Annotated in this window: 61 protein-coding genes (2 of these 61 cut by a window edge); 50 read left to right on the top strand and 11 right to left on the bottom strand. The window is 42.1% G+C overall.

Annotation, left to right across the window (positions count from 1 at the left end; translation table 11 throughout):
- From MKZ10_RS12360 to MKZ10_RS12345, 4 genes are all read left to right on the top strand, one after another.
- Positions 1-710: the 3' portion of a class I SAM-dependent methyltransferase gene (locus tag MKZ10_RS12360; RefSeq protein WP_342505250.1), read on the top strand. The gene continues 31 nt to the left of window position 1, outside the view; the window shows 710 of its 741 coding nt (coding positions 32-741); the start codon falls outside the window, past its left edge; its stop codon occupies positions 708-710.
- 57 nt (positions 711-767) lie between these two features.
- Positions 768-1,439, top strand: a complete 672-nt coding sequence (locus MKZ10_RS12355) for a helix-hairpin-helix domain-containing protein (protein ID WP_342505249.1) — start codon at positions 768-770, stop codon at positions 1,437-1,439.
- A 46-nt stretch (positions 1,440-1,485) separates the two neighbouring features.
- On the top strand, positions 1,486-2,046 hold the full coding sequence (locus MKZ10_RS12350) for a ComE operon protein 2 (RefSeq protein ID WP_342505248.1): 561 nt from the start codon (positions 1,486-1,488) through the stop codon (positions 2,044-2,046).
- 80 nt (positions 2,047-2,126) lie between these two features.
- A complete protein-coding gene (locus tag MKZ10_RS12345; protein ID WP_342505247.1) occupies positions 2,127-4,337 on the top strand; it encodes a DNA internalization-related competence protein ComEC/Rec2 in 2,211 nt (736 codons plus the stop codon).
- A 53-nt stretch (positions 4,338-4,390) separates the two neighbouring features.
- Here the strand turns inward: MKZ10_RS12345 and MKZ10_RS12340 are convergent, their stop codons facing one another.
- Positions 4,391-4,525, bottom strand: coding sequence for a YqzM family protein (locus MKZ10_RS12340; protein WP_203246855.1), 135 nt, complete (start codon positions 4,523-4,525; stop codon positions 4,391-4,393).
- 188 nt (positions 4,526-4,713) lie between these two features.
- Between MKZ10_RS12340 and holA the strand changes: the two genes are divergently transcribed.
- Positions 4,714-5,730, top strand: a complete 1,017-nt coding sequence (gene holA, locus MKZ10_RS12335) for a DNA polymerase III subunit delta (protein WP_342505245.1) — start codon at positions 4,714-4,716, stop codon at positions 5,728-5,730.
- A gap of 43 nt (positions 5,731-5,773) precedes the next feature.
- On the opposite strand, the gene rpsT is transcribed toward holA, so the two are convergent.
- A complete protein-coding gene (gene rpsT, locus MKZ10_RS12330) occupies positions 5,774-6,025 on the bottom strand; it encodes a 30S ribosomal protein S20 (protein WP_342505244.1) in 252 nt (83 codons plus the stop codon).
- A 294-nt stretch (positions 6,026-6,319) separates the two neighbouring features.
- Here rpsT and gpr point away from each other — a divergent pair, with 294 nt between their 5' ends.
- The 27 genes from gpr to recO all read left to right on the top strand — a co-directional run bounded on the left by gpr (position 6,320) and on the right by recO (position 32,719).
- The gene (gpr, locus tag MKZ10_RS12325; RefSeq protein ID WP_342505243.1) at positions 6,320-7,357 is read left to right on the top strand and encodes a GPR endopeptidase; all 1,038 of its coding nucleotides are present in this window, start codon (positions 6,320-6,322) and stop codon (positions 7,355-7,357) included.
- 49 nt (positions 7,358-7,406) lie between these two features.
- Positions 7,407-8,192, top strand: coding sequence for a stage II sporulation protein P (gene spoIIP, locus MKZ10_RS12320; protein WP_342505242.1), 786 nt, complete (start codon positions 7,407-7,409; stop codon positions 8,190-8,192).
- 154 nt (positions 8,193-8,346) lie between these two features.
- Positions 8,347-10,170, top strand: a complete 1,824-nt coding sequence (gene lepA, locus MKZ10_RS12315) for a translation elongation factor 4 (RefSeq protein WP_342505241.1) — start codon at positions 8,347-8,349, stop codon at positions 10,168-10,170.
- 217 nt (positions 10,171-10,387) lie between these two features.
- Positions 10,388-10,885, top strand: coding sequence for a DinB family protein (locus tag MKZ10_RS12310; RefSeq protein ID WP_342505240.1), 498 nt, complete (start codon positions 10,388-10,390; stop codon positions 10,883-10,885).
- A 306-nt stretch (positions 10,886-11,191) separates the two neighbouring features.
- Positions 11,192-11,434, top strand: a complete 243-nt coding sequence (locus tag MKZ10_RS12305; RefSeq protein ID WP_342505239.1) for a hypothetical protein — start codon at positions 11,192-11,194, stop codon at positions 11,432-11,434.
- 208 nt (positions 11,435-11,642) lie between these two features.
- On the top strand, positions 11,643-12,779 hold the full coding sequence (hemW, locus tag MKZ10_RS12300) for a radical SAM family heme chaperone HemW (protein ID WP_342510187.1): 1,137 nt from the start codon (positions 11,643-11,645) through the stop codon (positions 12,777-12,779).
- A 95-nt stretch (positions 12,780-12,874) separates the two neighbouring features.
- Positions 12,875-13,930 (top strand): heat-inducible transcriptional repressor HrcA, encoded by a 1,056-nt coding sequence (gene hrcA, locus MKZ10_RS12295; RefSeq protein ID WP_342510186.1) that lies wholly within the window; start codon positions 12,875-12,877, stop codon positions 13,928-13,930.
- Positions 13,927-14,487 carry a nucleotide exchange factor GrpE gene (gene grpE, locus MKZ10_RS12290; protein WP_342505238.1) on the top strand — a complete coding sequence of 187 codons (561 nt, stop codon included), beginning with the start codon at positions 13,927-13,929 and terminating at the stop codon, positions 14,485-14,487. Before hrcA ends, grpE begins: the two co-directional genes overlap by 4 nt.
- Positions 14,488-14,521: 34 nt before the next feature.
- Positions 14,522-16,354 carry a molecular chaperone DnaK gene (gene dnaK, locus MKZ10_RS12285; protein WP_342505237.1) on the top strand — a complete coding sequence of 611 codons (1,833 nt, stop codon included), beginning with the start codon at positions 14,522-14,524 and terminating at the stop codon, positions 16,352-16,354.
- A gap of 114 nt (positions 16,355-16,468) precedes the next feature.
- Entirely contained in the window at positions 16,469-17,596 is a 1,128-nt protein-coding gene (gene dnaJ / locus MKZ10_RS12280) for a molecular chaperone DnaJ (protein ID WP_342505236.1), read from the top strand.
- A gap of 14 nt (positions 17,597-17,610) precedes the next feature.
- The gene (gene prmA / locus MKZ10_RS12275; RefSeq protein ID WP_342505235.1) at positions 17,611-18,555 is read left to right on the top strand and encodes a 50S ribosomal protein L11 methyltransferase; all 945 of its coding nucleotides are present in this window, start codon (positions 17,611-17,613) and stop codon (positions 18,553-18,555) included.
- Between the two features lie 4 nt (positions 18,556-18,559).
- Positions 18,560-19,300, top strand: a complete 741-nt coding sequence (locus MKZ10_RS12270) for a 16S rRNA (uracil(1498)-N(3))-methyltransferase (protein ID WP_342505234.1) — start codon at positions 18,560-18,562, stop codon at positions 19,298-19,300.
- Positions 19,301-19,316: 16 nt separating this feature from the next.
- Positions 19,317-20,657 (top strand): tRNA (N(6)-L-threonylcarbamoyladenosine(37)-C(2))-methylthiotransferase MtaB, encoded by a 1,341-nt coding sequence (mtaB, locus tag MKZ10_RS12265; RefSeq protein WP_342505233.1) that lies wholly within the window; start codon positions 19,317-19,319, stop codon positions 20,655-20,657.
- Positions 20,658-20,773: 116 nt separating this feature from the next.
- Entirely contained in the window at positions 20,774-21,445 is a 672-nt protein-coding gene (gene deoC, locus MKZ10_RS12260; protein ID WP_342505232.1) for a deoxyribose-phosphate aldolase, read from the top strand.
- 442 nt (positions 21,446-21,887) lie between these two features.
- The gene (gene rpsU / locus MKZ10_RS12255) at positions 21,888-22,061 is read left to right on the top strand and encodes a 30S ribosomal protein S21 (RefSeq protein ID WP_016426884.1); all 174 of its coding nucleotides are present in this window, start codon (positions 21,888-21,890) and stop codon (positions 22,059-22,061) included.
- A 177-nt stretch (positions 22,062-22,238) separates the two neighbouring features.
- Positions 22,239-23,576, top strand: coding sequence for a nodulation protein NfeD (locus MKZ10_RS12250; protein ID WP_342505231.1), 1,338 nt, complete (start codon positions 22,239-22,241; stop codon positions 23,574-23,576).
- Positions 23,576-24,589 carry a flotillin-like protein FloA gene (gene floA / locus MKZ10_RS12245; RefSeq protein ID WP_342505230.1) on the top strand — a complete coding sequence of 338 codons (1,014 nt, stop codon included), beginning with the start codon at positions 23,576-23,578 and terminating at the stop codon, positions 24,587-24,589. Before MKZ10_RS12250 ends, floA begins: the two co-directional genes overlap by 1 nt.
- Positions 24,590-24,626: 37 nt before the next feature.
- Positions 24,627-25,148 (top strand): hypothetical protein, encoded by a 522-nt coding sequence (locus MKZ10_RS12240; protein ID WP_342505229.1) that lies wholly within the window; start codon positions 24,627-24,629, stop codon positions 25,146-25,148.
- A gap of 50 nt (positions 25,149-25,198) precedes the next feature.
- The gene (locus MKZ10_RS12235) at positions 25,199-25,456 is read left to right on the top strand and encodes a hypothetical protein (RefSeq protein WP_342505228.1); all 258 of its coding nucleotides are present in this window, start codon (positions 25,199-25,201) and stop codon (positions 25,454-25,456) included.
- Complete coding sequence (locus tag MKZ10_RS12230; RefSeq protein ID WP_342505227.1) at positions 25,449-26,531, top strand: sporulation protein YqfD; 1,083 nt, start codon at positions 25,449-25,451, stop codon at positions 26,529-26,531. The genes MKZ10_RS12235 and MKZ10_RS12230 overlap by 8 nt, the downstream gene beginning before the upstream one ends.
- A gap of 4 nt (positions 26,532-26,535) precedes the next feature.
- Positions 26,536-27,495, top strand: coding sequence for a PhoH family protein (locus MKZ10_RS12225; RefSeq protein ID WP_342505226.1), 960 nt, complete (start codon positions 26,536-26,538; stop codon positions 27,493-27,495).
- A 69-nt stretch (positions 27,496-27,564) separates the two neighbouring features.
- The gene (locus MKZ10_RS12220) at positions 27,565-29,691 is read left to right on the top strand and encodes an HD family phosphohydrolase (protein WP_342505225.1); all 2,127 of its coding nucleotides are present in this window, start codon (positions 27,565-27,567) and stop codon (positions 29,689-29,691) included.
- A gap of 21 nt (positions 29,692-29,712) precedes the next feature.
- Positions 29,713-30,183 (top strand): rRNA maturation RNase YbeY, encoded by a 471-nt coding sequence (gene ybeY / locus MKZ10_RS12215; RefSeq protein ID WP_342505224.1) that lies wholly within the window; start codon positions 29,713-29,715, stop codon positions 30,181-30,183.
- 4 nt (positions 30,184-30,187) lie between these two features.
- Positions 30,188-30,538: a diacylglycerol kinase family protein gene (locus MKZ10_RS12210; protein ID WP_342505223.1), complete on the top strand. Its 351-nt coding sequence runs from the start codon at positions 30,188-30,190 to the stop codon at positions 30,536-30,538.
- 12 nt (positions 30,539-30,550) lie between these two features.
- The gene (locus MKZ10_RS12205) at positions 30,551-30,961 is read left to right on the top strand and encodes a cytidine deaminase (RefSeq protein WP_342505222.1); all 411 of its coding nucleotides are present in this window, start codon (positions 30,551-30,553) and stop codon (positions 30,959-30,961) included.
- Positions 30,945-31,859, top strand: a complete 915-nt coding sequence (gene era, locus MKZ10_RS12200) for a GTPase Era (RefSeq protein WP_342505221.1) — start codon at positions 30,945-30,947, stop codon at positions 31,857-31,859. Before MKZ10_RS12205 ends, era begins: the two co-directional genes overlap by 17 nt.
- A gap of 83 nt (positions 31,860-31,942) precedes the next feature.
- A complete protein-coding gene (gene recO, locus MKZ10_RS12195; protein WP_342505220.1) occupies positions 31,943-32,719 on the top strand; it encodes a DNA repair protein RecO in 777 nt (258 codons plus the stop codon).
- Between the two features lie 19 nt (positions 32,720-32,738).
- Here the strand turns inward: recO and MKZ10_RS12190 are convergent, their stop codons facing one another.
- Positions 32,739-33,524, bottom strand: coding sequence for a hypothetical protein (locus tag MKZ10_RS12190; RefSeq protein WP_342505219.1), 786 nt, complete (start codon positions 33,522-33,524; stop codon positions 32,739-32,741).
- Between the two features lie 142 nt (positions 33,525-33,666).
- Complete coding sequence (locus MKZ10_RS12185) at positions 33,667-35,043, bottom strand: glycine--tRNA ligase (protein ID WP_342510185.1); 1,377 nt, start codon at positions 35,041-35,043, stop codon at positions 33,667-33,669.
- 431 nt (positions 35,044-35,474) lie between these two features.
- Between MKZ10_RS12185 and MKZ10_RS12180 the strand changes: the two genes are divergently transcribed.
- The 9 genes from MKZ10_RS12180 (at position 35,475) to MKZ10_RS12140 (ending at position 44,447) form a co-directional block, all read left to right on the top strand.
- Positions 35,475-36,104 carry a helix-turn-helix transcriptional regulator gene (locus tag MKZ10_RS12180; protein ID WP_342505218.1) on the top strand — a complete coding sequence of 210 codons (630 nt, stop codon included), beginning with the start codon at positions 35,475-35,477 and terminating at the stop codon, positions 36,102-36,104.
- A gap of 10 nt (positions 36,105-36,114) precedes the next feature.
- On the top strand, positions 36,115-36,930 hold the full coding sequence (locus MKZ10_RS12175) for a pyruvate, water dikinase regulatory protein (RefSeq protein WP_342505217.1): 816 nt from the start codon (positions 36,115-36,117) through the stop codon (positions 36,928-36,930).
- 242 nt (positions 36,931-37,172) lie between these two features.
- Positions 37,173-38,990: a DNA primase gene (dnaG, locus tag MKZ10_RS12170; protein WP_342505216.1), complete on the top strand. Its 1,818-nt coding sequence runs from the start codon at positions 37,173-37,175 to the stop codon at positions 38,988-38,990.
- Between the two features lie 34 nt (positions 38,991-39,024).
- Positions 39,025-40,149, top strand: coding sequence for an RNA polymerase sigma factor RpoD (rpoD, locus tag MKZ10_RS12165; protein ID WP_342505215.1), 1,125 nt, complete (start codon positions 39,025-39,027; stop codon positions 40,147-40,149).
- Between the two features lie 85 nt (positions 40,150-40,234).
- A complete protein-coding gene (locus MKZ10_RS12160; protein ID WP_342505214.1) occupies positions 40,235-40,789 on the top strand; it encodes a hypothetical protein in 555 nt (184 codons plus the stop codon).
- Between the two features lie 69 nt (positions 40,790-40,858).
- Complete coding sequence (locus MKZ10_RS12155) at positions 40,859-41,998, top strand: acyl-CoA dehydrogenase family protein (protein ID WP_342510183.1); 1,140 nt, start codon at positions 40,859-40,861, stop codon at positions 41,996-41,998.
- Between the two features lie 152 nt (positions 41,999-42,150).
- The gene (gene cccA / locus MKZ10_RS12150) at positions 42,151-42,516 is read left to right on the top strand and encodes a cytochrome c550 (protein WP_342505213.1); all 366 of its coding nucleotides are present in this window, start codon (positions 42,151-42,153) and stop codon (positions 42,514-42,516) included.
- 117 nt (positions 42,517-42,633) lie between these two features.
- The gene (locus tag MKZ10_RS12145; protein ID WP_342505212.1) at positions 42,634-43,332 is read left to right on the top strand and encodes a tRNA (adenine(22)-N(1))-methyltransferase TrmK; all 699 of its coding nucleotides are present in this window, start codon (positions 42,634-42,636) and stop codon (positions 43,330-43,332) included.
- Positions 43,329-44,447: a Nif3-like dinuclear metal center hexameric protein gene (locus MKZ10_RS12140; RefSeq protein ID WP_342505211.1), complete on the top strand. Its 1,119-nt coding sequence runs from the start codon at positions 43,329-43,331 to the stop codon at positions 44,445-44,447. Before MKZ10_RS12145 ends, MKZ10_RS12140 begins: the two co-directional genes overlap by 4 nt.
- 46 nt (positions 44,448-44,493) lie before the next feature.
- Here MKZ10_RS12140 and MKZ10_RS12135 read toward each other — a convergent pair whose 3' ends face one another.
- Together MKZ10_RS12135 and vrrA are read right to left on the bottom strand one after the other, a co-directional pair.
- Positions 44,494-45,471 (bottom strand): 4-hydroxy-3-methylbut-2-enyl diphosphate reductase, encoded by a 978-nt coding sequence (locus tag MKZ10_RS12135; protein WP_342505210.1) that lies wholly within the window; start codon positions 45,469-45,471, stop codon positions 44,494-44,496.
- Positions 45,472-45,545: 74 nt separating this feature from the next.
- Positions 45,546-46,001: a VrrA/YqfQ family protein gene (gene vrrA, locus MKZ10_RS12130; protein ID WP_342505209.1), complete on the bottom strand. Its 456-nt coding sequence runs from the start codon at positions 45,999-46,001 to the stop codon at positions 45,546-45,548.
- A 113-nt stretch (positions 46,002-46,114) separates the two neighbouring features.
- Here vrrA and MKZ10_RS12125 point away from each other — a divergent pair, with 113 nt between their 5' ends.
- Both MKZ10_RS12125 and MKZ10_RS12120 read left to right on the top strand, forming a co-directional pair.
- The gene (locus MKZ10_RS12125; protein WP_342505208.1) at positions 46,115-47,410 is read left to right on the top strand and encodes a DEAD/DEAH box helicase; all 1,296 of its coding nucleotides are present in this window, start codon (positions 46,115-46,117) and stop codon (positions 47,408-47,410) included.
- Entirely contained in the window at positions 47,407-48,315 is a 909-nt protein-coding gene (locus MKZ10_RS12120) for a deoxyribonuclease IV (RefSeq protein WP_342505207.1), read from the top strand. Before MKZ10_RS12125 ends, MKZ10_RS12120 begins: the two co-directional genes overlap by 4 nt.
- A gap of 46 nt (positions 48,316-48,361) precedes the next feature.
- Here the strand turns inward: MKZ10_RS12120 and MKZ10_RS12115 are convergent, their stop codons facing one another.
- Positions 48,362-48,610, bottom strand: a complete 249-nt coding sequence (locus tag MKZ10_RS12115; protein ID WP_342505206.1) for a hypothetical protein — start codon at positions 48,608-48,610, stop codon at positions 48,362-48,364.
- Between the two features lie 106 nt (positions 48,611-48,716).
- Here MKZ10_RS12115 and MKZ10_RS12110 point away from each other — a divergent pair, with 106 nt between their 5' ends.
- Genes MKZ10_RS12110 through MKZ10_RS12100 form a run of 3 tightly spaced genes read left to right on the top strand, consistent with a single transcriptional unit; the run spans position 48,717 to position 50,763 of the window.
- On the top strand, positions 48,717-49,487 hold the full coding sequence (locus tag MKZ10_RS12110; protein WP_342505205.1) for a metal ABC transporter ATP-binding protein: 771 nt from the start codon (positions 48,717-48,719) through the stop codon (positions 49,485-49,487).
- Complete coding sequence (locus tag MKZ10_RS12105) at positions 49,484-50,350, top strand: metal ABC transporter permease (protein ID WP_342505204.1); 867 nt, start codon at positions 49,484-49,486, stop codon at positions 50,348-50,350. Before MKZ10_RS12110 ends, MKZ10_RS12105 begins: the two co-directional genes overlap by 4 nt.
- Complete coding sequence (locus MKZ10_RS12100) at positions 50,347-50,763, top strand: Fur family transcriptional regulator (RefSeq protein ID WP_342505203.1); 417 nt, start codon at positions 50,347-50,349, stop codon at positions 50,761-50,763. The genes MKZ10_RS12105 and MKZ10_RS12100 overlap by 4 nt, the downstream gene beginning before the upstream one ends.
- Positions 50,764-50,805: 42 nt before the next feature.
- Here MKZ10_RS12100 and MKZ10_RS12095 read toward each other — a convergent pair whose 3' ends face one another.
- From MKZ10_RS12095 to MKZ10_RS12080, 4 genes are all read right to left on the bottom strand, one after another.
- Positions 50,806-51,393: a hypothetical protein gene (locus MKZ10_RS12095; RefSeq protein WP_342505202.1), complete on the bottom strand. Its 588-nt coding sequence runs from the start codon at positions 51,391-51,393 to the stop codon at positions 50,806-50,808.
- Positions 51,390-52,514, bottom strand: coding sequence for a flavodoxin-dependent (E)-4-hydroxy-3-methylbut-2-enyl-diphosphate synthase (gene ispG, locus MKZ10_RS12090; protein WP_342505201.1), 1,125 nt, complete (start codon positions 52,512-52,514; stop codon positions 51,390-51,392). The genes MKZ10_RS12095 and ispG overlap by 4 nt, the downstream gene beginning before the upstream one ends.
- 82 nt (positions 52,515-52,596) lie before the next feature.
- On the bottom strand, positions 52,597-52,944 hold the full coding sequence (locus tag MKZ10_RS12085) for a hypothetical protein (protein ID WP_342505200.1): 348 nt from the start codon (positions 52,942-52,944) through the stop codon (positions 52,597-52,599).
- Positions 52,945-52,989: 45 nt separating this feature from the next.
- Entirely contained in the window at positions 52,990-53,493 is a 504-nt protein-coding gene (locus tag MKZ10_RS12080; RefSeq protein WP_342505199.1) for a DUF1189 family protein, read from the bottom strand.
- Between the two features lie 203 nt (positions 53,494-53,696).
- On the opposite strand from MKZ10_RS12080, the gene MKZ10_RS12075 reads away from it, so the two are divergent.
- The 4 genes from MKZ10_RS12075 to MKZ10_RS12060 form a co-directional block, all read left to right on the top strand.
- Positions 53,697-55,328 (top strand): Na/Pi cotransporter family protein, encoded by a 1,632-nt coding sequence (locus tag MKZ10_RS12075; RefSeq protein ID WP_342505198.1) that lies wholly within the window; start codon positions 53,697-53,699, stop codon positions 55,326-55,328.
- Positions 55,329-55,340: 12 nt separating this feature from the next.
- A complete protein-coding gene (locus MKZ10_RS12070) occupies positions 55,341-55,823 on the top strand; it encodes a DUF456 domain-containing protein (protein WP_342505197.1) in 483 nt (160 codons plus the stop codon).
- Between the two features lie 96 nt (positions 55,824-55,919).
- Positions 55,920-56,522 carry a superoxide dismutase gene (locus tag MKZ10_RS12065; RefSeq protein ID WP_342505196.1) on the top strand — a complete coding sequence of 201 codons (603 nt, stop codon included), beginning with the start codon at positions 55,920-55,922 and terminating at the stop codon, positions 56,520-56,522.
- 109 nt (positions 56,523-56,631) lie between these two features.
- A protein-coding gene (locus tag MKZ10_RS12060) for a penicillin-binding protein 2 (RefSeq protein ID WP_342505195.1) crosses the window boundary here: on the top strand, positions 56,632-57,671 show its 5' portion. 1,123 nt of this gene lie beyond the right edge of the window; 1,040 of the gene's 2,163 nt are visible here — the first part of the coding sequence; the start codon lies at positions 56,632-56,634; its stop codon lies beyond the right edge, outside the window.

Raw genomic sequence — 57,671 nt, 5'->3', positions numbered from 1 at the left:
TCTATGACGAACTTATGACAGACATTCCCTACGATGCTTACGTCGACTTATTGGATGAGGCAGCGGGAGGGATTGCTGGCAAACGGGTTTTGGATATAGGCTGCGGAACAGGATTATTATCTGTTAAACTTGCCAAGCAGGGAGCTCAAGTTACGGGAATTGATCTCTCTGCTGACATGCTGGCAGTAGCGGAGCAGCGGGCAGGTGCATTGTCCTTGCCCGTTCAATTTTTCGAACAACCGATGCAACAGTTAAGTGGTTTCACAGGATTTGATTTAGCTGTTATTGCAATAGATTCCCTCAACTATTTGAGTTGTCAAGCAGATGTACAAGTAACGTTTCAACATATTTATGAATCCCTCACTATAGGTGGCGCATTAGTATTTGATGTTCATTCCACCTTTAAAACAGATGTGATTTTCATGGAAGGACCTTTTACATTTGATGATGGTCGAATTGCATACATATGGGAAACGGAAGAGGGAGATCAACCTCATTCCGTCGATTCCGAACTCGCTTTTTTTGTTCAAGAATCGAATGGCTTGTATAGCCGTTTTGACGAAGTACATAGCCAACGGACATTTGAGGTCCATGAGTATGTGGACATGCTCATGGAAGCTGGTTTTTCAGTCGAGCGTATTTTTGCAGATTGGGAAGAAGAGGCGCCACATGAGGAAAGTGAACGAATATTTTTTCAAGTGCGAAAATAACCCTTCGTGGAGCATTGATTTATGGCGTTCATTCCAATATACTGGAGTGGACTCCATATGGATGCTTTCGAAGAAAGGGTGAACGTACTGTTTCTTTCGTTTGTATCTAGTAAATGGCGTAAAATCATAACCCCAATCGCAGCCATCGCTGTCATTTCCGCTTTACTGTTCCTCCCCAAAGGACAGGCTGACAACAATACGTTTGTCATGAGCGAACAAAACCCATTCCCTGAATTAACAGAGCAACCTAGTGAGGAAGAAACTGAATCGACTGAGACTGTTGTTCCAGCTGTTATTATTGTTGACGTAAAAGGAGCCGTTTTGTATCCAGGTGTCTATTCAATGCAGGAAGAAGACCGTGTCATCGATGCAATCCGTGCAGCAGGTGGCTATTTACCAAATGCTGATTCTCGAATGTTGAATCATGCGATGAAAGTAGTCGATGAATTAGTCATTTATGTACCCGTCGAAGGTGAAGAACTGCTCGAGCCTGCGGTAAGTCCGATAATTGGAACAGCTACCTCGCAAGATGACGGAAAAGTCAATATAAACACAGCGAATACAGAGCAGTTGATGACGATACCAGGCATTGGTTCGTCGAAAGCGGCGGCTATTATTCAGTATCGAGAAGAGCATGGTTTGTTTAAAATGCCAGAATCGTTAATGGATGTATCAGGTATCGGCCAAAAAACTTTCGACAAGTTGGCACCTTTGGTGACAGTTAACTGAAGTAGAATTGAAGATTTATAAATTAGAAAAGTGTGGAGGCAATCATATGGAGCGAATTACATGGGATCAGTTTTTCATGGCACAATGTCATCTATTAGCGGTAAGAAGCACATGCACGAGGCTTGCAGTTGGAGCAACAATAGTCCGTGATAATCGCATTGTGGCAGGTGGCTATAATGGCTCTATTTCAGGTGGTGACCATTGTATTGATCATGGCTGCTATGTCGTCGATAATCATTGTATCCGAACGATTCACGCGGAGATGAACGCATTGCTACAATGCTCAAAATACGGGATTCCAGTTGCGGGTTCGACGTTGTATGTCACGCATTTTCCATGCTTACAGTGCTCGAAAGCGATTATCCAAGCGGGTATTCGGCAAGTGATTTACTCGACGGATTATCGTAATAATGACTATGCGATTAAATTATTTGCCCAATCAGGAGTGGCTGTTCAGCATATTCCTTTCGAGGACAAGCAGGTTGATTTTACGAGTGAAAGTAAGTTGGAGCTGTTCGACGAATTGTTGCATAAAATGCAAGCACTTGGAGTTGAGGATGACGAGCTTATCCCTTATCAGCAAAGAGTTGATGACTTATTCGGCTAATTATCTCGCGTGTACGCTTCATTTATATCGCCATTCCGGTTGCCGTATCAGCATTCGCTGCGTACGGTCCGGTTTATCTATTGTTATGTAATATACTCCTACTCCCCATCTTCTTATTTAGAAAAGAAGATTTTCTCACTCCTATCCTTGCAGTTGCGGCTGCAATTCTTTCTTATTTTTATATCACAACAACAATTCCTGTCATTGTAGAAAAAGGACAAGATACACTTACTTTAACCTGGTCAGATAATGTGAAAATCGACGGAGGCAAAATGAAAGGTTTTGCCAAGACGACTAATGGTCAAACGGTTTACGCTATTTATTCATTTGCAAGCGAACAAGAAAAAGAGCATTTTCTTAAGACGCATATTTCTTCTCTGGTGTTTACGATGACAGGTTCCTTTCAAGAAATCTCCATTCCGTCGCATGATTATTCTTTCGACATGAACAAGTATATGAAGATGTATGGAGCTTCGGGTGTCTTTGAATCGAACTTGATGCTTAGAGCCGACAGGAGAACGGGCATCACTAGTCGTCTTTCTGCACAAAGAGACCAGGTGAAAAGTCATATTGCAGCAACGTTTCCCGAGTCTCTTCAAGTGGAAGCAGAGGCGCTGCTGATAGGCGATCGGAGTGGTATGGATGACGAGCTAGCGGCGAATTATCGGACGCTTGGAATTACACATTTATTTGCCATCTCAGGACTACATGTTGGATTGCTCACTTTTTTGTTTCGTGGGCTATTACTCAGGCTATCCATTAGGAAAGAAACTGTGGATATGCTACTCATTGTCTTGTTGCCTTTTTACGCAGTGATGGCGGGTGGAGCCCCTTCTGTTTGGCGTGCCGTGTCAGTGACGCTACTCGTCCTTTTAGCAGCATCTGGGCGACTGAGGATCAGGTTGGATGATGCACTTGCGATAAGCGCTATTGTTTTTATTGTCTATCAACCTTTTGTATTGTTTCAGCCCGGCTTCCAATTATCTTATTTAGCTGCCTGCTCCCTCGTTTATTCATCTGTATTATTAGCGAAGGCAAAAACAGCGCTGGCAACATCGTTTTATGTCACATCCATTAGTCAGTTGGCGCTTTATCCTGTGTTATTATTCCATTTTCATGAGTTGAGCTTATCATCATTTGTCATGAACCTTGTGTACGTTCCTTTATATTCCATCATTATTTTGCCAGCGAATATTTTGTTGCTTGCAATGACGTCTGTGTTACCGAAACTTGCTGATATAGTATTTCTGCTATATGTCCCTATGGGAGAAAGGGTGGGGGAAGTAACGAGCTGGCTTTCTTCATTACCCTACCAAATATGGACGCCTGGCAAACCGGATGCGTTATGGGCATCCTTAGCAGTAGCGGGTGTGTTGTGCTTTTTTATTTACTGTGAACGAGGAATTCCTGTTTTTCGGGCATTGTCATTGGTCATCGTACCGGCAGTTGCCATGCAGATCATTCCATATCTGGATAGCGGATTGAGAGTGACTTACCTCGACGTCGGGCAAGGGGATAGCATTGTCATTGAGTTGCCGCATCGTCGAGCTGTTTACGTCATTGACACAGGAGGAACGGTGACGTTTGGGGAGCCAAATTGGAAAACACCGGCAAAGCCGTTTGAAGTAGGTAGGAAAATTGTTGTGTCTTATTTAAAGGGTCGAGGTATTACGACCATCGACAAACTGATATTGACGCATGCCGATACCGATCATGTTGAAGGGGCGGATGAAGTGCTTGCCGATATCCGAGTACGCGAAATTCATATTGCGCCAGGGAGTGAAAAGGAGCTAACGATGGAGGAAGTAATACGGCTTGGTGTAGAGCAGCAGATTCCGATTTTTCAGATGAAGGAAGGTATTTCATGGGGGGAGGGTCAGGCTAATTTTCATTATGTGGGGCCAACAGATGGGGTATATAAAGGCAATGATAGTTCACTTGTTTTGTATATGACGACGACGGGTCCATCATTTTTATTTACAGGTGATATGGAGAAAGAAGGAGAACAACAATTTTTGCTCCAGTTTGGACAAGCTGATTTTTCGAATTTCATCCTCAAGGCGGGACATCATGGCAGTCGGACGTCTAGTACAGAAGCGTTCATTGACGTAGTAAAGCCAGAACTGACTATCTTTTCAGCGGGTAAAAATAATCGCTATGGGCATCCTCACCCCGAAGTTGTGGAGACTTTTCATAAATTTGGTCTATCGACATTATCGACGGCTGAATCAGGTTCGATAACGGTGACTGTGAAAAAAGATTCTTACGGAGTTTCTGTGATGGCACCATGAAAAATGGCCTTGCTGTTCCGTGAGGGAACTGCAAGACCGTTCTCTAGACAATATTAACGTGCGACGAGATCAATAATTGTAGCAACCGCAAAAATTACTGAGAAAGCTACAAAAGCTACTATGAAGCCCATACCTGAATCGATAGCATCATTACGTTTGGACTGTACGTCGTGTTCAAATTCGTTCATTGCTACACCTCCTAATTCCATTATAGTATAGATGATAGCGGACAAAAAATCCAGAGCAATCAAACTTTTGTCCATGCTCGTCAGTAAATGACACAATTTGTTCAATTTAATCAACAGGGAATTCAAGCCCCCTGTTGATTTCCGATGTAGTATAATCAAAAGAGATGAATGTAGAAGAGGTGAGGAATGTGGCGACAGCTATATGGAAAAAAATAGCCGCAGGGCAAATCGATTCGGTCTATTTACTAACAGGACTCGAACAACATATATTTGATTCGACGATTACACGTCTGAAAAAGGCGTTGCCTGACCTTGACGAGGCGTCTGTCATACGTTTTGATTTAGAGGAGACGCCTATTGATGTGGTCCTCGAAGAAGCGGATACGTTACCGTTTCTCGAAGAAAAAAAGCTGATCATTGCGAGCAATGCTTCTTTTCTAACCGGGAAAGATAAAAGTAAGGAAAAAGTGATACATAATTTGGAGTTGCTTGAAGCGTGGTTGGCCAATCCATCTCCAACTGCGGTCGTTGTCTTTATTGCTCCTTACGAAAAACTGGATGCAAGGAAACGAATTTTGAAAAAAATGAAGGAACATGCGACAGTCATTGAAGCAGCGCGTTTGCAAGGCAAGGACCTGTTAACGTGGGTTCAACAGGAGGCAGGGGCACATGGTGCGCGTATTGCACCTCAGAACGCGGAGCTGCTTGTGCAAATGGCGGGAGATAGCTTGCTTGGACTTTCCGCGGAGCTTGCTAAAATGGCCACTTATTTAAGTGGAGAGGGTGATATTACGGCGGAGGTCATTGAATCACTTGTGCCGAGAACACCTGAAATGGATGTTTTTCGATTGACTGATGCTTATGTCACCGGACGAGTTGGCGACACGGTTTCTATTTACCATGATCTATTGCGTAATGGTGAAGAGCCCATCATGTTAACTTCGCTAGTAGCAAGTCATATTCGCTTAATGATTCATGTGGGAGCATTGCGGAAAAAAGGCTATCAACAAAGCCAAATTGCTCAAACACTAAGCGTCCACCCTTATCGGGTAAAATTAATGATGGAAAATCGAACCCTGCCAAGTGAAGGGCGTCTGTTGTTGATTTTGGACAAGCTGGCAGTGATCGATTATAAATTGAAATCAACGAGTGGTAAGAGAGAGCGGATATTGGAATTATTTTTTATGGAGCCGCTTCGGAAATAATGAAAAAAAAGACCTTCCTGAATTCAGGAAGGTCTTATCTTTATTAAAGCACTTTTTTTGTAAGACGTGCTTTTTGACGTGATGCAGTATTTTTATGGATAAGGCCTTTACGTGCAGCAGTGTCCATTTTTTTGATAGCATCTTTTAGAAGACCAGTAGCATCTTCAGTTTTAGCGTCAAGAGCAGCTTCAGCTTTGCGGACAGCAGTACGCATAGCGTGCTTTGTGTTTGAGTTCTGTTCGTTTGCAGCAGCGCTTTGTTTCACGCGTTTGATAGCAGATTTAATGTTTGGCAATTCATTCACCTCCAATTTCAGGTAAGGCAAGAGTGTTTCCACGAAGTTTCGGATATCTCTTTCGCAACAAGCATTATTTTAACAAACCGCGAACTAGATTGCAACTAGAAAAACTGAAAGGACCGCGACCAAAGTTCCCCGCGTCCGAAGGTAGGGAGTTTAAAATCGCCACGTTCTGTGGCGACAACTGCATGGCTCACATCCTGTAAGCCTCAATAGTTGCATGACTAACTTCTTGTTGGTCAAAGAATATTTCCTTGACACATCGCACAAACTGGGACGTGAGGTGATTGGATGGCTAAGTATGATTTTTTTCGGACAGATCTTCTAGATGAAAGTGAAGAAATGGTCCGACACAGGACAGCGGCAGAAAAAGATAGGCTAGAAGAAGCGAGCGGTGTGACATTTGGTGAATCGAGATTGGGACGAGTTATCGTTACGTCTGTAACAGTCGATGCAGAGGGAGAAAAAAGGATTGGTAAGAAAAAAGGGACATACATCACGTTAACAGTTCCTGCATTAACGCCAGATGATGACGATGGCATGAAGGACTTATCTCGCGTGTTAATTGATAAGTTGGAAGAAATGCTTGCGGACTTGCCGACCATTAAAAAAGGTAAAGTTCTTTTCATCGGTCTTGGCAATCGGGATATTACACCCGATGCGGTGGGTCCGATGACGATGGACCGTCTTCGTAATATCGTTCCTGATTATTATTCGGAGGATGGTAGTGAAGTATATGTCTATGCCCCTGGAGTGACCATCCAGACAGGACTTGAAACGGCTGATTTTGTCAAAGCCGTTGCCACGGAAATAAAACCAGACGTGCTCATTGTTATTGATGCGTTAGCTGCTCGTAATAGCTCAAGGCTATGTCGCACTATCCAGTTGACGAACACGGGCATTCACCCAGGCTCTGGAGTGGGAAATAGCCGAAAAGAAATATCGGAGGACACGCTCGGCTTGCCGGTCATTGCAATTGGTATCCCGACTGTTGTCGATGGCCCTGTTTTGATTGCAGATGCAATTGATACGATGTTTGGCTATATCGCTTCTAAGATTAATGAAAAGGATAGTCCTTCATCACGCCTTTCTGTTACGCCGTGGTTGCATACTGAAAACAAGGACGCTGACCGTTCCAATTTGCTGCCGATTTTTGGGGATTGGGCCTCGTGGCCACATGAAGATCGCGTTCAATTATTTGAAGAAGTGTTGACGAACCACGAGTTGCGGACGTTCATTTCCCCTAAAGAGATCGACGCATGGGTTTCTATTTATGCAGACACACTTTCTGATTCGTTAGCGTCCTGGTTGTCTGATCTGAAAAAATAGGTATGAGGTCGTTTTCCAGCGCATATAGTTGGAAACGGAGGGATGCCAATTGAAAAAGATATCGCTAATTTGGGGCACACTAATACTCGTTCTCTTCCTGTTTCCTGTAGCTATCAATATGGTCCCGAGTGGACAAACGGCGAAAGCTCCCAAGCTTATGAAAGAGACAACGTATATGGTGTATGCTGCAAATATTCTTGAAGAGGATATAGTCGTTGAAAACTCGGGAACAGCACTTCTTTATTTCACACATTCAAACGAAGCCTATAAACCGGTGACACAAGCAAAAAATGGTGTTATTGCTGTTTCCCATCAGTCTGAAAATATTACGAAGTTTGGTGAGAAATTAAAAACGCAACTTACATTTAACGGCATTGAAACAGATGCGCTATTTATTGATGTGCCTCATACCGGAGCCTATAGATCCATTCGTCCGTATGTGAAAGAACAATTGAATAAAAAAAAATATGATCTCATTATTGATCTTCACAGAGATGATCCTAAGAAAGACCGAACCACTATCGTCTATAATGAAGAAAATTACGCAAAAATTGGTTTTGTCATCGGAATGGAGCATTCGAATTTTGAGCGTAATCGTACCAAGGCGCTGTCGTTGAAAAAAGAGTTGGAGCTACTAGTACCGGGGATTACACGTGATCTCATCATGAAGCATGGACCTGGGGTTGATGGCAAGTATAATCAGGACCTAGACCCCTCACTTCTTGTGATTGAACTTGGCGGCATTGAAAACACAGAAGACGAATTGAATCGGACTGTTGCCGTCATTGCCAAGGCGGCGGCAACGGTTATAGAAAATTCTACACGTGAAGAATAGGTTGTTTGATGTTAATCACTTATACTAAGAAGCGCTTCGAAATCCTGAAGTGCTTCTTTTCGCGTATTTTATTAGCGTATTAGAATGAAATATATAACATCCAAGTAGGATATCTGCTATAATTCATATAGCTAAAATAGGAGTGAACAATACGATGAATTATGAACAGAAACTGGCACGTCAGAAAAATATACGAAACTTCTCCATTATTGCCCATATTGACCATGGAAAATCAACATTGGCCGATCGCATTTTGGAAAAAACGCAAACATTAACAGCACGGGAAATGAAAACCCAAACATTGGACTCAATGGATTTAGAGCGTGAACGCGGAATTACCATTAAATTGAATGCTGTGCAGTTGACGTATACGGCAAAAGATGGGGAGGATTACACATTCCACCTCATCGATACGCCGGGACACGTCGACTTTACATATGAGGTGTCGCGTAGTCTAGCAGCTTGTGAAGGTGCAATCCTTGTCGTCGACTCAGCACAAGGGATTGAAGCGCAAACACTGGCAAACGTTTACCTGGCGCTTGATAACGATCTTGAAATTTTACCCGTTATCAATAAAATCGATTTACCGGCAGCTGATCCCGAACGTGTCAAGCAGGAAATTGAAGACGTGATTGGATTGGATGCTTCAGAGGCAGTTCTAGCTTCTGCCAAAGCTGGTATCGGTATTGAAGATATTTTAGAGCAAATTGTTGAAAAGGTGCCTGCACCTCAAGGAGATCCAGATGCTCCACTGCAAGCGTTAATTTTCGACTCGCATTATGATCCATATAAAGGAGTTATCGTTAATATCCGTATCATGCAAGGTTCGGTTAAGCCGGGCGATATGATCCATATGATGGCGACGGGTAAAAACTTTGAAGTACTTGAAACAGGCGTTTTCACACCGAAAATATCACCTCGCGAAGAACTGACTGTCGGAGATGTAGGCTATCTTTCTGCTTCCATTAAGAATGTTGGCGATACACGCGTAGGGGACACGATTACTAGTGTGAAAAATCCAGCGAGTGAGCCATTAGCGGGTTACCGTCGCATGAATCCAATGGTATTCTGCGGATTGTATCCAATCGATACGTCGAAATACAATGACCTGCGCGATGCGCTTGAAAAATTGGAGTTGAATGACTCTGCTCTTGAATATGAAGCAGAGACTTCACAAGCACTCGGTTTTGGTTATCGTTGTGGTTTCTTGGGGTTATTGCATATGGAAATTATCCAGGAACGGATTGAACGTGAATTCAATATCGACCTGATTACAACTGCACCAAGTGTTATTTACAACGTTGTGCTAACTGACGGCTCTGAGCTGAAGGTGGACAACCCAGCCATGATGCCAGACGCACAAAAAATCGATTATGTAGAAGAACCGTATGTCAAAGCATCGATTATGGTGCCGAATGATTACGTAGGTTCCGTAATGGAGTTGTGTCAGCAAAAACGTGGTAACTTCCTGACAATGGATTATCTCGATTCAACACGTGTCAATATCATTTACGAATTGCCACTTGCGGAAATCGTCTACGACTTCTTTGACCAGTTGAAGTCAGGAACAAAAGGCTACGCATCATTGGATTATGAACTGATTGGCTACAAACAATCGAAACTCGTCAAAATGGACATCCTATTAAATGGCGAACACGTCGATGCATTCAGCTTCATCGTCCATAAAGACTTCTCCTACGAGCGCGGAAAAGTAATCGTTGAAAAACTAAGAAAACTAATCCCAAGACAACAATTCGAAGTGCCTGTTCAAGCGGCCATCGGACAAAAAATTGTCGCTCGTTCAACAATCAAGTCAATGGGTAAAAACGTTCTAGCCAAATGTTACGGTGGAGATATCTCACGTAAACGTAAACTTCTTGATAAGCAAAAAGAAGGTAAAAAACGTATGAAACAAGTTGGATCCGTTGAAGTGCCTCAAGAGGCGTTTATGGCAGTATTGCGGATGGATGAGGATTAAACGCTGTAGGTACGGGGTTTGTGTTTCTGTATCAGGTAAATGTAATTTAATTCTGTATAATATTATGCACCGCATTTAGCCTATTTTTAATAAGCTAAATGCGGTGTTTTTTATTTGAAGAATTATAAAGGTATTTGTATTGATAGGGTCGAACAGTAGATAATGAGCAGGATTTTGTTCTTAATGATAAATCATTTTATAGCAGGAGGATGGAAATATGTTGCATGCCAAAGATGTTTTGTCTGACCAATTGTTAGCAAATGCTAATGACCCTAGCTGGTATGTTCCTTTTTTTGATTCGGTGGAAAATTTGTCTGAGGATCAAGCATTTTGGAAGCCGAATGAAGATAGTAATAGCATCGCTGAAATTGTTTGGCATCTTTTATATTGGAATCAAACATGGCAAACGAGGTACGGAAAGTCTCATGTCAATGCTGTTCCGGCCTTAGAAAATAATAATGAAAGCTTTGTGATCCCTAAAGGCTATACGTTTATCGAACTGAAAAAACAACTTTTAGAGGTACTGTTACATTGGCAAGAATTATTAACTGAAAATAAAGTTGAAAGTAAAGTTAATGGTTTTTCTGAACCTGTGAAGTGGTGGGAGATACTCGCAAATATTACAACCCATAACGCATATCACATTGGTCAAATTATTTATATTCGTAAGTTGCAAAATAGCTGGGGAATAGATGAAGAAGTAAGCAAAAGGTGACTACTCATTTATATGAAGGTCACCTTTTTCGCGTTTACTACTATATGATTGCAGGACCGCTTGTTGGTATGCTGCTGCCAAAATTCCGAGACAAACAGATGGGTTTAATCCCAGAATCCAGAATACTATTGAATGATAAGGTGTTATCCATTTTGCTTTCAATTATAGGAACTTGGTTGGTGTGAAGTAAATAAGCTTAGAACCATTTAAAAACTTCCTTCACATCTGGTCTATTATACGTCGAAAGCGAAAATAAAGAATTCCTACTTCATTTGTTGTATATTAATTACTGAGGAGGGATTATACATGACTAACGAAGAAATTAATCAACTATCTGATAGGCTGTTACAAAGCCTGTACGAGTACCATTTTGCTAATAATGGCGGAAGTTATACATTACCTAAGGCGATGGTTAATGCTGATGTTAAAAGTAAACAAGCTATTGAATATCTAATTGAAAAGGAATATGCCACGGATAGTGGACAAGGGACAGATAACTTGGTGTTAGCAATTACAACGCAAGGTATGGACTATATTAAAAACAAATAAACGTCCATTACGGACGTTTTTTTGTTTATCTCAAAATTAAAAGTAAAGAATAGTTTAATGGAACGTATAAAGTGCAGCTCAACGTTTGTACGACACACCATAATACTGTATGATAATCTATATAGTTTTGAACATAGACAACAGTAAACGATTAAATTAAAAGAGGGCATCCAAGCCCTCTTTTTTCCGTTAAGAGAAGGAGACAACAATCATGAGAGGTATGTATATTCACATCCCATTTTGTCATCAGATTTGTCACTATTGTGATTTCAATAAAGTGTTTTTCAAAAATCAGCCCGTGGATGCGTACATCGAATCGATTGGGCAAGAGCTGGCGATTATGCGGGAACAGGGTATTTCATTTAAAGAGCTGGAAACAGTCTTTTTAGGTGGAGGGACCCCAACATCGCTTTCTGAACAGCAACTGGATCGACTACTGGCGATTATTCACGAATATGTCGATGTACGTGCATTAAAGGAGTTTTCAACGGAAGCAAATCCGGATGAGCTGACATATGGCAAGTTGACCGTGCTGAAAAATGGCGGTGTTGACAGGTTGAGTATTGGTGTCCAATCCTTTGATGCAGACTTGTTGACACGAATTGGTAGAACGCATGGCCCGGACGATGCGGCACGTGTTGTAGGAGAGGCTCGCAAGGCGGGCTTCGATAATATTAGCATCGACTTGATTTATGGTTTGCCAGATCAGACGATCAAGCAATGGCGGGATACACTCAATCAAGCGGCTGCTCTCGAGTTGCCTCATTACTCAGGATACTCACTTATTGTAGAGCCGAAAACGGTCTTTTATAATTTAATGAATAAAGGCAAATTGCCCCTACCTGGCGAGGATATTGAAACGGAAATGTTCACGATGCTTATTGAGGAGATGGAGAAGCAGGGGCGAATGCGCTATGAAATTAGTAATTTCGCAGTTCCAGGTCGTGAATCCATCCATAATCTAATCTATTGGGAAAATGACGGGTATGCTGGTGTTGGTGCGGGTGCGCATGGTTATATAGAGGGCATTCGTTATTCGAATATCGGACCACTTACAAAATATATGGATAAAATAGCATTAGGGGAAAGACCTGTCCAACAAACGCATGTCGTCACAGCAGTAGAAGCGATGGAAGAAGAAATGTTCCTTGGACTTCGTAAATCCAATGGCGTGTCTATTTCTTTATTCCACGAAAAGTTTGGCAAGTCGCTTGAAGAAGTTTATGGAGAAGCTTTACAATTGCTAATGGCAGATGGACTTGTTGAGCGTTTGGATGACGTGGTTAAGCTGACACAACGCGGGGTTTATAGAGGAAACGACGTGTTCCAACAATTTCTTAAATAATACAGAGTCAATTCGTTGACACTTGGGTTTAGATTTGATAAATTATCAGTAGTATTAGCACTCAGAGTTATAGAGTGCTAACAGGAGTGATGATGATGTTAACGAACAGACAATTGCTTATATTGCAACTGACGGTTGACGATTTCATCGAGTCCGCACAACCTGTCGGATCGAGGCAGCTATCCAAAAAGCCAGAAGCTCCGTTTAGTCCGGCGACTATACGTAACGAAATGGCTGATTTGGAGGAGATGGGCTATCTTGAAAAGACCCATACTTCGTCCGGTAGAGTACCTTCCGAAAAAGGATACCGATTTTATGTCGATCATTTATTGACAAGAGAAAAACTAAAAACCGAAGACAGTATTCAATTGCGTTCCATTTTTCGAGAGAAGGTTGTGGAAACAGAGGAGTTAATCAGAAAATCGGCAACGATTCTTTCTGATTTGACGAATTATACATCGATTCTTCTTGGACCAGATACGTCGTTGCATACCGTGAAACGTTTTTCCATCGTTCCTCTAGATGATAAGACGGCCGTTGCCATTATTGTCATGGATAATGGGCGAGTGGAGAACAGATTATTCAATGTGCCGGAAGGATTTACAGCATCTGATATCGAAAAAATGGTCAATATCTTAAATGAGCGCCTTGTCGGTACGCCGCTTGCGCATCTCCAAAGGATGTTAGTCCAGGAAACGAAAACAGTGTTGGAACGTCATATTCATCATACTGGGGAATTATATTCCTCGTTTCAACGGGCAATTGCAATTGAGCCGGAAGAGCGCCTCTATTTTGGTGGTAAAATGAATATGATGAAGCAGCCCGAATTTAATGACATTGGGAAAATGAAGACATTTTTCGAAATGATAGACAAAGGTATGCCGGCTATGCGGTTTTTCCAAGAAGGGCTTGCCGGGATTCATGTACGTATTGGTTCGGAAAATAATCATAATGCGATGGAAGATTACAGTGTTATTACGGCAACCTATTCGGCGGGAGACAATATGGCGGGATCGATTGCCATCATTGGACCTAAACGAATGGATTATGCACGGGTCATCACATTACTCGATCTGATGAGCAATGATTTGTCTAAGGAACTAGCGAGGCTGACAATCGGTGGCGGAACAGCAGGAGGGAAAGAACATTGACTGAAGTTAAAGATGAGTTTGTAGAAGAAAATGCGGTAATAGAAGAAGCAGAAGGTACAAGTGAAGACAATGTAATTGAAGAAATGAGCGAAGTTGACAACAGTGAGCAAAGTGTCATTGAAGGATTGCAGGCACAGCTACAGGAAGAAGAGAATAAGCGGCTTAGATTGCTTGCCGATTATGATAATTTTAAAAGAAGAGTGTCACTTGACCAGGAATCGATGCAGAAATATCGTGCGCAGAACGTTGTGACGAACCTTCTTCCTGTGCTCGATAACTTTGCACGTGCACTTTCTGTTGAAGCAAAAACTGAGGAAGTGCAGTCGATTATGACAGGCATGGAAATGATTTATCGTACATTAATCACTGCACTTGAAACAGAAGGACTTGTTGAGATTGACACAGTGGACCAGGAGTTCGATCCTAATTTCCACCAAGCGATTATGACAGGCGCAGATGACACAAAGCCTTCAGGAGTTATTCTTGAAGAAATGCAAAAAGGGTATTTATTGAAAGATCGTGTCCTTCGACCTTCAATGGTTAAAGTGAACGAATAAAAAAGGTAGTATTATTTCTAGGAGGAATTTGATTATGAGCAAAATTATTGGTATTGACTTAGGAACAACAAACTCAGTAGTGTCAGTATATGAAGGTGGAGAGCCGAAAGTAATTCCAAATCCAGAAGGTAACCGCACAACACCATCTGTTGTCGCGTTCAAAAACGGCGAAAGACAAGTTGGGGAAGTAGCGAAGCGTCAATCGATTACAAACCCGAACACAATTATGTCTGTTAAACGTCATATGGGTTCAGATTATAAAGTGAAAGTGGACGACAAAGAATATACACCACAAGAAGTTTCAGCAATGATTCTTCAATATATGAAAGGATATGCGGAAGAGTATCTTGGCGAGCCCGTTACAAAAGCAGTTATCACAGTCCCTGCTTACTTCAGTGATGCACAGCGTCAAGCCACACAAGATGCAGGTAAAATTGCTGGTCTTGAAGTAGAACGTATCATTAACGAGCCAACTGCGGCAGCACTTGCTTACGGTCTTGATAAAACAGATGAAGACCAAACGATCCTTGTCTATGACCTTGGTGGTGGTACATTTGACGTGTCTATCCTTGAACTAGGCGACGGTGTATTCCAAGTTCTTTCAACTGCTGGAGATAACAAACTTGGTGGAGATGACTTCGATGACGTCATCATTGACTTCCTTGTACAGGAATTCCGCAAAGAAAATGGCGTTGATTTATCAAAAGATAAAATGGCGATGCAACGTTTGAAAGATGGCGCTGAAAAAGCGAAAAAAGACTTGTCAGGTGTAACTTCTGCACAAATCTCACTACCATTCATCACTGCCGGAGAAGCAGGTCCACTTCACCTTGAAGTGACATTATCTCGTGCGAAATTTGACGAATTGACAGCTCATCTTGTCGAGCGTTCAATGGTACCAACTCGTCAAGCGATGAAGGATGCTGAGCTATCTGCATCGCAAATTGATCGTGTTATTCTTGTCGGTGGATCAACACGTATCCCAGCTGTGCAAGAAGCAATTCAAAAAGAAACTGGTAAAGAGCCGTATAAAGGCGTAAACCCAGACGAAGTTGTTGCAATGGGTGCAGCTGTTCAAGGTTCAATCCTAAGCGGAGACGTAACGGATGTAGTACTTCTTGACGTAACACCATTGTCGCTAGGTATTGAAACAATGGGTAACGTATTTACGAAATTAATCGAACGTAATACAACGATTCCAACAAGTAAATCACAAGTATTCTCGACGGCTGCAGACAACCAGCCAGCAGTAGATATTCACGTACTGCAAGGGGAACGTCCGATGTCAGCCGACAATAAAACTCTTGGCCGCTTCCAATTGACGGATATTCCACCAGCACCACGTGGTGTTCCACAAATTGAAGTAACGTTTGATATCGATAAAAATGGTATCGTTACGGTTAAAGCGAAAGACCTTGGTACACAAAAAGAGCAAGATATTACAATCCAAGCGAGCTCAGGTCTATCTGACGACGAAATCGAGCGCATGGTGAAAGATGCAGAAGCAAATGCTGAAGCAGACCAAAAGCGTAAAGAAGAAGCTGACTTGAAAAACGAAGCGGACCAACTTGTCTTCATGGCTGAAAAGACATTGAAAGACCTAGAAGGTAAAGTGTCTGAAGAAGAAGTAACAAGCGTTGAAGAAGCGAAGGAAGAATTGAAAGTTGCACTTGAAGCTGGAGATTTTGATGATATCCGCGCGAAGAAAGACAAATTAGAAGAAATCGTTCAACAAATGACGATGAAACTCTATGAGCAAGCAGCGGCAGAAAATGCTGATGGTGCTGATCAAGCAGGCGAGCCACAGGATGATGGCGTAGTCGATGCTGATTTTGAAGAAATTATCGACGAAGATAAAAACAAATAAGAAGTGTTGACGGAAAAGTCAAAGTCCGATATTCCGGCTTTGGCTTTTTCGTTTTTAATGCGAGTAAGAAGTGCTACAATAGAGATAGGCAAATGTATTTCGGGAGTGTGGAAAATGAGTAAACGAGATTATTATGACGTGCTAGGTTTATCAAAATCGGCGTCCAAAGACGAAATTAGAAAAGCATACAGAGGTCTTTCGAAAAAGTATCACCCTGACTTAAACAAAGCAGCTGACGCTGAAGAGAAATTTAAAGAAGCAACAGAAGCTTATGAAGTGCTAAGTGATGACGCGAAGAAAACGAATTATGACCAATTCGGCCATACTGATCCAAACCAGGGATTCGGTGGTTTCGGCGGCGGCGGTGGTGGAGATGGCTTCGGTTTCGAAGATATATTCAGTACATTTTTCGGTGGCGGTAATTCACGACGACGCGACCCGAATGCACCAAGAAAAGGTGATGATTTACAGTATTCTATGACGATTGATTTTATGGAAGCTGTATTTGGAAAAGAAACGGAAATTGAAATACCGAAAGAAGAAAACTGTGATACTTGTGAAGGTTCGGGTGCTAAAAAAGGGACGTCGCCTAAAACATGTAACCATTGTGGCGGTTCTGGCCAAATTAGCGTCACACAAAACACACCACTTGGTCAGATGGTCAATCGCCGTGCATGTCCACATTGTCAAGGTACAGGGAAAATTATTCCTGAGAAATGTACAACATGTCACGGTGCAGGAAAAGTAACGAAAAGGAAGAAAATCAAAGTCACGATTCCTGAAGGCGTTGATGATGGTCAACAACTTCGCGTAACGGGGCAGGGGGAACCAGGTTATAAAGGTGGACCTGCAGGCGATTTATATATCGTATTCCGTGTGAAGTCACATGAGAAATTCATCCGTGAAGATGATGATATTTACTTAGAGCTAAATCTATCTTACCCACAAGCTGCACTTGGTGATGAAATTGAAGTGCCAACTGTACAAGGCAGTGTTAACTTGAAAATTCCGGCAGGCACACAAACAGGCACACGTTTCCGCTTAAAAGGCAAAGGTGTTAAAAACGTTCATGGACGTGGCATTGGTGATCAGCATGTCGTCGTAAAAATTGTAACACCTAAAAAAATGACAGAAAAACAAAAAGAACTAATGCGTGAATTTGCAGCGATTAGCGGCAATACACCTGAAGAATATTCAAGCTCTTTATTTGATAAAATCAAGCGTACAATCAAAGGCGACTGAAAGGATGAAGTCATTTGAAATGGTCAGAAATTGCCATCCATACAACGCATGAAGCAACTGAAGCGGTAGCGAATATTTTGCATGAAGCAGGTGCTAGTGGTGTTGTCATTGAAGACTCAGTAGAGCCAGATCGAATCCATGAGGACCGTTTCGGGGAGATTTATGCGCTCGACAAAAATGATTTCCCTATCGACGGTGTCATTGTAAAAGCTTATCTACCCGTCAATAGTTTTTTAATCGAAACGATGAAGGATATTAGCCAATCTATCGAAGGCTTAGCTGAGTTTGGGCTAGATGTTGGAAAAAATGCCATTCAAACGAATGAAATTGATGAGGAAGATTGGGCAACTGCATGGAAACAATATTACCATCCAGTTAAAATTTCTGGCCGTTTTACAATTGTCCCAACTTGGGAAGCCTATGAGCCGATTGAGTCTGATGAATTAATCATTGAGCTAGACCCAGGAATGGCATTCGGCACGGGGACGCATCCAACAACAGTGATGTGCTTACAAGCACTCGAAAAGTATGTCAAGCCTGGGCAAACAGTTGTCGATGTTGGTACGGGATCGGGTGTGCTATCAATTGGTGCCGCATTGCTAGGGGCATCCCATATCCATGCGTTAGACTTAGACGATGTAGCAGTTGTTGCAGCGAAAGAAAATATATTGTTGAATAAAGTAGATAAAAAAATCACGGTGACACATGGTAATCTACTGGACTCAATCAAAGAACCGGCTGATATTATTATTGCGAATATCCTTGCAGAAGTTATTTTGTCCTTTTCGCAAGATGCTTATGCCATTTTACCGGAAGAAGGATTGTTCATCGTGTCGGGTATTATTGGGCAGAAGCGTGACCTTGTGAAGGATGATCTTATCCAAAAAGGATTTGATATCGTCGAGTCTGTTCTAATGGAAGATTGGGTAGCTATCGTCGCTCAAAAAAGGGGCGTGTAACCCTTTGCAACGCTATTTTTTACAATCTGAATTTAACGACCGACAGCAAGCAAACATTACAGGTGAGGATGGTAAACATATTCTTCGGGTTATGCGAATGACTGTGGGTGATGAACTGATTGCAGTGTCAGGTGGAGAAGCATACATTTCTACTATTACGGACCTTCTTGAAGATGGGGTCGTGATTCAGAGCCAAGCAAGTTCGCTGAAATCGAATGAAATGCCTGTCCGCGTTACGATTGCCTGTGGTTTACCAAAAGGTGATAAGCTCGATTTAATCGTGCAAAAAGGAACTGAACTGGGCATGGAGGGCATTTTGCCGTTTGAAGCAGAGCGTTCTATTGTCAAATGGGATGCCAAAAAAGGTGATAAAAAAGTGGAACGACTGCGTAAAATTGCGAAAGAGGCTGCGGAGCAATGTCATCGGACGATTATTCCTGATGTCGCAAGTCCGGCTTCCTTTAAACAATTAATCGCACAGTCGGGAAACTATGATGTTCTTCTTTTTGCTGATGAGGAAGATGCTAAAAGTGGCAATCCGAATCGTATTGCAGAACGACTGAAGCAGGTTAATTCAGGTCAAACAGTTCTCACTGTTTTCGGACCTGAAGGCGGTTTATCAAGAAGCGAAGCGGAATTATTACGTTCGGCTGGTTTCTTGCCGATTGCCTTAGGTCCGCGTATTTTGAGAACAGAAACAGCTCCGTTGTATTTATTGTCCGCAATGTCTTACGAATTTGAATGAAAGAGGTGAGCAGTTGATGGCTTCGGTTGCATTTCATACGTTGGGCTGCAAAGTGAATCATTATGAAACTGAGGCGATTTGGCAACTATTTAAAGATGCCGGCTATGGTCGCGAAGATTTTGAAAAGAATTCTGATGTCTATGTCATCAATACATGCACGGTTACCAATACGGGTGACAAGAAAAGTAGGCAGGTAATCCGCCGGGCTATTCGGAAAAACCCGGATGCAGTTATTTGTGTAACGGGTTGTTATGCGCAAACGTCGCCTGCTGAAATTATGGCAATCCCTGGCGTTGACATCGTTGTCGGTACACAGGATCGGCATAAGTTACTCGGTTTAATTGATGAATATCGAGTAGAGCGTCAGCCTATTAATGCTGTTCGTAACATTATGAAAAACCGTGTTTATGAAGAGTTGGATGTCCCTACATTTACGGATCGCACACGTGCTTCGTTGAAAATTCAGGAAGGCTGCAATAACTTCTGTACATTTTGTATTATTCCTTGGGCGCGCGGCTTAATGCGTTCTCGTGATCCGCAGGAAGTCATTCGTCAGGCACAACAACTAGTAGATGCAGGTTATTTGGAGCTTGTGCTGACGGGAATCCATACGGGTGGTTACGGGGAAGATTTGAAGGACTATAATCTTGCACGTTTACTGCGTGATTTGGAGTCGCAAGTGACAGGCCTTAAGCGTTTACGGATTAGTTCAATTGAAGCGAGTCAACTAACAGATGAAGTTATCGACGTTTTGAGAGAGTCAAAAATTGTAGTTCGTCATCTACATATCCCGATTCAGTCCGGATCGGATACCGTCCTAAAGCGGATGCGTAGAAAATATACGATGGCATTTTTTGCGGAGCGTTTAGATAGACTACGCGAGGCACTGCCGCAACTTGCAATTACTTCAGACGTTATTGTTGGTTTTCCTGGTGAAACGGAAGAAGAGTTTATGGACACGTATAATTTCATCCGTGATCATCGGTTTTCCGAGCTACATGTTTTCCCTTATTCAAAACGGACGGGTACACCTGCCGCAAGAATGGAAGACCAAGTTGAGGAAGATGTGAAAAATGAACGTGTACATCGCTTGATTGAACTCAATGATCAATTGGCGAAAGAATATGCATCGACATTTGAAGATGAAGTACTTGAAGTAATCCCAGAAACGTCTTACAAATTGGATCCGGATAGTGGTTTGTATGAAGGCTATACGGATAATTATTTGAAAGTAGTCTTCCCGGCCGATGAGTCGATGGTCGGTAAAATTGTCCGCGTCAAAATTACAAAACCGGGCTATCCATATAACGAAGGACAGTTTGTTCGTGTCATGGAAGATGAGGAAGTGCACGCATAAGTGAACAAGTGAAAAGTCATTTCGACCTTATTTGGTTGGAATGACTTTTTTCGTGCAGAATCAAAGGATTGTTGGTATGATGGAAGAAGTACGGACAACTTGAAGGAGGTATTCATTTGAATACGAAATTTGCAACTTATATTGATCATACATTACTAAAAGCTGACGCGAAGAAGCCTGAAATTATTGTGCTTTGTCAGGAGGCTCGCCAATACAGTTTCGCATCTGTTTGTGTTAATCCGACGTGGGTGAAAACGGCAGCAGCTGAACTTGAAGGCTCACCTGTTAAAGTCTGTACGGTAATTGGTTTCCCGCTTGGCGCATCGACGTCAGCTGTGAAAGCATTTGAAACGACGAATGCGATTGAAAATGGTGCTGGTGAAATTGATATGGTCATTAATGTCGGCGCACTTCGCGGCGGTGATGATGAGCTTGTCCAACAGGATATCGAAGCTGTCGTTCAGGCGGCAAAAGGGAAAGCAATCGTAAAGGTTATTATCGAAACAGCTTTGCTAACGGAGCAAGAAAAAAGAAAAGCATGCGAACTGTCTATCCTTGCAGGCGCTGATTTTGTGAAAACGTCAACAGGCTTTTCAACAGGCGGTGCAACGGAGGAAGATGTTAAACTAATGCGCGCAGTAGTTGGCCCGGAAACTGGAGTTAAAGCATCAGGCGGCGTTCGTAGCTTTGATGACATGAAAAAAATGATTGATGCGGGTGCGACACGAATTGGCGCTAGCTCAGGCGTCCAAATCATGCAGGGCCTAGCATCTGAAACAGATTATTAATCTAACTATATTGAACAAATGATTGTGTGTGTAATGATTGAAAAGGCATACACTACAGTTTGTTTCCTACCGAATTAAAATCAAATATGCCAAAGCATATTTGCGCCCAGATTTTTATCGAGCCTGCTCGATAAACTCCCTTTGAAAATCTGTGGCATCCGCCGGAGGCTTAAATTTAATTCAGTAGAGTTTGTTCCTACTGAATTAAAATCAAATATGCCTTGGCATATTTGTGCCCAGATTTTTATCGAGCCTGCTCGATAAACTCCCTTTGAAAATCTGTGGCATCCGCCGGAGGCTTAAATTTAATTCAGTAGAGTTTGTTCCTACTGAATTAAATTTAAAAGTTTTATATTGACCAAATTTAAATTATGCGGTATAATTCTTGAGTACATGGCACTAGGCTATGTTCGAAGTGTGTTTGGAGGGAGGGACAAGAGATATGTCGAAAACTGTTGTTCGTAAAAACGAATCGCTTGAAGATGCTCTTCGCCGCTTCAAACGTACTGTATCCAAAAGTGGAACAATACAAGAGGTAAGAAAGCGCGAGTTCTATGAGAAACCAAGCGTAAAACGTAAAAAGAAATCTGAAGCTGCAAGGAAACGTAAGTTCTAATTCCTGTTGCCATGAATTCAATCTTGTAATGAATCTAAAATTTGGTAAACCGGAAAATCCTCAGGGGTTTTCCGGTTTATTTGTTGTGAAGATGAATTTTTTAAAGAAAAATGAAACTTCCGAGCTTTTCACCCGTATATAGAGATATAATAAAGTATAGAAAGAGGTGAAACTACAATGCGTAAAATGATAGGAAGCGTACTCCTGTTCATTTTATTCGTATCCATGTTTGCGCTACCATTTGCAGCAACTGATGCGGCTAGTCAAAAAGTATATAAAGTGCCGATTGAAAAAGAAATTGGCAAAGGTACGTATGCATTTTTGCAGCGCTCGTTTTCGGAAGCTAAGGAAGCAGGAGCAGAAGCGATCATCCTGGAGATTGATACACCGGGTGGCTTTGTAGATGCGGCTTGGCAAATTGCTAAGTTAATGGATGAGACAGAGTTGCCGGTAATCGCTTACGTCAATAACAGGGCCATATCAGCTGGTGCGTTTATCGCCCTGCATGCAGATGATATTTACATGTCGAAAAACGCCACAATGGGAGCTTCACAAGTGATTGATTCCGCCGGGAATGCAGCGGCGGATAAGGCACATAGTTCGTGGCGAGCTGATATGAAAAGTGCTGCGGAGTCATCAAGCCATGAACGTGACCCTGAAATTGCTGATGCCATGGCAGATCGTTCAATTAATCTTCCTAAGTATCGGGCAGGTGTAGGCGAGCTGTTGACGCTGACTGCTCGGGAAGCAGAAGAAGTCGGCTACAGTGAAGGTACAGTAGCTTCTTTTAAAGAACTACTTCAAGTGACTGGCTATGAAAATGCAGAAGTCATTTCAACAAATAAAACCTTTGCAGAAGGTCTTGCGAGCATCATTACAAATCCGGTCGTTGTTCCAATCTTGTTGTCAATTGCGAGTCTTGGTCTTGTCTTGGAATTGTATTCGCCAGGATTTGGTGTGCCGGGAACGATGTCTTTGATCGCATTTGTATTATTTTTCTACGGGCATTTAGTGGCTGGTCTTGCGGGCTATGAAACGATTATTCTGTTTGTCATTGGAGCTATTCTTGTCGTCGCAGAATTCTTCCTCCCGCATGGTATAGCAGGAACTATTGGTTCGCTCGCAATTATTGGTAGTATTATTATGGCGGGCGGCAATCCGATACTTATGGCGACTTCTGTCCTTATCGCGATTGTTATCGCTATTACGGGGATGGTGATTATTATGAAGTTTTTCGGTAAAAAGTTGCATTTGCTTAACAAAGTTGTGCTTATGGATTCAACGGATACGGAAAGTGGTTATGTATCTAATGTCAACAGAGTGGAATTACTCGGACGCATTGCTAAAACGTCCACGGCGCTACGGCCAGCGGGTGCCATTGAGCTGGACGGAGAACGTATTGATGTTGTTTCTGAAGGAAGTTACATTGAAAAAGGAATACGTGTTACTATTGTTAAGGTTGAAGGTTCCCGGATTGTAGTGAGGGAATCAGTAGAGAAAGGGGAGAATGAATAATGCCAGCAATTTTAGCTTCAGGTAGTTTTGTAGGAATTGTCATTATTGTTGTAGTAGCAATAATCGTATTGTCCGTATTTTTCACTCTAGTACCCGTCACGCTGTGGATTTCTGCCATGGCTGCAGGTGTACGCGTAAGTATTTTCACACTAATTGGGATGCGTCTGCGTCGAGTTATTCCAAGTCGTATTGTTAACCCGCTTATTAAAGCACATAAGGCGGGGCTTGATGTATCGATTAACCAACTAGAAAGTCATTATCTTGCAGGTGGTAACGTTGACCGCGTTGTCAACGCATTAATCGCTGCGCATCGTGCGAATATCGAATTGACTTTTGAACGTTGTGCTGCCATTGACCTTGCAGGTCGTGACGTACTAGAAGCTGTTCAAATGTCCGTTAACCCGAAAGTGATTGAGACACCATTTATCGCTGGTGTTGCTATGAACGGGATTGAAGTAAAAGCAAAAGCACGTATTACAGTACGTGCCAACATCGACCGCCTTGTCGGGGGTGCTGGTGAAGAAACAATCGTTGCCCGTGTTGGTGAGGGGATTATCTCAACAATCGGTTCATCGATTGACCATGCAAAAGTATTGGAAAATCCAGATATGATTTCTCAAACTGTATTAGCAAAAGGTCTTGACTCAGGAACGGCATTCGAAATTCTATCCATTGATATCGCAGACGTTGATATCGGTAAAAACATCGGTGCCGAACTTCAAACTGAACAAGCGATGGCTGATAAAAATATTGCGCAGGCGAAAGCAGAAGAACGTCGTGCAATGGCTGTTGCCAACGAACAGGAAATGAAGGCGAAAGTAGAAGAAATGCGTGCAAAAGTTGTTGCATCTGAAGCGGAAGTTCCACTTGCGATGGCAGAAGCACTTCGCACAGGTAATATTGGTGTAATGGATTATATGAACTATAAAAATATCCAAGCAGACACAGGTATGCGTGATTCTATTAGCGGTTTTGATGGAGATCATAGCAATCCGGACCTTAAAAAGAACTAATTGATAATCGGCCATTTCCTGGAAGGGGGATGCACGGATGGAACAGATAATCATTCTTGTTATTATTGCGATTGTCTCCTCTTTTTTTAAAAAAGGAAAAGGGAAGACGGAGGGCCCAGCAAAAGGTCAGTCAAAGCCGTTCACGGCAACTGGGCGTGTTCCAGACAGTCCGCAAAGTAAATTGAAAGAAATGTCTAAAGACTTATACCGTGAATTGCAGAAAGAAATGCAACGTACGGATGAGGAACCACCTAGTCGGCAATTGCCGCGGGAAGCAGTACCACAACGACCTGTCGTTGTTCCAGTTCAACCGGTTGTAGCGCCTGTAGTAGCCGAACCTGTTCGTTCTACTACACCGCGTGCGACAGTTGAACGAAAAGAGCGTCCAGATAGCTCGAGGGACCGCAAAAGACATAGCGGACGCCTGTCAGCACATGGCGCTCAATATCAAATGGCATCTACTATGCAATCGCATGATTTAATGCCTAAGACTAAACAGGACCTTATCAAGGGGATTATCTTCTCCGAAATTTTTGGACCACCAAAATCAAAACGATAATCATTGACCCCTTACTCATGTCATACGATATGAGTAGGGGGTTTTTATTTTTGAGAAAAATATTTAATACAGGTTCATCAGTAACAATTGAAGAATTTTCTTCATTACGCATTAATGGTCCATATACATTACTCAAGCTCGGCCCCGATTTTGCGGTGATTAAAAGTGGTGATTACAAAATTGAGGCATCGGGTAAGGATTTGATTGTTGAAACGCTGTCAGAAGAAGTGGCTGTATTTTCGTTTACAGCCATGACGATGTTGCATGTGACATCGGCGGAAGAGGATGAGGAAAAGTATCATGCGTAGGCGATATGATATTAAAGTTTCGGGGAACGGCGACCTAACTGGCTTCCTTACCAAGCTTGCGACAACTGGTGCGAAGGTTTCATCGTTATCTGTCGTAGAAGGTGTGGCTCGCTTTCGAACAGATCGTCAAGGACTGATGATTATTCGTCGCACTAGAAGGCGTTATCGTGTGACTGTCAAAATATCGATTGCTGGAGTAGAGTCGGGTGTGAAGGGGATTTTTAATTCAAATTTATTTCTCATTGCTTGCGTGATTCCCTTTATCGCTTCGTTATTCCTCTGGACAGTGGAAGTGGAATCGGATTGGCCAGAGGTTGTGGAACGAATTGATCAAAAACTGGAAAAAGCTTCGATTGTACCGTTACGACTTCTCGCGTTCATCCCTGATGAAGGGGAGATTCGCAGGGATCTTATGCTCGATGATCCTTCCTTATCATGGGTGCGTTTTAGAAGAGTTGGAGCGACGTTGACGGTCATTCCGATGCTGTCACCTCCAACAATAGATGAAGTAGTAACAGAAGAACCGCCAGCTGATTTAGTCGCACGTACAGGTGGTGTTATTACTGACTTTGCATTAAAAAAGGGGGAAAGGGTCAGTCGTGTCCATCAGACCGTTAAAAAGGGTGATACGCTTGCTACAGGAATTTTAGTACAAGGTGATAAAAGAGCTGTAGTCGGCGCAGACGGGGAGGTCTATGCTGATTATTGGGTGGAATATTCTTTTAATTTACCGAATATCGTTGAGTATCAATTGCAGGGAGAAGAGACGGTGGAGCTTTCTTTTAATTTCCCCTGGCAACAACAAAAGAAAAAGTGGTCTCTTAAATCTTTTATCCAAACAGAACGACATAGAAATGATAAAGCTGGACAGTTCGAATTAGTGGTAGGTATGGAGGAAACTGTTCTTATTCCACTCTTGAAAAATAAATTACTGTCTGAATCATTATCAAAAGCTATCGTTCAAGATGAAAAAATTTTGCACGTGTCATTCGATAATGATAAAGTTAGTGGGACCATATTGTTTTTAATCAATGACAATATTGCTATCAAAAGACCGATTTCACAAGGAGAATGAGACCATGGATGAACAATTGATTCAACTGCATGTCGAAGACCCGAACGAAGCGGTTATGCTACTCGGGATTTCCGACCAAAATATGAAATTAATCGAAGAAGCATTGAGCATTTCCATTTTGACAAGAGGCGACACAATTGCGCTCAGCGGTGAAGAAGACAACCGTGAGTCGGCAAAAGCTCTTTTGGAGCAGCTACTGAAGGTCATTCGCAAAGGCGTGAATATTAATCAGCGCGATGTGTCAACTGCTATTGAGATGGTGAAAGGCGGAACGATTGAATATTTTGCAGAACTATATGATGTAGAAATCGCAAGAAATAGTAAAGGAAAAGCGATTCGTGCGAAAACGATTGGTCAGCGTGAGTATGTCCATGCCATCCGCACGCGGGATCTTGTATTTTGTATTGGACCTGCTGGAACAGGGAAAACATATTTGGCGGTAGTTCTTGCCATTCAAGCGATGAAATCAGGCTCAGCTAAAAGAATTATTTTGACACGCCCTGCTGTAGAGGCAGGAGAGAGTCTGGGCTTTCTTCCTGGCGACTTGAAGGAGAAAGTTGACCCATACCTACGCCCGTTATACGACGCACTCCACGACGTGCTAGGGACGGAACAGACGGATCGACTTATTGAACGAGGAGTTATTGAAATTGCACCGCTTGCTTATATGAGAGGACGAACACTAGATGATGCATTTGTTATTTTGGATGAAGCACAGAATACAACAAAAGCACAAATGAAAATGTTTTTGACGCGTCTTGGCTTTGGTTCTAAAATGGTGATTACAGGGGATAAAACTCAGATTGACTTACCAAGAGGTGTCGAATCTGGTTTAATTGTGACGGAAAGTATTCTAAGCAAAGTGAGTGATATTAGTTTTCAGTACCTAGAACAAGGGGATGTTGTACGCCACCCGCTAGTTGCAAAAATTATTGAAGCTTATGAAGAAGAGCAGTCATCTTAAATTGACTGCTTTTTTTACAGGTACTGCTTTATCTGAATTCAGTCTATATAAAGAAATGGGGGATGTTCAATGCTGCGGCCAATTAGGAAGTTTTTTCTGTCACTGAAATTCACATACTTAGCCATATTCCTGATCGGATTGTCAGGGATACTCCTGTTTTCAATTATGTATGGAAGTGTCAAGAAAGAGACGTATAAGCTGGAATCGTTACAAATTTCGCCAGAAACTATCAGATCTATTAAAACAGTCGAGGATTCAGTGAAAACGGAGCAGGATCGGGAGCGGGCAGCGCGAGAAGTGACGCCTGTCTATCAGTTGTCTCAGGATGTTGGGAAGAATCGACAAGCGATTGCGACATCTATATTCGATTTCCTCATTGACGTAAAAGAGATGGGGGAGCTCGCACAGTCTGAAGATGATGAGTCCGTTTTAGACAATAAAATGCAAATTGCTGAAATGCGTAAAAAGCTCGGTAATCTAGAAAAAGAAGAGCCGGGTTTACGGTTAAGTGATGATGCCATTTCAGTGTTATTGGCGCAAAAAACGGAAGTGTTAAAGGACATCCAATACGTTCTTGCGACGACGATTGATGAAGAGTTGTCGAAGCCAATCCGCAAAGAGGATTTGTCTACGGTTCGCTACGAAGTAGAAAGAAAAATACGTCTTGCGGATACGATTCCACCATCTGTTCTACAAACTATTTTGACATTAGGGCGATTGTTAGTCGTGGAAACAGAAACAATCAATGAGGAAGCAACGGAATCGGGCATTGAGCAAGCGCGTGCAGCTGTTGAACCCACTCGGATTTTGCAAGGACAGGTTATCGTTCGTGAAGGGCAAATGATTGATCGAGAAATTTATAGGCAGCTAGAGCTAACAGGCTTATTGAACAATCAATCGACAGTGAAACCGTTTGCCGGTCTTGCCTTGTTTGTGTTGTTCGTGTCTGGCATTATCTTCATGCATTTCAATACTTGGCAGGAGCATAGTTCTGTAAAGAAAAAAGCATTGGTCATCGTGCTTTCTGTCTTTTTCCTACTCGTCATCATGATGAAACTAATTGCGTTAATTGATAAGGATTTCGATGTCTTATTGGCATTTCTATTCCCGACAGCGTTAGCACCCATGCTAGTAAAGTTGTTGACGAATGAACGAATCGCTATTATGACGACAATTATTACGGCAGCCACTGCAGGCGTGATGTTGCAGGAAGGATTTGCTGCGATCATTCAGATGGAGGTGGCATTGTACATATTATTTGGGGGCGTTGTCAGCCTCTATTTACTAGGAGATGGGGGACGGCGTTCGAGTATTTTGAGAACAAGTGCGGGTGTCGTTGCTTCCAATATGCTATTTATCTCTTTTTATTTGCTGATGACGCAATCTGCTTATGATCTGTCAGAGCTTGGTTTTTACCTAATTGCGGCGATTGCTTCAGGTATTTTGTCGGGAGCCTTAACAATTGGTTTAATGCCATTTTTTGAAACGGCTTTCGGGTTGCTATCAGATATGAAGCTAGTTGAGTTGTCGAATCCGAATCATCCGTTATTGAAGAAAGTATTGATTGAAACACCAGGTACTTATCACCACAGTGTCATGGTTGCGAATTTGTCTGATGCAGCTTGCGAGGCAATTGGTGCCAATGGTTTATTGGCAAGAGTCGGGAGTTACTACCATGATATTGGCAAGACGATGAGACCAGGATTTTTCATCGAAAACCAGCATCCGGGACAAAATCCACATGATGCATTGCCACCGGAAAAAAGCCGTGATATTATTATTGCCCACGCTGAAGACGGCGCAAAGCTATTGGAGAAGTATAAGATGCCGCGTGAAATCATTAATATTGCACGTCAACATCATGGGACGAGCACATTGAAGTATTTTTATGTGAAAGCGAAGGAATCGGGTAAAGAGGTTGTGGAGGAAGAATTCCGCTATCCTGGCCCGAAACCTCAAACGAAGGAAATTGCAATTATTTCGATTGCGGATAGTGTGGAGGCTGCTGTTCGATCGATGAAAGAGCCGACTCCGCAAAAAATTGCTGGACTTGTGCGTGCCATTGTTAACGACCGCTTGAATGATGGACAGTTCGACGAATGCGATCTTTCTATGAAAGAATTAAAGAAAGCAGAAAAAGTGATTTGCGAAACATTAAATGGCACGTTCCATAGTCGGATTGAATATCCCGAGTGAGTGTGAAAGGAGATTGTAAATATGCTAGACCTCTATTTTGACGATGAAACGGCTACCGTTGATCATAAAGTGGAAGGGTTAATTCGTGAATTATTGAGTCACGCGGCGCATGAAGAGGCGCTAGTAGGTGAGGTAGAAGTATCTGTGACGTTTATGATGGATGAAGCGATTCAAGAAGTGAATGCGGAGTATCGTGGCAAGGATACGCCGACGGATGTTATTTCATTTGCGCTTGAAGAGATGACAGAAGGTGAAGTGGCAATTGTTGCAGAAGAAGGCATGCCAACGGTTTTAGGTGATATACTTATTTCTGTGGAAACTGCTACTAGACAGGCAGAGGAATATGGTCATGATTTTACGCGTGAAATGGGATTTCTTGCGCTTCATGGCTTCCTGCATTTGCTCGGTTATGATCATATGACAGAGGATGATGAAACAAAAATGTTCAGCAGACAAAAGGAGATACTTGCTTCATTCGGACTTGAGAGGTGACACAATGCGGAAGTTTTTCAAGGCTTTTGACTATGCATCGAGTGGGATTTTATATGGTATAAAGGCTGAACGAAATTTGAAATTTCATCTAGTTGCTGCTGCTGTTGTGAGTGTTGCAGGTTTATTTACTCGCTTATCAGCGATGGAATGGTGTATCGTTTTACTGCTAGTCGGTGGGATGCTGGCGCTTGAAATGATGAATGCTGCTATCGAGCGTGTTGTGGACCTTATTACGCTAGAAATTCACCCGCTTGCTAAGCAAGCAAAGGATCTTGCAGCGGGAGCTGTGCTAGTGTATGCAATTATAAGTGTTATAATTGGATTGATCATATTTGTACCGAAATGGTTTAATTAGGAGAGTGTTTGTATGGAAATAGAAAAATTGATTGTTGAATCGAAAAAAGCACGGGACAAAGCATATGTCCCTTATTCTAAATTCCCGGTAGGAGCGGCATTAGTTGCTGAGGATGGGACAGTCTATCATGGCTGCAATATTGAAAACTCAGCATATAGTATGACAAATTGTGCGGAGCGGACTGCCTTTTTCAAAGCGGTTTCAGAAGGTGTTCATACATTTAAGGCGTTGGCAGTTGTTGGAGATACAGATGGTCCGATTTCTCCTTGTGGCGCATGTAGACAAGTTATCGCTGAATTTTGTGAGGGCTCTATGCCTGTCTATTTAACGAATTTAAAAGGGGACGTCCTTGAAACTACGGTTGCAGAATTGTTGCCCGGCGCGTTTTCTAAGGAGGATCTCTCTTATGCAGCCAAACAATAAATCATTCAAATCAGGTTTTATTTCGATTATTGGTCGTCCAAACGTAGGGAAATCGACATTTTTGAACCGAGTCGTTGGGCAGAAAATTGCCATTATGAGTGATAAGCCACAGACGACTCGTAACAAAGTGCAAGGAGTTGTGACGACGGAAGACTCGCAATTCATCTTCATTGACACACCAGGGATTCATAAACCAAAGCACAAGTTAGGCGATTTTATGGTGAAGACGGCGCGTAATACATTGAAGGAAGTCGATATCATTATGTTCATGGTCAACGCAGACGAAGCGATTGGCCGTGGGGATCGTTTTATTATCGAAATGCTTGAAAATACGCAGACACCTGTATTTTTGATTATCAATAAAATCGATTTGGTGCATCCAGATGAGCTGTTGAAAATTATTACTTCGTACACATCGGAATACGATTTTGCAGAAATTGTACCGATTTCTGCGATGAATGGAAATAATGTCGAGCGTTTAAATGAGACGTTGACAAAGTATTTGCCGGAAGGGCCGAAATATTATCCAGACGATCAAGTGACGGATCACCCAGAGCGTTTCATCATTTCTGAATTGATTCGCGAAAAGGTTTTGCATTTGACACGGGAAGAGATTCCACATTCCGTGGCGGTTGTTATTGAGAAGATAGAGCGCGAAGAAAAGCGTGAAATGATTAATGTGATGGCGACGATTGTTGTAGACCGCGATTCTCAAAAAGGTATCGTCATTGGGAAAAAAGGTGCGTTGCTGAAAGAGATTGGCACGAAAGCAAGGTATGATATTGAAATGTTGTTAGGATCAAAAGTATTTTTAGAGTTGTGGGTTAAGGTACAAAAGGACTGGCGCAATAAGCCTGGTCAGCTGAAGGAATTTGGTTTTAGAGAAGACGAATATTAATAATAAGGAATGCTGCTTAAGTACGCCACGTTCTGTGGTGACAGCTGCATGACCCGCTTTGTGTGGGCCCGGAGGTGATGACCTTGCTGAATAAATGGGAAGGTATCATTTTAAGAAGTATGCCATATGGCGAATCGAATAAGATTGTCACGCTCTATACGCGAGAGGCTGGCAAGCTAACAGCGATGGCTAGAGGGGCAAAAAAGCCGGCAAGTCGCTTGGCCGCTATTACACAGCCGTTCACACATGGCTCCTTCCTCATTCGAAAAGGAAGGGGCATGGGGACACTTGAACAAGGTGAGCCGATTGACTCAATGCGCCATATTCGCGAGGATCTTGAAGCGACGGCTTACGCGAGTTACGTTGTTGAACTCATTGATCGTCTGACGGAGGATGGTGAGCGTTCTGAGGGCATTTACGGGTTATTGCATGAGGCACTGCATGCCATTAATGAGCAGTATGACCCTGAAGCGATTGCGTTGTTTGTCGAGTGGAAAATGTTGCCGGTAGCCGGTATTCATCCTGTTCTGCATCAGTGCGCAAATTGCGGGGCGACAGAAGGGGAGTTTGCATTTTCTTTTAAAGAAATCGGCTTCCTTTGTCATCGCTGTTTCCATATAGATCGCTATATCATTCGTATTTCGCCAATGCAATTAAAGCTGATAAGGACATTTTACACCGTTCCCATCAATCGAGTCGGCAATTTGACGTTGAAAAAGACAACAAAACAATTTATGAAAAAACTAGTGCGCACCATTTATGATGAACAGGTTGGTATTCGGTTGAAATCGAGATCATTTCTTGACCAACTCGAAGCGACACCTGAATTGCTGCCACGTAAAGAAAAACCGGAGGAATAAGGGGAATAACGCCCCTGTTTCACCGGTTTTTTAAATTGTTTTTATAGTATGGGGGCACTTTGCCTTGTTCATCATAAAGAGTTGAACTACTGCGGTCAACTAGATAGGAGATGGACCAAGAATTCGGTGTTTCTTTTCTCCCCCAATCTTCTTTGAACGTTACAATATATTTTTCTTTTTCTATTTTTTTTACACTCGTTTCTCTTTTAACCGTAAACCCACCAATCATTTCCTCGTTCTTCCCAATTTCTTTTGGGAAATGGTCTATCAGTGTGCCTTCACCAGATGTGCTAAATGTAACTGCATCTTCTTTTGTAAAGGGAGGCATAGGCGGAGAGGTAAATTGAAAATAGCCCCACATTAGAAACAGTGTAGCAATTGGAATTAATAAAAACATTTTTATACTTTTATTATTTTCCATTCTTTTATAGATCCACTTATCGATAATCCCATACAAAATCGCAGCAAACATCCCAAACCATGCAAGTAACATTTCTTGAAAAAAGAAACCACTCGCTAATCCGAAAATACCAAGAATACATACATATAGCCAATCTTTTTTCGGAAACCATTTTCTCTGCATATATTCAATTCCGATTGATACTACGTTTCCATATAGCAGAATAACTGCTCCGACATATATGAAAAGAAAAACAAACCATCCGATGAATCGCTCCCCTTGATTATAAACGGTTTCGGAATTACCAATGGTATCGAGAAAACCTAACACTTCCAAAAAAATAGTTGTGACAACAAATGTAGTCATGATTTTTCTTAGAACTATATTACCTAATTCATTGTTCATGTGTTTTCCCCCCATCTCTTCCACTATACCCAATTCAGTTGAGTGCCACAAAACTTAGGGATGCCATAATAATTAAGATATTAAATACTTTATCATATAAAAAAGAACCTAGACAATTTCACTGTCCAGGTTCTTTTCTCACTTAAAACTCAAGATGTTTCGCGATATATTCTTTCACATCTGCAATTGGCATACGAACTTGTTCCATTGAGTCGCGGTGACGTACTGTTACTTGGCGATCTTCTTCAGAATCGAAGTCATACGTAATACAGAATGGTGTACCAATTTCGTCTTGACGACGGTAGCGTCTACCGATAGATTGAGAATCATCGTATTGAACGTTGAAATGCTTCGCAAGTTCTGCGTATACTGCATCTGCACCATCCGCTAACTTCTTCGATAAAGGAAGAACCGCAGCTTTGACGGGCGCAAGAGCAGGGTGGAAGCGAAGAACTGTACGTTTGTCGTCGTTTTCCAATTCTTCTTCATCATAAGCATCACATAAGAACGCAAGTGTTACGCGGTCAGCACCAAGAGATGGCTCGATGCAATACGGTACGAATTTTTCATTCGTCACAGGATCTTGGTAATGGAAATCCTCACCTGAATGCTCCATATGGCGGTTCAAGTCAAAGTCCGTACGGTTCGCAATACCCCATAGTTCACCCCAGCCAAACGGGAATTTATATTCGATATCAACAGTCCCTTTTGAGTAGTGGGAAAGCTCATCCTCGTTATGTTCACGTAAACGCATAGATGTTTCAGTCATTCCAAGATTCAACAAGAAATTCTTGGAATAATCGCGCCAGTACTCATACCATTTCATATCTTCGCCAGGCTTACAGAAGAATTCAAGCTCCATCTGTTCGAATTCGCGTGTGCGGAACGTGAAGTTTCCTGGTGTAATTTCGTTACGGAAACTTTTACCGATTTGTGCAATCCCGAAAGGCATTTTTTTACGCATTGAACGTTGCACATTTTTAAAGTTGACGAAAATACCTTGTGCTGTTTCAGGACGCAAGAAAATTTGGTTTGCTGATGAATCTGTTACACCTTGTGATGTTTTAAACATCAAGTTAAACTGGCGGATTTCGGTATAGTCCATCGCACCACAAGTAGGGCATACAACATTATGCTCATGAACAAGCTCAGCCATTTTATCGAAAGAAAGACCGTCAACAACTAGTTCAATACCTTTGGCATCAAGTGCATCTTCAATCAATTTGTCAGCACGATGACGCGTTTTACATTTCTTACAGTCAATCATCGGATCATTGAAGTTACCGATGTGGCCTGAAGCTTCCCATACTTTCGGGTTCATCAAAATAGCTGCGTCAAGTCCGACGTTATACGGCGATTCCTGAACAAATTTCTGCCACCAAGCTTTTTTAACGTTGTTTTTCAATTCAATCCCAAGTGGACCATAATCCCATGTATTCGCCAAACCTCCATAAATCTCAGAGCCTGGGAACACAAACCCTCTTTGTTTCGCTAAATTAACAACCTTCTCCATCGACATTGTCACACTGAATCCCTCCAATAATTATGTTGAATCAATTAACTTCCCTTAAAATCTCTATCATCCGGGGGCCGATAGGAAGTAGATCTTAGGTTGCCTTGCTTGATGCAGCAGAGGCTTATGCTGCATCAAATAAAAAAGCACCCATCCCCGGACATAATGTCCGAGGACGAGTGCATGATGACCCGCGGTTCCACCTCGATTGGCTATATAAATAGCCCACTTCATAGTGCAGTAGCTCAAGGATGCCGTTTCATGTCGGTACGGGCTTTCACTGTCCCCGTTCGCTTCATTAGACACTACTTATCGTCCTATCTTCGCCTATTCAATTCAATTTTAGTCTAACATGATTCCAATTTCTTCGCAATAGTGCACGTCTTCGTATATAATTATCGAGGATAAAGAATTGAACGATTAGGGCGGTGACATAAATGGAACTGAATAAGCGCCAGACAGAAATCCTCGCAATCGTAAAAGCGGATGGACCTATTACTGGAGAACAGATTGCTGAACGGCTTACGTTAGCCAGAGCTACTATTCGCCCAGATTTAGCTATTTTAACAATGGCGGGTTATTTAGATGCAAGACCTCGCGTCGGCTATTTCTACTCAGGTAAAAAACCTGTCCAATCCGTTGCCGATAGTATGATTGGTATGAAAGTTCGGGATTTTCAGTCCATCCCGGTTGTAGTCACAGAAAACACTTCGGTCTATGACGCTATTTGTCACATGTTTTTAGAAGATGTTGGCACGCTTTTTGTCGTCAGCAGCTCCTCCCTTCTTATCGGGGTTCTATCGAGAAAAGATTTATTGCGGACTAGTCTTGGGAATAATGACTTGGATAAAATTCCGGTTCACGTCATCATGACACGTATGCCAAATATTACTTACTGTAATAAGCAGGATACGCTGCTACATGTGGCGAAGAAAATGATGGACAGACAGATTGATTCACTACCAGTAGTCAATGACAATGGAGAGGGTCTGGAAGTCATCGGGAGGATTACAAAGACGAATATTACAGCAGCCTTCCTATCACTTTCCGATGATCATGAATTATGAGGAGGATACAATGAAAAAGCTAACGTTATTCATCGTGTCAGATTCTGTCGGTGAAACAGCAGACCTAGTTGCTAAGGCAGCTGCCAGTCAATTTAGACAAGGGCTCGAAGCTGTTTCGATGAAAAGATTTTCACATATAGAAGATGAATCACAACTTCACGAAATTGCTTATTTAGCAAAAAAACAAGAAGCAATTATTATTTATACACTTGTAAAAAATGGGATGCGTCAAAAAATTCAACAGCAATGTTTAGCGCAGGGAGTTCAATGTATTGATTTGCTGGGACCGGTAGTAGATAAAATTGGTTCGGAGTTAGGTGAATCCCCTCTGGAAGAGCCAGGTTTGGTCCGCCAGCTGGATGATGACTATTTCAAAAAAATTGAAGCGATTGAGTTTGCTGTCAAATATGATGATGGAAGGGATCCGCGTGGCATTTTGAAGGCGGATATCGTGTTAGTTGGTGTTTCAAGAACATCTAAAACCCCGTTATCGCAATACTTAGCGCATAAGCGTTATAAAGTAGCGAATGTACCATTAGTACCGGAAGTAGATCCTCCAGAAGAATTATTTATGATCAATCCCGAGAAATGTTTTGGACTTGTCATTTCATCAGAAAAGCTTAATTCGATTCGCAAAGAAAGACTTATCGCACTTGGTCTGAAAGATGATGCTAGTTACGCACGTGTCGAGCGGATTGATAACGAAATTAACCATTTCAATAAGGTTGTATCAAAAATTGGTTGTAAGGTTATTGATGTAACAAATCGTGCTGTTGAAGAAACTGCCAATTTAATTCTTAGCGAAGTTTCTAATTATAACAGATAATATGTGTATAAATAAGTGTTAAAAGCTAAGACATACTGAAGAAGGAGGGCCGCCCGTTAAGATAGGGCTGGTTCTTCTTTTGCGGATTTTACTAAATAGTAATCTTAAAGTCGAGCAAAAGCCTTCGTAGTAGTGTAAAATGAAAGTTTCGGAGTATAATCGAAAATATTTTGTCGAAAACAGAGGATTTTTGAAGAATTTCTCGAAATCAGTATTAGAGTAGTTTGGAAAATGGTGATAGGATGACGAGAATACCAGAAGAGACAATCGAAGCTGTCCGTTCAAAGACTGATATTGTAGATTTGATAGGCGAATATGTACAGCTGACGAAAAGGGGAAAGAATTGGTTTGGGCTTTGTCCATTCCACGGTGAAAGTACACCGTCATTTTCAGTTTCAGAGGATAAGCAATTGTTTCATTGTTTTGGGTGTGGTGCTAGTGGCAATGCTATCACGTTTGTGATGGATATTGAAAATAGTCCATTTACAGAAGCGGTCGTGAAGCTTGCAGAGCGGACGGGTATTGAAATCGACATAATCGTCAGCGATGGCTCTGAAAAACAACCTCACCATGAGTTCAAACCAATGTTTGAAGCACATGCTCTTGCGGCAAACTTCTACAGTCATCTCCTGTTAAACACAGTGGAAGGTGAAGAAGCACTACAATATCTTGAAAAAAGAGGATTTACGAGGGACAGTATCGAAAAATATGGTATTGGGTGGTCTCTCAACGATTGGGAAGCACTAACGAATCTGTTGAAACGCAAAGATTACAACATGATGGATATGGAACGTGCAGGCTTGTGTATTATGAAAGATGATGGGACAGGCTATTTTGATCGGTTCCGGGGGCGCATCATGTTCCCGTTGCGTGACGATACTGGAAATGTTGTAGGGTTCTCAGGCAGGATTTTATCCGGCTCGAAACAAGAGGCAAAATACTTAAATAGTCCCGAAACCCCGATATTTGAAAAAAGTCATATTTTATACAATTTTCACAATGCACGTCTTAACGTCCGGAAATCGGGTAAAGTAATACTGTTTGAAGGATTTATGGATACGATATCGGCCGACCGCGCTGGCGTAACGAATAGCGTTGCCGTTATGGGCACGGCGTTGTCTGATAAGCATCTTATTAAGCTAAAAAGAATTGCGAAGGAAATGATCATTTGCTGTGATGGTGATGATGCCGGCTGGGAAGCGGCGAAACGCTTTGCAGATTTAGCGATGAAAAAAGGAATGGATGTTCAAATTGCTTTGTTGCCGGGGAAGATGGATCCTGACGATTATATTACGCAATTTGGTGGCGAAGCTTTTCGTGAAAAAGTGATTGATAATCCACATTCGTTCATGTCATTCATTATGGCTTATGCGAAGCGCTCTAAGAACTTATCTTATGAAAATGATGTCTTGCAATATATTCATGAAGTGCTGGAAGAATTAGCATTGCGTCCATCGCCGGTAGAACGGGATTTATATATTCGACAGCTTTCGACTGAAACGGGTGTGTCTGTCGATGCCATTCAACAGCAATTCATCAAAATGGCTGGTCAGCAGGCAAAAAGAGCAAAGGCAGCACCGCTACCAGAAGAATGGATACAACAATCCAATCAAGCGGCTCCATCGCGTAAAAAAACGGGTACTGAACGTGCTGAGCGTTTACTGCTCTATCATTTATTAAATGACGGGGAGTTGTTCGATCGGTTACAAACGGACAAGCCAAACTTGTTCATCCGAGATGATTATGTGGCGATATTTGTACGACTTGCAGGTTTTTACGAGCAGCATGGTACGCCTGATTTTCATAGGTTTGCCGAGTCCATAGAGGATCGTGAGCTACGCAAAATTGTGTTGGAAGCGGCCATGGTGGAAAAAGATCCTGAACAAACGCAAGCCGAGATAAATGACTGTATCCATCATTTAGAAAAATATAGGATCAGCTTAGTGATCCAAGCAAAAATGCACGAATCGAAAGAAGCAGAAAAGATGAAGGATCATACCCGGGCGCTGGAGCTGGCCAGGGAAATTATACAGCTCCGGAAAACATGGACGGCATTATAGTCGTATTCCGGTGTACTAAGGAGGAACGGGTAAGATGAGTAAAAAAGAATTAGCTGGAGATATGGAGCACGAACTGACAATTGAGGAAGCGAAAGCAAACCTGTTGGAGGCCGGAAAGAAATCAGGAGAACTGACGCTTGACGAAGTGACAGAAAAGCTAGCGGCATTTGAGATGGAGCCGGAGCAGTTTGAGGAATTCCTGGATTTGATAGAGGCACAGGGAATTGAAATGGATCGTAAAGCGGAAGACGAAACAGGAGAAGAAGGCGGCAAGCCCGCTGCAGAAGAAACGCAGTTCGATTTGAATGATCTTAGCGTACCACCAGGTGTGAAAATTAATGACCCTGTACGCATGTACTTGAAGGAAATTGGCCGTGTCGACTTACTAACAGGTGCTGAAGAAGTTGAACTGGCAATTCGGATTTTAGCTGGTGACGAGGAAGCTAAAAAACGGTTAGCAGAAGCCAATCTTCGTCTTGTTGTTAGTATTGCTAAACGCTATGTTGGACGGGGTATGCTATTCCTAGATCTAATCCAGGAAGGGAATATGGGTCTTATTAAAGCCGTTGAGAAGTTTGACCATACGAAAGGCTTTAAGTTTAGTACGTATGCCACTTGGTGGATTCGTCAAGCGATTACACGTGCGATAGCGGATCAGGCACGTACCATTCGTATTCCGGTTCATATGGTTGAGACCATCAATAAGCTCATTCGAGTGCAACGTCAATTATTGCAGGACCTGGGACGCGAGCCGTCTCCAGAGGAAATTGGAGAAGAAATGGATTTGACTGCAGAAAAAGTGCGTGAAATTTTGAAAATTGCACAAGAGCCAGTATCGTTGGAAACGCCAATTGGAGAAGAGGATGATTCACATCTTGGGGATTTCATCGAAGATTCCGAGGCGCAATCACCATCTGACCATGCGGCTTATGAATTGTTAAAAGAACAGCTAGAGGATGTGCTGGACACTTTAACGGACCGCGAAGAAAATGTTCTTCGTTTACGTTTCGGCTTGGATGATGGACGCACACGCACGCTTGAAGAAGTTGGTAAAGTCTTCGGCGTAACAAGAGAGCGAATTCGCCAAATCGAGGCAAAAGCACTACGTAAACTTCGTCACCCATCAAGAAGTAAAAGATTGAAGGATTTCCTAGAGTAAAAAGACTACACCGGCATATTATTGTGCCGGTGATTTTTACGACACTGCTCTTATTTTTCATCTATGTCGGGGAGTGACAGGACTTATGAATCAACAACGAAAACGAATTATTATTTCTGAAATCAAATATTGGAAGCAGAATAAATTATTGCCGGCACATTATTGTGATTTTCTCATTACACTGTACGCACAAGGGGAAGAGGGAAATAACCAGGAAGTAAAAGTTTCCGAGTCTATTTTAGTGAAAGAAAAAAAGAGGTTGAATCGGATTATCCTACTATTGGTGTTAGTTGCTATAGTTGTTAGTGGGGGTATGTTTATCTTTATGCACTATCCTACAGCGACAATTGCGGCCGCGTCAGTAACTGTGGTCGTATTTTTACTATTGACTTTACGTAAGAAGGCGAATCAGGCATTGGCACCCTTTATATACATAATCGTTTCCTTTATGCTATTGATCATGTCGTTAAAATTATGGTTCGTCTTTTTTGAAGGACATACGATGCTGCTGCTCGGATTATTGATGTTGAATTGTTCACTGTGGCTGTTTGCGGGACGACTGTTAAAGTTACTATACTTCACAATTTCCGGAACAGTGGGTTTATTGTTAATTATCGGATTTCTATTGCTTTCATTTTAAGGTTGTGAAAGTAGTAGTTTATTCGTTATAATTAACTTGTAAGCGTTTACAACAAAGGGGATGAAGATGTTGAATTTTGATTTAACAGAAGAACAGCAGATGATAAAAAAGATGATACGAGAATTTTCGGATGAAGTTGTTGCTCCTGGTGCCATTGAGCGTGATCGAACAAAAGCATTTCCAGTAGAGATTTTTCAGCAGCTTGGGGAAATGGGCTTAATGGGATTGCCGTTTTCGGAGCAATATGGGGGCGGAGGTGCCGATACGGTGAGCTTCGCTATTGTGACAGAGGAACTTAGTCGTGCATGTGCATCGACGGGCATTACGTATTCAGCGCATATTTCGCTTGGGGGAGCACCGTTGAATTTATTTGGTACGGAAGAGCAAAAGCAACAGTATTTGATACCGATTTGTAAGGGAGAATCATTTGGTGCTTTTGGTTTAACAGAGGCGAATGCAGGGTCGGATGCGGGAGGTACGCAAACGATAGCAGTAGAGGATGGCGATGATTTCGTTATTACGGGCTCAAAGGTGTTCATTACGAATGCAAGTTATGCCAAGCATCTTGCTATAACAGCCATTACGGGAACTGTTGATGGTGAAAAAGAAATTAGTGCAATTATAGTTCCGACGGATGCACCTGGATTCACGATTATTAATAATTATGAAAAAATGGGGCTGAATGCTTCTAATACGACGGAGCTTGTGTTAGACCATGTCCGTGTACCAAAAACAAACTTGTTAGGGGAGCGAGGGAATGGCTTCCGCCAGTTTTTAGTGACATTGGATGGAGGACGTATCGGTATTGGAGCAATGGCTGTAGGTATCGCTCAGGCTGCTTTCGATCGAGCGCTCAGTTATTCGAAAGAACGTAAGCAATTCGGAAAAACATTAGCACAATTTCAAATTACACAATTTAAATTGGCAGATATGGCTTTGAAAATTGAATTGGCACGTAACATGGTCTATAAAGCAGCTTGGTTAAAAGATCAGGGACGTCCATTTTCAAAAGAGGCATCCATGTGTAAGCTTTACGCTTCAGAAATTGCAATGGAAATAGCGTCGGAAGCTATTCAAATTCATGGCGGATATGGCTATATGAAGGAATATGAGGTCGAACGATATATGCGTGATGCTAAATTACTAGAAATTGGGGAAGGGACATCAGAGGTCCAACGTATGGTCATTGCGCGTCTGATTGGTTGTTAACTTACAGCAGTAGTAAATAAAAATTTGTCGAAATTGTTACAGCGAATTAAAAGATAATCAATAACTCTTTCAGTTTTCAATTGAATACAGTACAATAATAGTTGTGCACTGTATCAAATACAGTATCAATTTAAATGAAGGAGGTAATATCAATGGGTAAAAATCCAATAGTACCTTATATCCTAATTTTCGCGCTTGGACTTGGTCTTATTTTCTTTATGTCCCTTTATGGACTTGATCAACAAGAAGAAATCGCAAATAAGGATGACGAAGGTAAAACTGAAGATGTAGCTACAGCAGAATTTGACGCTGAAGCAGTTGCTCAAGGTAAATGTATCGCCTGTCACGGCGGAGATCTAACAGGCGGTGGTGGTCCAGGTTTGGTTGGCACTACTCTTTCTAAAGATGAGATCAAAGACATCATCTTAAATGGTAAGGGTGCTGGAATGCCAGCTGGACTTATTAAAGATGACGCTGAACTTGATGCAATGGCAGACTATATTTTAGCACTTAAATAATTTGTAATATGCAAGGGCTGTCAGTCAGCAGAAGAACTCTGTCGACTGACAGCTTTTTTCTATTGACTAAAATGGTACACTATTGACTACATACTAACAGTGAAAGGTGAGGATAATGTGAACACAGTGCATTTATCAACACGATTGGCTACGGTTGCTTCTTTTGTCGAAACAGGGGCTGTTGTCGCAGATATTGGAAGTGATCATGCTTATTTGCCTTGCTTCCTTGTTCATAATGGCATCGTTGAGCGGGCGATTGCGGGGGAGGTCGTCAAAGGACCTTATGATTCAGCGGTTAAAAATGTGCGACATGAGGGGTTAGCATCCGCAGTTACGGTCCGTTTGGCAAATGGTTTATTGGCGATCGAAGCGAGCGACAGGGTTGATACGGTGACCATTGCGGGAATGGGTGGACCACTCATTGCTTCAATTTTAGAGAGTGGGAAGGATCGACTTCAAGGCGTGAAGCGTATTATTGCGCAGCCGAATATTTATGCAAAAGCGATTCGTGAATGGGCGATTTCAAATGATTGGGGCATTATTGAAGAGGCAATTTTGAAGGAAGACGGCAAAATTTATGAAGTTATTGTGTTGGAAAGAGGCCTAGCTATGTATAGCGAACTCGAAATGCTCGTAGGTCCTATCTTGCTACAAGCTAAATCAGCTGTCTTTTTGGAAAAATGGCAAAGAGAATTGAAAGAATGGCAACGTGTGTTAGTCTCTCTTGAAAAGGCAGAGCAAACAGCTGCAATTGAAGAGCGTAAGCATGAGTTGGTTATGCAAATCGACTTTGTTGGAAAGGCGTTGATGATATGAAAAAAGTCAATGGGCATGAAGTAATCACTCTTTTTGAACAATGGTCTCCGAAACGCTTTGCGATGGAGGGGGATCCTGTAGGTCTTCATATTGGTCAATTAAACCGCACAGTAGAAAAAGTACTTATTACACTGGATGTCAATGAGGAGGTAATTGATGAGGCGATTCGAAGTGGCGCCACTCTTATTATTGCCCATCATCCACCCCTTTTCAGACCGTTGAAAAGTTTAGTAACGGATACACCACAGGGGAGAATGATTGAGAAGTGTGTGAAAAACGATATTGCCGTGTATGCGGCGCATACGAATTTAGACGTTGCTCCTGGTGGTGTCAATGACATGCTCGCTGCTAAGTTAGGGTTACTTGAGACAGCAGTTGTTGAACCGACCTTTTCGGAGCCGTTATACAAACTTGTTGTTTTCAGCCCTGTGACACATGCAGATGACCTTAGGAAGGCATTAGCACAGGCGGGTGCAGGTGCAATTGGTGATTACATTGGATGTAGCTTTAGTTCTACAGGGGCAGGTCGTTTTACGCCAGTTAAAGGGGCCGAACCGTATATTGGGGAAATTGGACAAGGTGAAGAAGTCCATGAGGAAAAAATTGAAGTCGTCCTGTCAGGGAACATTCGTAATAAAGTACTGAAGGCTATGCTGTTGGTACATCCTTATGAAGAACCTGCCTACGATTTCTTCGCCCTAGATCAACGAGTCAATGAATACGGTCTCGGTCGAATAGGTATGCTGGAGGAGAAGACGACGCTTGTAGAGTTTGCTGAGCATGTGAAAGAGGTATTTGGTGTTCCAGCTCTGCGTTTTGTTGGTGATCCTACTAAGGAAATCAAAAAAGTCGCAGTGCTAGGCGGCGATGGTAATAAATATATTAGTGCTGCTAAGAGAGCGGGTGCAGATGTGCTGGTCACAGGAGATTTATATTACCATGTAGCGCATGATGCCGAGGTGATGGGACTTGCTGTCATTGATCCAGGGCATAATATTGAAAAAGTAATGATTGCAGGTGTTGCAGGTTATATGCAGGATGCATGTACAAAAGCGGGGTACAATGTAAAGTTCATTGAATCAGCAGTAATTACAGAACCATTTCAATTCATCTAACCTATAAAAATGAACCGACCTCATGAAAAATAGAGGTCGGTTCATTTTATGTTGTCGCGTATGGTTCGATGCGTTCAACAGGTGTTGGGTTTTTAATTTTAGGTAAAACTTTTTTTAATTCAAATTTTCGTTCTGGATGATGTGTCGATGGATCTTCTACATCGAATTTCTCAAGAAAGGCAATAACCTCTTTGACAATCAAGGTTGGCGTGGAGGCACCGGCCGTAACAGAAACCGTTTCAACTCCTGTTAACCAGTTAACATCAAGCTCAGATACATCAGAAATACGGTAAGAAGGGGTGTCGGCAATTTCAACAGATACTTGTGTAAGGCGGTTCGAGTTATTACTTTTCGGATCCCCAACGACAATTAGGAGGTCAGATTGACCAGCTTGTTCAGCAACTGCTTCCTGTCTAACCTGTGTCGCCATACAAATCTCCTTATGCACTTCGATATGTGGATATTTTACTTGTAGAGCTTCCATGACATGGATAACATCCCATTGACTCATCGTCGTTTGGTTCGTGACGAGTAACTTGCTATTATTGACGTGAAGACTATCGACATCAGCTAATGTTTCAATCAAGTGAACGGCATGTGGTGCGACACCGATTGCACCCTCCGGCTCTGGGTGATATTTTTTACCGATGTAAATAATATCGTAGCCTTCCGCTGTCTTTTCTTTGATCAGATCGTGGGTGACTGTAACGTCTGGACAGGTCGCATCGATAGAAACAAGTCCTTTTCTTTTCGCTAGTTCACGTACTTTAGGTGATACACCATGTGCAGTGTAAATAACAGTACCCGTCTCGACTTTTTCAAGGATTTCCAAACGATTTTCACCATCGAGTGTGATGATGCCATCTTCTTCAAAGGCATCCGTTACGTGCTTGTTATGAACTATCATTCCTAATATATAGATGGGTCTCGGCAAGGTTTTGTCGAGTGCCGCATTTCTTGCGATAATCATTGCATCGACAACCCCGTAGCAATACCCTCTAGGGGAAATCTTCAACACTTTCATATATTGTCACTCCTCAAAATAGGATCTATCATCTATTATAGCGGAGTCTTTGAATAGATTCAAAAAAATAGAATTTAAGGTTGGAAAATACGTGGAATGGATGAGCCGATTGCCGAATTTGTCGCTGCCGAGGAAGTAGCGGCACCTGCACTAGCTACTGCCGAACCTGCTGCTGGAAGTCCTTGGAAGCCTTTGTATAGTCGCCACATAGCAGGTAAGTTTTGAACCATTGGTGCGAATTGCTGAACCATTGGTGCAAATTGTTGTGCAGTATTCAAAAACTGGTTGGCGGTTTGCATGTAGGATTCCATTTTTGAAGGGTTCTGTTGTTGACCTTGATTGGCTGCGAGGCCACCCTGTGGATTATTCATTTGATTGCCCATTTGATTTCCCATCGGGCTACGGTTTTGCATGGGGGGAGTAGGTATCTGCATTGGGTTCATTTGTGATGGCAGTCCGAAGCCCGTTTGTCCCATAGACATTGGAGCGGCTGGTTGTTGCGCGAACGGATAAAAGGATTCGTACCTCATTATATTCTCCTTTCAATTAATCAGAATGAACTTTCACAATGTATACTATGCGAAAATCACATACGGCGGAACAGAATCATGTTATAATATGACTACGATTAGGAGGAACAACAATGTCTAAATTTACTGATTACCAATTTAAACCGTTTATTCGAGAAGCTATCGGGAGGCTCGGCTTTGAAAACCCGACACCGATTCAAAAAGAAATGATCCCTCTCATTCTGAAAGGGACGAATGCAATTGGGCAAGCACATACAGGAACAGGGAAATCTCATAGTTTTCTCATTCCCGTATTGGAAAGAACAGATGGTGCTATCGATGAATTACAAGTGGTTATCTCAGCCCCGACAAGAGAACTAGCAACACAATTATTTGATGAGCTTTCTAAAATGACGCAAGGAACTGATGTACGTAGCTCACTGCTAATTGGTGGGACGGACAAGCAGCGTTCGATTGGCAAGTTAAAGACAAATCCGCATATTGTCGTCGGAACACCAGGACGTATTAGTGATATGGCGGAAAATGGGGCGCTTGCTATCCATACGGCAAAAATGTTAGTCATTGACGAAGCAGATCTTGCATTCGATATGGGCTTTATCGAGGATATCGATAAGTTCGCATCGAAAATGCCTGCTGGTCTTGAAATGTACGTATTTTCTGCTACGATTCCCGAGAAATTAAAGCCGTTTTTGAATAAATACATGGAATCTCCAGTGCATGTTAAAATCGGTGAGCGTAAGCCATTAACAGAAGGAATGCGTTATTCACTTGTACCTGTACGCAGTATGAACAGAAGAAAAAAATTATTGCATGTCATTGAATCAATCAATCCATATTTAGCAATTATTTTTACCAACACACGACAAAATGCAGATGGCTTAGCTGCTTATCTTGCTGAAAATGGCATTAAAGCAGGAAAGATTCATGGTGATTTAACACCGCGTGAACGAACGCGTATGATGAAGCAAATCCGTGATTTAGAATATCAATATATCGTGGCGACAGATCTTGCCGCGCGTGGTATTGATATTCCGGGTGTCAGCCATGTTATTAACTTCGAATTACCTGATGAACTGGAGTTTTTCATCCACCGTGTGGGGCGTACTGCGCGTGCTGGTCTAGAAGGAACAGCCATTACATTGTACGAGCCAACTGAGGATGATAAAATTGTTAAAATTGAGAAGCTCGGTATTCCGTTCATTCACGAAGATGTGAAAAACGGCGAGTGGATTGAAGTAAAAGAACGGCATGCGAGACGTAACCGAGTGAAAGAAGAGGATGATATCGACCGCAAGGCAACGTCATTCGTTCGAAAACCGGCGAAAGTGAAACCTGGCTATAAAAAGAAAATGGCACAGGAAGTTGAGCGCTTTAAAAAGCGTGAAAGGAGATTGACACGAAAAAAATGACAAATAATAAACCTTTATTGCTCGGCTCTCACGTTTCGATGAGTGGCAGTAAAATGCTACTCGGTTCGAGTGAAGAAGCCGCAAGCTACGGAGCGAGTACTTTTATGATTTACACAGGGGCACCTCAGAACACACGGAGGAAGCCTATTGAAGATTTGAATATTGAGTTGGGGCAGCAGCATATGAAGGATAACGGGCTATCGAATATCGTTGTCCATGCGCCGTATATTATTAATATTGCGAACACATTAAAGCCGGAAACATTTGAGCTTGGCGTAACGTTCCTACAGAAGGAAATTGAAAGAACGGCGGCACTCGGGATTAACCAGATTGTTTTGCACCCAGGAGCCCACGTTGGCGCTGGTGTCGATTTGGGCATTGCTAAAATTATAGAAGGGCTGAATGAAGTACTTTCCCAGGACTATCCTGTGCGTATTGCGCTGGAAACAATGGCAGGTAAAGGGACTGAATGCGGTCGGAATTTTGATGAGATTGCTAAAATTATCAATGGTGTGAAGCATAACGAACGGTTATCCGTCTGTTTTGATACTTGTCACGTCCATGACGCAGGCTACGATATCGTAGGGGATTTTGAAGGCGTGTTGAATGAGTTCGATAACATCGTTGGACTAGACAGAATTTCCGTCATTCACGTCAATGATAGTAAGAATGAGCGGGGAGCAATGAAAGACCGTCATGAGAACATTGGATTCGGTCATATCGGCTTTGAACCACTATCTTATATTGTTCATCATCCAACATTTCAAGCTGTTCCTAAAATCTTAGAAACACCTTTTGTCGGTGCAGATCCTAAAAAGAAATCGGCACCGTATAAAATTGAGATTGATATGTTGAAGGCAAAAACATTTCATCCCGAAAAAATTGATCAATTGAGAGTAGAATAGTGAGAACCCGTCTGCAAGGTTGTTTCTTACATGCAGACGGGTTTACTCATTTTGCCGTGTTTAAATACTTTTGAAATAATATCTCAGTTTTTTTATTACCAATAGCTCCCCGAATTTTGTTGATGAACGATTCAGGAACACCTGTAAACAGCCAATGGAATGAAATATCGTCTAGTAAGGGGCGGAGCGTCCTTATTTCTGTGATAGATAAATCAATTCCGTATTGTCCCGCAAGTTCTTTTACTTCCTCATCACTTCTCATTTTTACTTCAGTCAACAGTTGTGCATAATCCATTTATACACCATCTTTCTTAAAAGGTTGTTTCCTTACTCCTCATAGTATATAATTTAACAAGTGAATCGGAATGATTACGGTTATGGTGAAAGGATCGTAAAATATAATGACAACTACAATTATTCAATTGGACGATGTAAGCTTTAGTTATGAACAGTCCATTGCCCTTGATCATATTTCCCTCCAAGTGGGAGAAGGGGAATTTTGGGCACTCATTGGCCCCAACGGCTCTGGTAAATCGACGCTCATCAATATTATTCTCGGTCTACTGAAACCTGCGAGTGGGGCTGTGAAATTATTTGGTGAGGATTTGGAGTCGTTTAATCACCGCGAACGAATTGGCTATGTGTCGCAGAAATCAAATTCCTTTAACTCGGGCTTTCCGGCGACTGTACTTGAAGTAGTACGTAGTGGCTTAACACGAAAAGTTGGTCTATTTAAGAGTTTTACAAAGCAGCATGAGCGACAGGCATTAGAGGCGCTTCAAATCGTTGGCATGGAGAAATTTGCAAAACAGAATATCGGTCAATTATCCGGTGGTCAGCAGCAGCGTGTCTTTATTGCAAGGGCGCTTGCAGGTAAGCCAGATTTGCTTATTATGGATGAGCCAACAGTAGGAATTGACCAACAAAACGTTGCATCGTTCTATTCTATGCTCAATACGCTAAACCGTGAGCACGGCATTGCGATTGTCCTTGTGACACATGAAATTGATTTGGTCACTGATTTGGCGACACATGTAGCCTGCCTCAATCGGACGATTCATTTTCATGGTGTCCAAGCAGCTTATAAGAATATGGATGATCAAGATGTTTCGAGATGGTATGGTCATCCAGTTCGGCGCATTCATCAGCCTACAGCGGAGGTGGAGCAATGATTAGTGCAATTTTATCGTATGAATTTCTGCAAAATGCATTTCTTTCGGGTTTAATCATTGGTATCATTGCCCCTTTGCTTGGCTTGTTTATCGTCGTTAGGCGTTTGGCGCTTATTGCGGATGCGCTAAGTCATGTAGCGTTGGCGGGTATCGCGGGAAGTCTTTATTTGAGCCAGCAAGTACTCTTTTTTGCTGCATTGAATCCAGTGTACTTTGGGATTGCTTCTGCGGTTGGTGGCTCACTGTTGATTGAAAAATTGAGGGGGGCTTATCGTCATTATGAAGAACTCGCCATACCGGTCATTTTATCGGCGGGGATAGGACTTGGCGCGATTTTCATTTCGTTATCGAAGGGCTTCGGTTCCGATTTGATTGGTTATTTGTTTGGCTCGGTGTCAGCGGTGAGTAGACAGGATCTTGTCATTGTTATCATTATCGCAATCATTGTTATCGCTTATATTCGCTTTTTATATAAAGAGCTGTTTACCTTGTCGTTTGACCAGGATTATGCCAAAGTATCTGGTGTGAATTCGCGTTACATCCAGATGGTATTTATGATTATTACAGCGCTCGTTATAGGAGCCTCAATGCGTATTGTCGGTATTTTGCTTGTATCTTCCCTCATGACGATTCCAGTTGCAGCTGCCATGCAACTAGCGAAAAGCTTCAAAGGTGCGATGATTTATTCGATTGTTTTTGGTGAAGCCGCGGTGGTTGTAGGTCTAGTGACGGCTTATTATTTGGATATTGCTCCTGGAGGAACAATTGTCGTTACGTCTATCCTGATTTTGTTACTCGTTCTCATTTGGAATAAATTACGGGCTGGCCACAACGCTCGTATTGTGAAGGAGGGAATTGTATGACACTCGATGAGGCATGGCGCATACTGCAAGACAAGCAATTTAAGCGAACGAGAAACCGAGAAACGATTCTTCAGTTCTTCTCGGAAAATGATCGCTATCTAACGGCGGCTGAAGTGCGAAGTTTTATGGAATTAGATAATCCAGGGATTAGTTTCGACACGATTTATAGGAATCTTACAACCTTTGCAGAGCTCGGTATTCTGGAGGAAACGGATTTGACGGGGGAACGTCATTTCCGTATGCAATGTGATCCTGGTGTCCATCACCATCATTTTATCTGTACGACTTGTGGCAAGACACGCAGTATCCCGCATTGTCCGATGGAGATGATTACGGTCAACCTACCAGATTATGAGGTAGAAGGACATAAATTCGAGATTTACGGAAAGTGTCCATCATGTGTGGCGAATTAAAAACGGCGTGGCCCTCTAAAAACTAGAAGGCCACACCGTTTTTTATTTCAATACAGTTTGTTCAATAGGAAACAACTTCTTAATCCAATCATTCGCTTCCTGCCAGTTGTTGACACGAATGACACCTTCAGGAATCGGTTCCCGGTTGTACGGTGTGTCGAATAAAATAACAGGAATCTTAAGCTCTTCATGAATTTCGACTGCGTTGTCATGCTTGTCTTCAAAAAAAGCATGGACGCCAAACTTTTTCGCCGTAGCAATTTTATGATGACTACCAACAAGTTCGATGTGGTCATACGGAATTTCTTCACGTTTGAACCAATCTACCGTGGCATCCCAAACCTGTGGACCACGAGCGGAAATATAAAACAATTCAAACTGTGCATGCCAGTCATCCAATATTTTCTTAGCATAGGCTTGTGCAGGAGAAGTACTGTAAATATGCGCTTCTGCTCCCGAATACCACTGCCAAAAGATTTCTTTATCGACTGGGAAAGCCTCTGTCAAATCATACTGTGTAATATCATCAAGTACAAGATTACAGCCAAATTGTTGATTAATATGCGGTAGCAGGGAAGTAGGGCATGTCACCGTACCGTCGATATCAATTCCGAAACGGATATCTCTCATTCCGCTTTTCCTGCTTGTAGTAATAATTCTTCCTGGCGTTTCTTTTCAAAATATTCTTCAGCAAGTTTATCAATTTCAATCTTCAGTTCATCGACCATCGTTGCCTCAGGCACTTTACGAACGATTTCACCTTTCATAAAGAGCAGACCTTCGCCACGCGCCCCAGCGATGCCGATATCCGCTTCACGTGCTTCTCCTGGTCCATTGACCGCACAACCGAGCACCGCGACTTTAAGAGGTGCCTTGATATGTGAAATGTACTCTTCGACTTCGTTGGCAATGGCAATGAGGTCGATTTCAATCCGTCCACATGTTGGGCAAGAAATAAGTGTGGCCGCATTAGAAGACAGACCGAATATTTTTAGCAACTCACGTGCTACTTTGATTTCCTGAACAGGGTCTGCGCTTAACGAAACGCGCATTGTGTTACCGATACCCGCCGATAATAACGTTCCGAGACCTGCCGCGCTTTTGATGGAGCCTGCAAACAGTGTGCCAGATTCTGTAATACCTAAGTGTAATGGATAATCGAAGGCAGCTGCCGCTTTCTGATAAGCCTCTACTGCCAAATTGACATCAGATGCTTTTAGAGACACGATGATGTCATGAAAATCAAGGTCTTCTAATATTTTAATGTGGTGAAGCGCACTTTCGACCATTCCATCTGCAGTTGGATAGCCATACTTCTCTAGAATTTTTTTCTCTAGTGAACCAGCGTTTACGCCAATACGGATTGGTATGCCTTTTGCTTTTGCTGCATTGACAACTGCCTCAACCTTAGCCTGTCTACCGATATTCCCGGGATTAATACGGATTTTATCGGCTCCTTGCTCAATGGCAATAAGTGCTAACTTATAATCGAAATGAATATCGACAACAAGTGGAATGTTAATTCGTTCTTTGATAGCTCCAATTGAATAGGCAGCCCGTTCATCGGGACATGCTACGCGGACGATTTGACATCCGGCTTCTTCTAAACGCAGGATTTCTGCGACAGTTGCTTCCACATCATGTGTCTTTGTTGTCGTCATACTTTGGATGAAAAGCTCGTCACTTCCACCGATGGTTAAATTACCAACGCGGACGGGACGTGTGTTTGCTCTGTTTATCATTGGTTTCATTTATTTCTCTCCTTAAAATGTCTAGACGTAATCACTATACCTATTTTAACAACCAACATAGTAAAAAGACAAGGGACAGCCCTTATCTAATAGATTCTGTACAATTACCAGTAGGGATATGTGATAGTGGCAGGTCAATTTTATCGCCCGCAAAAAGTTGTTGGTTTTGAAGATGCGGATTGAGGGCATAAAAAGAATGTAATCTGTCTAAAAAGCTCATGTCAGGGTCTGGATAGAGTGCAAACAATGATTCAATTGTATCTCCGGCGACTATCGTTATAGGGATGGAGGTTAGTTCTAACTGTTCTTCACAGGACGCAGGCTCGTCTTCATTCACGAAAGAAGAAAGCGAGATGGTCCCTTCTACTAGATCCATTCGAATAACATGAAAGGCTATGAATAATAGTGCGGCAAGTAGTAGTGTTCTCATGGAAATTCCCCCTTCCGTCACTATATGCACGAAAAAGGGAATTATTCATTTTGCTAGCTTCGGGTAATACTTCGCAGCTGCGGCAATGTAGCCGACATGGACGAGGGATGTGATAATCATACTGTAGTCACTCATGACAGGGAAAAAATCCAGTGCGATGGTTGCAAGAATAGGTACGGTCACTGCGATAGCTGCCGTATTCCACATGAAACGATATTCTCCACGTCTTTTCATCAGTCGAAGTAGAACGATGCCGACATAGGCGAAAACACTTATGCGAAGGAAAATATACAGAGTGCTAATGACCAATTGCAAGGTGAAAGCGATTGGGTAGATGAGTCCGCCAACCAATTCACCTTGTTCTAGTAGTTCTGGTGATGACTCGAACAGCACAGCATCTCCGGCGACATAACGGATAAAAGAAATGACTGTAAATAGTGTTATGAATAAAAACACGTATTGGAATACCTTACCGATCTTTAATAAACGGAATGCAGCTAGCTTTTTCGGTTCGTGCATAGCTGCTTTAAAGATTTGGTGAAATTTCAATTGAATCAACTCCTCTATCTAGTATAGTCTACCATTTTCTTTAGAGGGAGTCGTCAGGTATAAATTCGACGGAATGATGACAAATTGTTAACGTATTGTTAAGGGAATGTAAAGATTTTCGTATTTCTATTTACATTCTGTGTGTGTTGCCGACATAATAGGTTGCTATTATACATAAAGAATTGATGGAGGTTGACTGCGTAATGGAGGTAAACTGGCAGGAAATGCTGTTCCAGTTTTTGGGTGGACTTGGAATATTCTTGTTCGCAATAAAGTATATGGGTGACGGCCTTCAAAAAGCTGCAGGTGATCGGCTACGTGCCATACTAGATCGCTTCACGACAAATCCATTTATGGGTGTGCTCGTTGGTATAATCGTGACGGTGCTTATTCAATCAAGTTCTGGAACGACTGTTATTACAGTTGGACTTGTCAGTGCGGGCTTTATGACACTGCGTCAAGCGATTGGTGTTATTATGGGTGCCAATATTGGGACAACCGTAACAGCGTTTATCATTGGACTTGATGTCGGGGCATATGCATTGCCAATCATGGCAGTGGGTGCATTCTTGATTTTCTTCATTAAAAAAAATCAAGTTAAAAATATTGGTGAAGTCATTTTCGGATTTGGTGGATTATTCCTTGGACTTGAATTGATGGGTGGAGGAATGAAACCCCTACGGGAGTTGGAAACCTTTACAGATATGATGGTTTCGATGAGTGACCAGCCGGTACTTGGGGTGGTCGTTGGTACAGTCTTTACATTGATTGTACAAAGTTCTAGTGCAACGGTTGGGATATTACAAGGGCTTTATGCTGAAAATCTTGTCGACTTGAATGGAGCCTTGCCGATTCTATTTGGTGATAATATCGGAACGACAATCACAGCTGTACTAGCGTCGATTGGCGCATCAATTGCGGCAAAACGGGCAGCTGCGGCACATGTTCTCTTCAATTTGATTGGAACAATCATATTTTTGTTCCTACTTGTTCCGTTTACAGCTTATGTTGAATGGATTTCTGGAGTTTTATCACTTGAAAATAAAATGCAAATTGCATTTGCGCATGGTTCATTTAACGTTGCTAACACGATTATTCAATTCCCGTTAATCGGAGCTTGGGCTTGGTTGGTAACCAAAATAATTCCAGGAGAAGATGTGACCATCGAATATAAGCCAAAACATTTGGACAGACACTTCATCGATCAATCACCAGCCGTTGCAATCGGCCAAGCGAAAGAAGAAATTGTTCGCATGGGTGAATTCAGTGTACAAGGGATGCAGGAGTCATTTGAATACTTGAAGACAGGCAATAAAAAACATGCTGAAAGAGCAAGTCAGATTGAGGATGCCATCAATAATCTAGATCGAAAAATTACGGATTATTTGATTGGAATTTCTTCTGCAAGTCTTTCACCGATTGAATCTGCACGTCATGTGATGCTCATGGACTCGGTACGAGATATTGAACGAATCGGAGATCATTTTGAAAACATTCTCGAACTCATCGATTTCCGCGATATTAACCGTGTAAAATTAACGGTAGATGCAATGGAAGAGCTAACAGAGATGTTTACTTTGACGATTGAAACGGTTCAAAAAGCAGTGGATTCTCTCAATCTGAATGATATGGGATTAGCGAGAACCGTCGCGGAACAAGAAGATTTAATTGATAAAATGGAACGTAAATTTAGAAAATCACATATTTTACGACTCACTGAAGGTCGTTGTAGCGTGCAATCAGGTATGGTGTTTGTCGATATCGTTTCGAATTTAGAGCGCATCGGTGACCATGCAGTAAATATCGCGGAAGCCATTTTAGGCAATAGAGGATAAGGGGATGAGTTGATGGAAATGATAGGCTGGATTGTTGCAATCGTTTTGTTCATCATTGCATTTGCAGGACTTGTGTATCCAATCATTCCATCGGCTCTGTTTTTAGTAGGCGGTTTTCTCCTTTACGGCTGGATCCATACTTTTGACGGGATGAATGTTTTCTTTTGGATCATCCAAGTATTATTCGTTATTTTGTTATTCGGTGCAGATACTTTGTCCAATTTAGTCGGTGTGAAGAAATTTGGTGGCTCGAAGGCAGGCATGTGGGGCAGTACAATTGGACTGTTGCTTGGTCCGTTCGTTATTCCCGTCGCTGGTATTTTAATCGGTCCTTTTCTAGGGGCTGTCATTGCAGAACTGATTGTTACACGCTCTGATGTGAAACAATCAATCAAAACAGGTGTCGGCTCACTCGTCGGATTTTTAACGTCAGTCGTGACAAAAGGCTTTATCATGGTTGTGATGATTGTGATTTTTATTTTCTTTGTTCGGTAAAAGTTCACAAATAGTACATTTTATTTGAACGCCATTTACAATTTTGATAATGTTGAAATGTAGGATAATTTTTTAATTCACTAGGAGGAATTGACAATGGCTTATCAACTACCTGAACTACCTTACGCATACGACGCATTAGAACCACATTTTGACAAAGAAACGATGAATATTCACCACACAAAACACCATAATGCTTATGTAACGAACTTGAACAATGCACTTGCAGGAAATGAAGAACTTCTAAGCAAGTCAATTGAAGACTTAATCGCAAACCTTGACGCTGTACCTGAAGCGGCACGTACTGCTGTCCGTAACAACGGTGGCGGTCATGCTAACCACTCACTATTCTGGGAACAACTTTCTGCTGATGGTGGTGGACAACCAACTGGCGCACTTGCTGAAGCAATTGATAAAAAATTCGGTAGCTTTGACGCATTTAAAGAAGAGTTTGCAAAAGCGGGCGCTACTCGTTTTGGATCAGGTTGGGCTTGGTTGTCATTAAATAATGGCGAGCTAGAAGTTACTTCTACGCCAAATCAAGATTCACCAATCATGGAAGGTAATACGCCACTTCTAGGACTTGATGTTTGGGAGCACGCGTACTACCTACACTACCAAAACCGTCGTCCTGACTACATTGCTGCATTTTGGAGCGTAGTAAACTGGGATGAAGTTGCAAAACGTTTCGGTAAATAATTTATCGGAAAATGTTTTAATGGAACAAAGCACAGACCTTGTACGTCAAGGTCTGTGCTTTTTCTTTTTTTGATGTTATAATTCATGATTGAAGAAGGGAGGAGATAATTTGAAAAAGCAGGTACATAAAGCTGATCAAGCTAAAATACGTCAACGAAAACATATTGCATTTCGTATGAACTTCCTATTCTTTTCAATCTTTGTACTTTTTTCAATGCTTATTTTTCGATTAGGTTATTTACAAATTGTCAAAGGGGAAGAGTATAGTCTTGAACTTGAACGGACAGAGGAGAAGTCTGTTAATACAGGGTTACCGAGAGGTAGGTTATTTGACCGTTTAGGAACTGTCATGGTGGATAATGAACCTAAAAATGCCATCACGTATACGAAAACAACTTCGACAACTGCGAGAGAAATGCATGATATTGCCAAGATATTAGCTGGCTTGATTGAGCAAGATACCAAAAGGGTAACAAAAGGTGATAAAAGAGACTTCTGGATTTTGAATAATCCCAAAAAAGCAGATGCGAAAGTATCAAAGGAAGAAGAAAAAGCTATCGCTGAAGATGGGACACCGTCGCGTACAGAAGTCCAACGTACGGTTAATCGATTGACACGTGAGCGTGTGACAGATGAGGAAATTAACTCCTTTACAGAGGACGAGCTTGAAGTGCTTGCCATATATAGAGAAATGATGTCTGGCTACGCGGACTCTCCGCAAATCGTCAAAAGTGGCAACGTCACGGAAGAAGAGTTTGCGATGGTCTCCGAACGGCTAGGAGAACCTGAGCTACAAGGCGTTAACACAACAACGGACTGGGAACGGGTAAAAAAATCGAGCAATGCAATCCTTGGTACGACAACTAGTCCAATTGAAGGGATTCCGAATTCTCGCAAAGATTATTTTTTGGCTAGAGATTATGCTAGGAATGACCGTGTCGGCAAAAGTTATTTTGAACAATATTATGAGGAACTACTAAAAGGTCAAAAAACGATAATGAAAAATATTAAAGACCGAAGTGGTCGAATTGTTGAAACTAAAACAATCAAAGAAGGAGAACCTGGCAAGGACTTGGTTCTAACGATTGATAGTGAGCTACAACTGGCTATTGAAGACATGGTATCTACAAAATTATTAGAATTGAAAGC

The organism is Sporosarcina sp. FSL K6-2383 (assembly GCF_038618305.1).
Classification (GTDB): Bacteria; Bacillota; Bacilli; order Bacillales_A; family Planococcaceae; genus Sporosarcina.
Note: the sequence above shows the minus strand (reverse complement) of the source record. Positions and strands in the feature narration are given on the sequence as shown.

What these genes read in the sequence shown, in the direction of transcription:
- rpoD (WP_342505215.1), top strand. Translation starts at nt 39,025, where the DNA reads ATGAGTAAAAAAGAATTAGCTGGAGATATGGAGCACGAACTGACAATT.
- MKZ10_RS12075 (WP_342505198.1), top strand. Translation starts at nt 53,697, where the DNA reads ATGGAGGTAAACTGGCAGGAAATGCTGTTCCAGTTTTTGGGTGGACTT.
- MKZ10_RS12210 (WP_342505223.1), top strand. Translation starts at nt 30,188, where the DNA reads ATGCGGAAGTTTTTCAAGGCTTTTGACTATGCATCGAGTGGGATTTTA.
- MKZ10_RS12250 (WP_342505231.1), top strand. Translation starts at nt 22,239, where the DNA reads ATGCGTAAAATGATAGGAAGCGTACTCCTGTTCATTTTATTCGTATCC.
- era (WP_342505221.1), top strand. Translation starts at nt 30,945, where the DNA reads ATGCAGCCAAACAATAAATCATTCAAATCAGGTTTTATTTCGATTATT.
- lepA (WP_342505241.1), top strand. Translation starts at nt 8,347, where the DNA reads ATGAATTATGAACAGAAACTGGCACGTCAGAAAAATATACGAAACTTC.
- MKZ10_RS12180 (WP_342505218.1), top strand. Translation starts at nt 35,475, where the DNA reads ATGGAACTGAATAAGCGCCAGACAGAAATCCTCGCAATCGTAAAAGCG.
- MKZ10_RS12225 (WP_342505226.1), top strand. Translation starts at nt 26,536, where the DNA reads ATGGATGAACAATTGATTCAACTGCATGTCGAAGACCCGAACGAAGCG.
- rpsU (WP_016426884.1), top strand. Translation starts at nt 21,888, where the DNA reads ATGTCGAAAACTGTTGTTCGTAAAAACGAATCGCTTGAAGATGCTCTT.
- MKZ10_RS12100 (WP_342505203.1), top strand. Translation starts at nt 50,347, where the DNA reads ATGACACTCGATGAGGCATGGCGCATACTGCAAGACAAGCAATTTAAG.
- MKZ10_RS12095 (WP_342505202.1), bottom strand. Translation starts at nt 51,393, where the DNA reads ATGAGAGATATCCGTTTCGGAATTGATATCGACGGTACGGTGACATGC.
- MKZ10_RS12240 (WP_342505229.1), top strand. Translation starts at nt 24,627, where the DNA reads ATGGAACAGATAATCATTCTTGTTATTATTGCGATTGTCTCCTCTTTT.
- MKZ10_RS12110 (WP_342505205.1), top strand. Translation starts at nt 48,717, where the DNA reads ATGACAACTACAATTATTCAATTGGACGATGTAAGCTTTAGTTATGAA.
- MKZ10_RS12070 (WP_342505197.1), top strand. Translation starts at nt 55,341, where the DNA reads ATGGAAATGATAGGCTGGATTGTTGCAATCGTTTTGTTCATCATTGCA.
- floA (WP_342505230.1), top strand. Translation starts at nt 23,576, where the DNA reads ATGCCAGCAATTTTAGCTTCAGGTAGTTTTGTAGGAATTGTCATTATT.
- mtaB (WP_342505233.1), top strand. Translation starts at nt 19,317, where the DNA reads ATGGCTTCGGTTGCATTTCATACGTTGGGCTGCAAAGTGAATCATTAT.
- vrrA (WP_342505209.1), bottom strand. Translation starts at nt 46,001, where the DNA reads ATGAGGTACGAATCCTTTTATCCGTTCGCGCAACAACCAGCCGCTCCA.
- MKZ10_RS12140 (WP_342505211.1), top strand. Translation starts at nt 43,329, where the DNA reads ATGAAAAAAGTCAATGGGCATGAAGTAATCACTCTTTTTGAACAATGG.
- MKZ10_RS12135 (WP_342505210.1), bottom strand. Translation starts at nt 45,471, where the DNA reads ATGAAAGTGTTGAAGATTTCCCCTAGAGGGTATTGCTACGGGGTTGTC.
- MKZ10_RS12125 (WP_342505208.1), top strand. Translation starts at nt 46,115, where the DNA reads ATGTCTAAATTTACTGATTACCAATTTAAACCGTTTATTCGAGAAGCT.
- MKZ10_RS12105 (WP_342505204.1), top strand. Translation starts at nt 49,484, where the DNA reads ATGATTAGTGCAATTTTATCGTATGAATTTCTGCAAAATGCATTTCTT.
- MKZ10_RS12065 (WP_342505196.1), top strand. Translation starts at nt 55,920, where the DNA reads ATGGCTTATCAACTACCTGAACTACCTTACGCATACGACGCATTAGAA.
- MKZ10_RS12355 (WP_342505249.1), top strand. Translation starts at nt 768, where the DNA reads ATGGATGCTTTCGAAGAAAGGGTGAACGTACTGTTTCTTTCGTTTGTA.
- ispG (WP_342505201.1), bottom strand. Translation starts at nt 52,514, where the DNA reads ATGAAACCAATGATAAACAGAGCAAACACACGTCCCGTCCGCGTTGGT.
- MKZ10_RS12220 (WP_342505225.1), top strand. Translation starts at nt 27,565, where the DNA reads ATGCTGCGGCCAATTAGGAAGTTTTTTCTGTCACTGAAATTCACATAC.
- MKZ10_RS12190 (WP_342505219.1), bottom strand. Translation starts at nt 33,524, where the DNA reads ATGAACAATGAATTAGGTAATATAGTTCTAAGAAAAATCATGACTACA.
- MKZ10_RS12175 (WP_342505217.1), top strand. Translation starts at nt 36,115, where the DNA reads ATGAAAAAGCTAACGTTATTCATCGTGTCAGATTCTGTCGGTGAAACA.
- MKZ10_RS12205 (WP_342505222.1), top strand. Translation starts at nt 30,551, where the DNA reads ATGGAAATAGAAAAATTGATTGTTGAATCGAAAAAAGCACGGGACAAA.
- ybeY (WP_342505224.1), top strand. Translation starts at nt 29,713, where the DNA reads ATGCTAGACCTCTATTTTGACGATGAAACGGCTACCGTTGATCATAAA.
- MKZ10_RS12350 (WP_342505248.1), top strand. Translation starts at nt 1,486, where the DNA reads ATGGAGCGAATTACATGGGATCAGTTTTTCATGGCACAATGTCATCTA.
- hrcA (WP_342510186.1), top strand. Translation starts at nt 12,875, where the DNA reads ATGTTAACGAACAGACAATTGCTTATATTGCAACTGACGGTTGACGAT.
- dnaG (WP_342505216.1), top strand. Translation starts at nt 37,173, where the DNA reads ATGACGAGAATACCAGAAGAGACAATCGAAGCTGTCCGTTCAAAGACT.
- MKZ10_RS12185 (WP_342510185.1), bottom strand. Translation starts at nt 35,043, where the DNA reads ATGTCGATGGAGAAGGTTGTTAATTTAGCGAAACAAAGAGGGTTTGTG.
- cccA (WP_342505213.1), top strand. Translation starts at nt 42,151, where the DNA reads ATGGGTAAAAATCCAATAGTACCTTATATCCTAATTTTCGCGCTTGGA.
- MKZ10_RS12085 (WP_342505200.1), bottom strand. Translation starts at nt 52,944, where the DNA reads ATGAGAACACTACTACTTGCCGCACTATTATTCATAGCCTTTCATGTT.
- MKZ10_RS12310 (WP_342505240.1), top strand. Translation starts at nt 10,388, where the DNA reads ATGTTGCATGCCAAAGATGTTTTGTCTGACCAATTGTTAGCAAATGCT.
- MKZ10_RS12305 (WP_342505239.1), top strand. Translation starts at nt 11,192, where the DNA reads ATGACTAACGAAGAAATTAATCAACTATCTGATAGGCTGTTACAAAGC.
- MKZ10_RS12340 (WP_203246855.1), bottom strand. Translation starts at nt 4,525, where the DNA reads ATGAACGAATTTGAACACGACGTACAGTCCAAACGTAATGATGCTATC.
- MKZ10_RS12120 (WP_342505207.1), top strand. Translation starts at nt 47,407, where the DNA reads ATGACAAATAATAAACCTTTATTGCTCGGCTCTCACGTTTCGATGAGT.
- dnaJ (WP_342505236.1), top strand. Translation starts at nt 16,469, where the DNA reads ATGAGTAAACGAGATTATTATGACGTGCTAGGTTTATCAAAATCGGCG.
- MKZ10_RS12160 (WP_342505214.1), top strand. Translation starts at nt 40,235, where the DNA reads ATGAATCAACAACGAAAACGAATTATTATTTCTGAAATCAAATATTGG.
- gpr (WP_342505243.1), top strand. Translation starts at nt 6,320, where the DNA reads ATGGCTAAGTATGATTTTTTTCGGACAGATCTTCTAGATGAAAGTGAA.
- dnaK (WP_342505237.1), top strand. Translation starts at nt 14,522, where the DNA reads ATGAGCAAAATTATTGGTATTGACTTAGGAACAACAAACTCAGTAGTG.
- MKZ10_RS12115 (WP_342505206.1), bottom strand. Translation starts at nt 48,610, where the DNA reads ATGGATTATGCACAACTGTTGACTGAAGTAAAAATGAGAAGTGATGAG.
- MKZ10_RS12230 (WP_342505227.1), top strand. Translation starts at nt 25,449, where the DNA reads ATGCGTAGGCGATATGATATTAAAGTTTCGGGGAACGGCGACCTAACT.